53 protein-coding genes and 1 riboswitch (1 of these 54 cut by a window edge) are annotated in these 55,225 nt (G+C 72.5%); of the genes, 17 read left to right on the top strand and 36 right to left on the bottom strand.

What is annotated here, in order from left to right; genetic code table 11:
• A protein-coding gene (locus tag ACIQWR_RS14850; RefSeq protein ID WP_404008648.1) for a LysM peptidoglycan-binding domain-containing M23 family metallopeptidase crosses the window boundary here: on the bottom strand, positions 1-670 show its 5' portion. 362 nt of this gene lie to the left of the window's left edge; only the first 670 of its 1,032 coding nucleotides appear in the window; its start codon is at positions 668-670; the stop codon falls past the left edge of the window.
• Between the two features lie 4 nt (positions 671-674).
• Positions 675-844, bottom strand: a riboswitch (cyclic di-AMP (ydaO/yuaA leader).
• A gap of 319 nt (positions 845-1,163) precedes the next feature.
• Here ACIQWR_RS14850 and ACIQWR_RS14855 point away from each other — a divergent pair.
• Positions 1,164-1,967, top strand: a complete 804-nt coding sequence (locus ACIQWR_RS14855) for a tyrosine-protein phosphatase (RefSeq protein ID WP_404009346.1) — start codon at positions 1,164-1,166, stop codon at positions 1,965-1,967.
• 22 nt (positions 1,968-1,989) lie between these two features.
• Here ACIQWR_RS14855 and ACIQWR_RS14860 read toward each other — a convergent pair whose 3' ends face one another.
• The 15 genes from ACIQWR_RS14860 to ACIQWR_RS14930 all read right to left on the bottom strand — a co-directional run bounded on the left by ACIQWR_RS14860 (position 1,990) and on the right by ACIQWR_RS14930 (position 19,077).
• Positions 1,990-3,396, bottom strand: a complete 1,407-nt coding sequence (locus ACIQWR_RS14860; RefSeq protein WP_404008651.1) for an aspartate aminotransferase family protein — start codon at positions 3,394-3,396, stop codon at positions 1,990-1,992.
• Positions 3,393-4,424, bottom strand: coding sequence for an adenosyl-hopene transferase HpnH (gene hpnH / locus ACIQWR_RS14865; RefSeq protein ID WP_399256338.1), 1,032 nt, complete (start codon positions 4,422-4,424; stop codon positions 3,393-3,395). The genes ACIQWR_RS14860 and hpnH overlap by 4 nt, the downstream gene beginning before the upstream one ends.
• Before the next feature lie 5 nt (positions 4,425-4,429).
• Positions 4,430-5,098, bottom strand: a complete 669-nt coding sequence (locus tag ACIQWR_RS14870) for a 1-hydroxy-2-methyl-2-butenyl 4-diphosphate reductase (protein ID WP_404008654.1) — start codon at positions 5,096-5,098, stop codon at positions 4,430-4,432.
• Positions 5,095-7,194, bottom strand: coding sequence for a squalene--hopene cyclase (shc, locus tag ACIQWR_RS14875; protein ID WP_404008657.1), 2,100 nt, complete (start codon positions 7,192-7,194; stop codon positions 5,095-5,097). The genes ACIQWR_RS14870 and shc overlap by 4 nt, the downstream gene beginning before the upstream one ends.
• A gap of 122 nt (positions 7,195-7,316) precedes the next feature.
• Complete coding sequence (locus tag ACIQWR_RS14880) at positions 7,317-8,435, bottom strand: polyprenyl synthetase family protein (RefSeq protein ID WP_404008660.1); 1,119 nt, start codon at positions 8,433-8,435, stop codon at positions 7,317-7,319.
• Between the two features lie 50 nt (positions 8,436-8,485).
• On the bottom strand, positions 8,486-9,859 hold the full coding sequence (hpnE, locus tag ACIQWR_RS14885) for a hydroxysqualene dehydroxylase HpnE (RefSeq protein ID WP_404008662.1): 1,374 nt from the start codon (positions 9,857-9,859) through the stop codon (positions 8,486-8,488).
• A 61-nt stretch (positions 9,860-9,920) separates the two neighbouring features.
• Positions 9,921-10,889, bottom strand: a complete 969-nt coding sequence (gene hpnD, locus ACIQWR_RS14890; RefSeq protein ID WP_404008665.1) for a presqualene diphosphate synthase HpnD — start codon at positions 10,887-10,889, stop codon at positions 9,921-9,923.
• Entirely contained in the window at positions 10,886-11,815 is a 930-nt protein-coding gene (gene hpnC, locus ACIQWR_RS14895; RefSeq protein ID WP_404008668.1) for a squalene synthase HpnC, read from the bottom strand. The genes hpnD and hpnC overlap by 4 nt, the downstream gene beginning before the upstream one ends.
• 424 nt (positions 11,816-12,239) lie before the next feature.
• Positions 12,240-13,028: an ABC transporter ATP-binding protein gene (locus ACIQWR_RS14900; protein ID WP_404008670.1), complete on the bottom strand. Its 789-nt coding sequence runs from the start codon at positions 13,026-13,028 to the stop codon at positions 12,240-12,242.
• Entirely contained in the window at positions 13,021-13,950 is a 930-nt protein-coding gene (locus tag ACIQWR_RS14905; protein ID WP_404008673.1) for an ABC transporter permease, read from the bottom strand. Before ACIQWR_RS14905 ends, ACIQWR_RS14900 begins: the two co-directional genes overlap by 8 nt.
• 122 nt (positions 13,951-14,072) lie before the next feature.
• Complete coding sequence (locus ACIQWR_RS14910; protein ID WP_404009349.1) at positions 14,073-14,918, bottom strand: glycosyltransferase family 2 protein; 846 nt, start codon at positions 14,916-14,918, stop codon at positions 14,073-14,075.
• A gap of 35 nt (positions 14,919-14,953) precedes the next feature.
• A complete protein-coding gene (locus ACIQWR_RS14915) occupies positions 14,954-15,733 on the bottom strand; it encodes a CDP-alcohol phosphatidyltransferase family protein (RefSeq protein ID WP_404008676.1) in 780 nt (259 codons plus the stop codon).
• The gene (locus ACIQWR_RS14920; protein WP_354380867.1) at positions 15,711-16,772 is read right to left on the bottom strand and encodes an iron-containing alcohol dehydrogenase family protein; all 1,062 of its coding nucleotides are present in this window, start codon (positions 16,770-16,772) and stop codon (positions 15,711-15,713) included. The genes ACIQWR_RS14915 and ACIQWR_RS14920 overlap by 23 nt, the downstream gene beginning before the upstream one ends.
• On the bottom strand, positions 16,760-17,512 hold the full coding sequence (locus ACIQWR_RS14925; RefSeq protein ID WP_399256321.1) for a sugar phosphate nucleotidyltransferase: 753 nt from the start codon (positions 17,510-17,512) through the stop codon (positions 16,760-16,762). The genes ACIQWR_RS14920 and ACIQWR_RS14925 overlap by 13 nt, the downstream gene beginning before the upstream one ends.
• A complete protein-coding gene (locus tag ACIQWR_RS14930; protein WP_404008680.1) occupies positions 17,509-19,077 on the bottom strand; it encodes a DUF5941 domain-containing protein in 1,569 nt (522 codons plus the stop codon). Before ACIQWR_RS14930 ends, ACIQWR_RS14925 begins: the two co-directional genes overlap by 4 nt.
• Positions 19,078-19,122: 45 nt before the next feature.
• Here ACIQWR_RS14930 and ACIQWR_RS14935 point away from each other — a divergent pair, with 45 nt between their 5' ends.
• The 3 genes from ACIQWR_RS14935 (at position 19,123) to idi (ending at position 21,017) form a co-directional block, all read left to right on the top strand.
• Positions 19,123-19,266 carry a hypothetical protein gene (locus tag ACIQWR_RS14935; protein ID WP_399256318.1) on the top strand — a complete coding sequence of 48 codons (144 nt, stop codon included), beginning with the start codon at positions 19,123-19,125 and terminating at the stop codon, positions 19,264-19,266.
• Positions 19,267-19,728: 462 nt separating this feature from the next.
• Positions 19,729-20,283 (top strand): GNAT family N-acetyltransferase, encoded by a 555-nt coding sequence (locus ACIQWR_RS14940; protein WP_404008683.1) that lies wholly within the window; start codon positions 19,729-19,731, stop codon positions 20,281-20,283.
• Between the two features lie 134 nt (positions 20,284-20,417).
• The gene (gene idi / locus ACIQWR_RS14945; RefSeq protein ID WP_404008686.1) at positions 20,418-21,017 is read left to right on the top strand and encodes an isopentenyl-diphosphate Delta-isomerase; all 600 of its coding nucleotides are present in this window, start codon (positions 20,418-20,420) and stop codon (positions 21,015-21,017) included.
• Between the two features lie 54 nt (positions 21,018-21,071).
• Here the strand turns inward: idi and ACIQWR_RS14950 are convergent, their stop codons facing one another.
• Together ACIQWR_RS14950 and ACIQWR_RS14955 are read right to left on the bottom strand one after the other, a co-directional pair.
• On the bottom strand, positions 21,072-21,593 hold the full coding sequence (locus ACIQWR_RS14950) for an ATP-binding protein (RefSeq protein WP_385772229.1): 522 nt from the start codon (positions 21,591-21,593) through the stop codon (positions 21,072-21,074).
• Positions 21,594-21,687: 94 nt separating this feature from the next.
• Positions 21,688-22,383, bottom strand: a complete 696-nt coding sequence (locus ACIQWR_RS14955) for an HdeD family acid-resistance protein (protein ID WP_404008689.1) — start codon at positions 22,381-22,383, stop codon at positions 21,688-21,690.
• A gap of 84 nt (positions 22,384-22,467) precedes the next feature.
• Between ACIQWR_RS14955 and ACIQWR_RS14960 the strand changes: the two genes are divergently transcribed.
• Positions 22,468-23,292, top strand: coding sequence for an enoyl-CoA hydratase/isomerase family protein (locus ACIQWR_RS14960; RefSeq protein WP_404008692.1), 825 nt, complete (start codon positions 22,468-22,470; stop codon positions 23,290-23,292).
• Here the strand turns inward: ACIQWR_RS14960 and ACIQWR_RS14965 are convergent.
• Together ACIQWR_RS14965 and ACIQWR_RS14970 are read right to left on the bottom strand one after the other, a co-directional pair.
• Positions 23,282-23,917 carry a DJ-1/PfpI family protein gene (locus ACIQWR_RS14965; RefSeq protein WP_399256306.1) on the bottom strand — a complete coding sequence of 212 codons (636 nt, stop codon included), beginning with the start codon at positions 23,915-23,917 and terminating at the stop codon, positions 23,282-23,284. The two genes, ACIQWR_RS14960 and ACIQWR_RS14965, sit on opposite strands and share 11 nt — an antisense overlap.
• A gap of 41 nt (positions 23,918-23,958) precedes the next feature.
• Positions 23,959-24,930 carry a GlxA family transcriptional regulator gene (locus tag ACIQWR_RS14970; protein WP_404008695.1) on the bottom strand — a complete coding sequence of 324 codons (972 nt, stop codon included), beginning with the start codon at positions 24,928-24,930 and terminating at the stop codon, positions 23,959-23,961.
• A 110-nt stretch (positions 24,931-25,040) separates the two neighbouring features.
• Between ACIQWR_RS14970 and ACIQWR_RS14975 the strand changes: the two genes are divergently transcribed.
• Together ACIQWR_RS14975 and ACIQWR_RS14980 are read left to right on the top strand one after the other, a co-directional pair.
• Positions 25,041-26,678: an ABC-F family ATP-binding cassette domain-containing protein gene (locus ACIQWR_RS14975; RefSeq protein ID WP_404008698.1), complete on the top strand. Its 1,638-nt coding sequence runs from the start codon at positions 25,041-25,043 to the stop codon at positions 26,676-26,678.
• A gap of 13 nt (positions 26,679-26,691) precedes the next feature.
• On the top strand, positions 26,692-27,096 hold the full coding sequence (locus ACIQWR_RS14980; protein WP_404008701.1) for a hypothetical protein: 405 nt from the start codon (positions 26,692-26,694) through the stop codon (positions 27,094-27,096).
• Here the strand turns inward: ACIQWR_RS14980 and ACIQWR_RS14985 are convergent.
• The 5 genes from ACIQWR_RS14985 to ACIQWR_RS15005 form a co-directional block, all read right to left on the bottom strand.
• Positions 27,093-27,878, bottom strand: coding sequence for an SDR family NAD(P)-dependent oxidoreductase (locus ACIQWR_RS14985; protein ID WP_404008704.1), 786 nt, complete (start codon positions 27,876-27,878; stop codon positions 27,093-27,095). The genes ACIQWR_RS14980 and ACIQWR_RS14985 overlap by 4 nt on opposite strands.
• Before the next feature lie 7 nt (positions 27,879-27,885).
• A complete protein-coding gene (locus tag ACIQWR_RS14990; RefSeq protein WP_404008707.1) occupies positions 27,886-29,142 on the bottom strand; it encodes an MAB_1171c family putative transporter in 1,257 nt (418 codons plus the stop codon).
• Positions 29,132-29,569 (bottom strand): hypothetical protein, encoded by a 438-nt coding sequence (locus ACIQWR_RS14995; RefSeq protein WP_404008710.1) that lies wholly within the window; start codon positions 29,567-29,569, stop codon positions 29,132-29,134. Before ACIQWR_RS14995 ends, ACIQWR_RS14990 begins: the two co-directional genes overlap by 11 nt.
• A gap of 300 nt (positions 29,570-29,869) precedes the next feature.
• Positions 29,870-32,422 carry a Tex family protein gene (locus ACIQWR_RS15000; RefSeq protein ID WP_404008712.1) on the bottom strand — a complete coding sequence of 851 codons (2,553 nt, stop codon included), beginning with the start codon at positions 32,420-32,422 and terminating at the stop codon, positions 29,870-29,872.
• A gap of 126 nt (positions 32,423-32,548) precedes the next feature.
• The gene (locus tag ACIQWR_RS15005) at positions 32,549-33,418 is read right to left on the bottom strand and encodes a hypothetical protein (RefSeq protein ID WP_404008715.1); all 870 of its coding nucleotides are present in this window, start codon (positions 33,416-33,418) and stop codon (positions 32,549-32,551) included.
• A gap of 332 nt (positions 33,419-33,750) precedes the next feature.
• Between ACIQWR_RS15005 and ACIQWR_RS15010 the strand changes: the two genes are divergently transcribed.
• Complete coding sequence (locus ACIQWR_RS15010; RefSeq protein ID WP_404008718.1) at positions 33,751-35,313, top strand: M1 family metallopeptidase; 1,563 nt, start codon at positions 33,751-33,753, stop codon at positions 35,311-35,313.
• A gap of 76 nt (positions 35,314-35,389) precedes the next feature.
• Here the strand turns inward: ACIQWR_RS15010 and ACIQWR_RS15015 are convergent, their stop codons facing one another.
• Complete coding sequence (locus ACIQWR_RS15015; protein ID WP_404008719.1) at positions 35,390-36,283, bottom strand: oxygenase MpaB family protein; 894 nt, start codon at positions 36,281-36,283, stop codon at positions 35,390-35,392.
• Between the two features lie 130 nt (positions 36,284-36,413).
• On the opposite strand from ACIQWR_RS15015, the gene sph reads away from it, so the two are divergent.
• A complete protein-coding gene (gene sph / locus ACIQWR_RS15020; RefSeq protein WP_404008722.1) occupies positions 36,414-37,427 on the top strand; it encodes a sphingomyelin phosphodiesterase in 1,014 nt (337 codons plus the stop codon).
• A 75-nt stretch (positions 37,428-37,502) separates the two neighbouring features.
• On the opposite strand, the gene ACIQWR_RS15025 is transcribed toward sph, so the two are convergent.
• Positions 37,503-38,036: a flavoprotein gene (locus ACIQWR_RS15025; RefSeq protein ID WP_404008725.1), complete on the bottom strand. Its 534-nt coding sequence runs from the start codon at positions 38,034-38,036 to the stop codon at positions 37,503-37,505.
• Positions 38,037-38,151: 115 nt separating this feature from the next.
• On the opposite strand from ACIQWR_RS15025, the gene ACIQWR_RS15030 reads away from it, so the two are divergent.
• The 3 genes from ACIQWR_RS15030 to ACIQWR_RS15040 all read left to right on the top strand — a co-directional run bounded on the left by ACIQWR_RS15030 (position 38,152) and on the right by ACIQWR_RS15040 (position 39,800).
• Complete coding sequence (locus ACIQWR_RS15030) at positions 38,152-39,318, top strand: helix-turn-helix domain-containing protein (protein ID WP_404008728.1); 1,167 nt, start codon at positions 38,152-38,154, stop codon at positions 39,316-39,318.
• 84 nt (positions 39,319-39,402) lie between these two features.
• Positions 39,403-39,633 (top strand): hypothetical protein, encoded by a 231-nt coding sequence (locus ACIQWR_RS15035; RefSeq protein WP_404008729.1) that lies wholly within the window; start codon positions 39,403-39,405, stop codon positions 39,631-39,633.
• The gene (locus tag ACIQWR_RS15040; RefSeq protein ID WP_404008731.1) at positions 39,630-39,800 is read left to right on the top strand and encodes a hypothetical protein; all 171 of its coding nucleotides are present in this window, start codon (positions 39,630-39,632) and stop codon (positions 39,798-39,800) included. The genes ACIQWR_RS15035 and ACIQWR_RS15040 overlap by 4 nt, the downstream gene beginning before the upstream one ends.
• Before the next feature lie 21 nt (positions 39,801-39,821).
• Here the strand turns inward: ACIQWR_RS15040 and ACIQWR_RS15045 are convergent, their stop codons facing one another.
• The gene (locus tag ACIQWR_RS15045; RefSeq protein WP_404008732.1) at positions 39,822-40,274 is read right to left on the bottom strand and encodes a flavodoxin family protein; all 453 of its coding nucleotides are present in this window, start codon (positions 40,272-40,274) and stop codon (positions 39,822-39,824) included.
• Positions 40,275-40,396: 122 nt separating this feature from the next.
• On the opposite strand from ACIQWR_RS15045, the gene ACIQWR_RS15050 reads away from it, so the two are divergent.
• The gene (locus tag ACIQWR_RS15050; protein WP_404008735.1) at positions 40,397-41,626 is read left to right on the top strand and encodes a hypothetical protein; all 1,230 of its coding nucleotides are present in this window, start codon (positions 40,397-40,399) and stop codon (positions 41,624-41,626) included.
• Between the two features lie 31 nt (positions 41,627-41,657).
• Here the strand turns inward: ACIQWR_RS15050 and ACIQWR_RS15055 are convergent, their stop codons facing one another.
• Positions 41,658-43,490: an AMP-dependent synthetase/ligase gene (locus tag ACIQWR_RS15055; protein ID WP_404008737.1), complete on the bottom strand. Its 1,833-nt coding sequence runs from the start codon at positions 43,488-43,490 to the stop codon at positions 41,658-41,660.
• A 111-nt stretch (positions 43,491-43,601) separates the two neighbouring features.
• Here ACIQWR_RS15055 and ACIQWR_RS15060 point away from each other — a divergent pair, with 111 nt between their 5' ends.
• Positions 43,602-44,333, top strand: a complete 732-nt coding sequence (locus tag ACIQWR_RS15060; protein ID WP_404008740.1) for a MerR family transcriptional regulator — start codon at positions 43,602-43,604, stop codon at positions 44,331-44,333.
• A gap of 60 nt (positions 44,334-44,393) precedes the next feature.
• Positions 44,394-45,035: a 1,4-alpha-glucan branching protein gene (locus tag ACIQWR_RS15065; protein ID WP_404008742.1), complete on the top strand. Its 642-nt coding sequence runs from the start codon at positions 44,394-44,396 to the stop codon at positions 45,033-45,035.
• A gap of 66 nt (positions 45,036-45,101) precedes the next feature.
• Here the strand turns inward: ACIQWR_RS15065 and ACIQWR_RS15070 are convergent, their stop codons facing one another.
• The 5 genes from ACIQWR_RS15070 to ACIQWR_RS15090 all read right to left on the bottom strand — a co-directional run bounded on the left by ACIQWR_RS15070 (position 45,102) and on the right by ACIQWR_RS15090 (position 51,472).
• Positions 45,102-47,273 (bottom strand): 3-hydroxyacyl-CoA dehydrogenase NAD-binding domain-containing protein, encoded by a 2,172-nt coding sequence (locus tag ACIQWR_RS15070; RefSeq protein WP_404008745.1) that lies wholly within the window; start codon positions 47,271-47,273, stop codon positions 45,102-45,104.
• 48 nt (positions 47,274-47,321) lie between these two features.
• Positions 47,322-48,536, bottom strand: coding sequence for an acetyl-CoA C-acetyltransferase (locus ACIQWR_RS15075; RefSeq protein ID WP_404008748.1), 1,215 nt, complete (start codon positions 48,534-48,536; stop codon positions 47,322-47,324).
• A 108-nt stretch (positions 48,537-48,644) separates the two neighbouring features.
• Positions 48,645-49,787: an acyl-CoA dehydrogenase family protein gene (locus tag ACIQWR_RS15080; RefSeq protein ID WP_404008751.1), complete on the bottom strand. Its 1,143-nt coding sequence runs from the start codon at positions 49,785-49,787 to the stop codon at positions 48,645-48,647.
• Positions 49,788-49,793: 6 nt separating this feature from the next.
• Positions 49,794-50,921 (bottom strand): CaiB/BaiF CoA transferase family protein, encoded by a 1,128-nt coding sequence (locus ACIQWR_RS15085; protein WP_404008754.1) that lies wholly within the window; start codon positions 50,919-50,921, stop codon positions 49,794-49,796.
• Positions 50,922-51,061: 140 nt separating this feature from the next.
• Positions 51,062-51,472 carry an MmcQ/YjbR family DNA-binding protein gene (locus ACIQWR_RS15090; RefSeq protein ID WP_404008757.1) on the bottom strand — a complete coding sequence of 137 codons (411 nt, stop codon included), beginning with the start codon at positions 51,470-51,472 and terminating at the stop codon, positions 51,062-51,064.
• Positions 51,473-51,567: 95 nt separating this feature from the next.
• Here ACIQWR_RS15090 and ACIQWR_RS15095 point away from each other — a divergent pair, with 95 nt between their 5' ends.
• The gene (locus ACIQWR_RS15095; protein ID WP_404008760.1) at positions 51,568-52,824 is read left to right on the top strand and encodes a saccharopine dehydrogenase family protein; all 1,257 of its coding nucleotides are present in this window, start codon (positions 51,568-51,570) and stop codon (positions 52,822-52,824) included.
• Between the two features lie 55 nt (positions 52,825-52,879).
• Here ACIQWR_RS15095 and ACIQWR_RS15100 read toward each other — a convergent pair whose 3' ends face one another.
• Entirely contained in the window at positions 52,880-53,557 is a 678-nt protein-coding gene (locus tag ACIQWR_RS15100; RefSeq protein WP_399256260.1) for an endonuclease V, read from the bottom strand.
• A gap of 25 nt (positions 53,558-53,582) precedes the next feature.
• On the opposite strand from ACIQWR_RS15100, the gene ACIQWR_RS15105 reads away from it, so the two are divergent.
• Positions 53,583-53,882 carry a YciI family protein gene (locus ACIQWR_RS15105; protein WP_404008763.1) on the top strand — a complete coding sequence of 100 codons (300 nt, stop codon included), beginning with the start codon at positions 53,583-53,585 and terminating at the stop codon, positions 53,880-53,882.
• Between the two features lie 42 nt (positions 53,883-53,924).
• Here ACIQWR_RS15105 and ACIQWR_RS15110 read toward each other — a convergent pair whose 3' ends face one another.
• Positions 53,925-55,049, bottom strand: coding sequence for a WD40/YVTN/BNR-like repeat-containing protein (locus ACIQWR_RS15110; protein WP_404008765.1), 1,125 nt, complete (start codon positions 55,047-55,049; stop codon positions 53,925-53,927).
• Positions 55,050-55,225: the final 176 nt, after the last annotated feature.

A 55,225-nucleotide genomic window follows, 5' to 3' on the forward strand; every position in this document is an offset into this window, starting at 1 on the left:
ACCGGGTGGTGATGGAGGCGGAGACCGGAGCGACGAAGCCGGAGGCCGAGGCGGTGCCCGAACCGGAGCCCTTGCCCGTACCGCTACCGCTACCGCTACCGGTGCCCTGCGCGGGCTTGCCGCTCGCGCCCTCGTCGCTCGTACCCTCGTCGCTCGCGCTCTCGTCGCTCGCGGCCTCGTCCGACCCTTCGTCCGATCCCGCGTCCGCCGCCGGAGCGGACTCCTCGGCCGGAGCGGACTCCTCGGCCGCGGTCGCGGCCGGGGTCTGCTCCTGCTGCTGCGCCCGCGCCCCCAGGGTCAGCTTCAGCCCCGGGTGGATCAGCGACGGGTCGGCGCCGACGGCCTCGCGGTTGTCCGCGTACACCTGCTGCCAGCCGCCGCTCAGGTGCCGCTCCGCGGCGATCTTCGAGAGGTAGTCGCCCGGAACCACGGTGTAGACCGAGGACGTCAGCGGCGCGGCGGCCGGCGCCTGGGCCGGGATCACCTGGGTCGCGACAGCGGTGGCCGGGCCGGCCGTCGTAGCGGTCGCGGCCGTCGAGCCGGTCGCGGCGTGCGCGCCGGTGGCACCCATCAGCGGCAGCGCGAGCGCCGCGCTCCCGGTGCCCGCGACGACGAGTCCGCGGGCTATCGGGCTGGACTTCGGGCGGCGGTGCTTTCCCTTTGCGGGCATGGCGAATTCCTCTCCGTCGCCTGCGAGGTGAGCTGTCGGGTTCGGACTGGAGATGTCCGGCCGTACGCGTACGGCTTCACCCCGAGCCGTCCGGAGGAAAAGATCCATTCCGGTGACGGCGGCTTACCTGGTTCCCCCGCTCCTGCCGGGCGTGTGGATCGTCGGGTGCGGTTTCGGATGGTGGCAGGATTAGGCGGTCCATCCGGGTCGACGCGAAGGTATTCCGTCCGGCCCCCCGGAACAAGCCGCGAATTCCCCGCAGGAAAGGCCCGGGTGAGGGATCGACGGAATTCCGGTCACCCTCCGTCGAATCCGCCGCGACAACGGCCGCCCCCACAAGGCAATTCGACTTTCGTGATCACACACTCACGGTGACCGTATGATCCTGCTCACGGGGGCGATCCGATCTCCCCGTCCCTTGTGGCAAGTTGCGCTCAACTAGTGTAATTCGGACATGCCGCGACGATACGGAGGAGTCACCGTGACCCAGCAGATGCCCCAGGCCCCGTCCACGGAGCCGGAGCTGACCGGAGTGCGCAACTTCCGTGACGTGGGCGGGCTCCCGACCACGGACGGACGGAGGGTCAGAGCAGGACAGGTCTTCCGAAGCGGACATCTGGCACATGCCACCGAAACCGATACGGAATTCCTCGCTTCGCTCGGGCTGCACACCATCTTCGACTTCCGCAACGCCGCGGACCACGCGCTCGAAGGCCCGGACGTCGAGCTGCCCGGGGTCCGCAACGTCAACCTCCCGCTCTCCGACCCGGCGGACGGTACGGAGTTCTGGCGGATGGTGCGCGACGGCGACCTCGGCCAGCTGCGCCAGGTCCTCGGCGAGGGCAAGGCCGCGCTGCGGATGGCCAACTCCTACCGGGAGATCGTCACGAACCGCACCGCGGAGCACCGCCAGGTCGTCCAGTCGCTCGTCCAGGACCAGGTGCCGGTGCTGATGCACTGCGCGGCCGGGAAGGACCGGGCCGGCCTGTCGATCGCGGTCACCCTGCTCGCGCTCGGCGTCGAGCGCGAGGCGATCGTGGCGGACTACCTGGAGTCGAACGCCCCGCACCGGCGCTACAAGGTGCGCCGCAACAGCGAGTCCGCCGAGGCCCGCTCCCCCGAGGTGATGGAGCTGCTCGCCCCGCTGTTCGACGCGCGCGCCGAGTACCTGCTCGCGGCCTTCGACACCCTGGAGGAGATCTGGGGCAGCACCGACCGCTACCTCGCCGAGGGCCTCGGGCTCACGCCCGAGACCCTCGACCGGCTGCGCGACCACTACCTCGAATCACCGGCCTGACCGGCCTGGCGGGGCCGGGCCGTCAGCGGTTCGCGACGGCCTGCTTGACCAGGGTCCTGCCGAAGTCCCACATCAAGGAGCCCCCGCCGTGGGCGTCGTCCATGACCTCCCGGAAGGCGCCCACGAAGCGGTCCACGTCCGCCTCGTCCACGATCAGCGGCGGGATCAGCTTGATCACCTCCAGGTGATCGCCGGAGACCTGGGTCAGGATCCGGTGCTTCTGGAGCAGCGGTACGACGACCATCTGCGCGAAGAGCCCCTTGCGGGCGGCCTGGAGCATGGTCCACCGGCTGCGCAGCCCGAGCGAGGACGGGCGACCGAACTCGATGCCGATCATCAGCCCCCGGCCGCGCACCTCGTGCAGCAGCTCGTACTCGTCCACCATCGCCGCGAGCCGCCCGCGCAGCAGGTCGCCCATGGCGCGGGCGTTCGCCACCACCGACTCGTTCTCCATGACGGAGAGCACCGCGAGCCCGGCCGCCATCGCCTGCGCGTTGGCACCGAAGCTGGCCGAGTGCACGAGCACCCGGTCCATGGACGAGTAGACCTTCTTGAAGATCCAGTCCTTGCCCAGGGTCGCCCCGACCGGCACGTAGCCGCCCGACAGCGCCTTGGCCACGCAGACCAGGTCCGGCTCCACCCCCGGGTCGTGCTGGTAGGCGTAGAACTGCCCGGTCCGGCCGAGGCCGGTCTGCACCTCGTCCGCGATGAGCAGCGCCTTGTGCCGGTGCAGCAGCTCCTGCGCGGCGCGCAGGAAGCCGGGCGGGGCCTGGAGGACCCCCTTGCCCTGGATCGGCTCGACGACGAAGGCGGCCACGTCGCCGCGCGCCAGCTCGCGCTCCAGGGCCGCCAGATCCCCGAGCGCGATCTTCGTGTCGGGCAGCAGGGGGGCAAACCCGTCCCGGAAGCCCGCCTCCCCGTTCACCGACAGCGCGCCGGTGGTGAGCCCGTGGAAGGCGTGGTCGCAGTACAGGATCCTGGGCCGGCCCGTGGCGAAGCGGGCGAACTTGAGCGCGGTCTCCACGGCCTCGGTGCCGCTGTTGCCGAAGAAGACCCGGTCCAGGTGCGGGCTGTAGGACAGCAGCTTCTCCGCCAGCAGCCCGGGCAGCGGCTGGCAGTCGAAGCGGGTGAGGTCGGCGAGCTGCGCGTCGAGCACGTCGTGCAGCGCCCGCCGGACGACCGGGTGGTGGCGGCCCAGCCCCATCACGCCGAAGCCCGCCAGCATGTCGAGGTAGTCGTTGCCCTCGGCGTCCCAGAAGTGGGCGCCCTCGGCCCGCTCGTAGACCTTGTCGAACCCGATGGTGTGGAGCATCCGCGGCAGCTGGTGGTTGAGGTGGCGCGCGTGCAGTTCGTAGCGCTCGCCGCCCCGCTCGGCCAGCAGGGAGCCCAGGTCGAACTCCTTGCCCGGGCCCCCCGTGGCCGCCGTCACGGCCGCTTCTCCCGGTTGCCCCCCACCGTCTCCCGGGCCGCCCGCAGCGATTCCTTCAGCGAGCCCATGGTCGCGAGGACGGCGGTGGGTTCGTACCCGCAGTGCGCCATGCAATTCGCGCAGCGCGGGTCCTTTCCGCGGCCGTACTTGCTCCAGTCGGTGTCCTCGATCAGTTCCCGGTACGTCGGCACGTACCCGTCGCTCATCAGATAGCAGGGGCGCTGCCAGCCGAAGAGCGAGTAGTTGGGAATGGCCCACGCGGTGCAGGGGAAATCGGCCTTCCCTTCCAGGAAGTCCAGGAAGAGCGGCGAGTGGTTCAGCCGCCAGCGGGCGCGGTTCCCGCCCGAGAACGCCTTGCGGAAGAGTTCCCGGGTCTGTTCCACGCCCAGGAAGTGCTCCTGGTCGGGGGCCTTTTCGTAGGCGTAGGCGGGCGAGATCATCATCTCGTCCACCTGGAGGTCGTCATTGAGGTAGTTGAGCACCTCGATGATGGTCTGCGGGGTGTCGGTGTTGAAGAAGGTGGAGTTCGTGGTCACCCGGAACCCGCGCTTCTTCGCCTCCTTGATGGCCTCGACCGCCTCGTCGAAGACGCCTTCCTTCGCGACGGATTCGTCGTGCCGTTCGCGCAGGCCGTCGATGTGGACGGCGAAGGCGAAGTAGGGCGAGGGGGTGAACTTCGCCATCTTCTTGCGGAGCAGCAGCGCGTTGGTGCAGAGGAACACATACTTCCGCTTCGCCACCAACTGGCGCACGATCTCGTGGATCTGCGGGTGCATCAAGGGCTCGCCGCCCGCGATCGACACCATGGGGGCGCCGGACTCCAGTACGGCGCCGACCGCCTGGGCCACCGGCATGCGCTGCTTGAGCACCCCGGCCGGGTGCTGGATCTTCCCGCACCCCTCGCAGGCCAGGTTGCAGGCGTAGAGCGGCTCCAGCTCGACGATCAGCGGGAACTTCTCACGCTTGCGGAGCTTCTGTTCGATGAGATACGTCCCGACCCTGATGGACTGTCGCAACGGCATGGCCATCTGGCTCACCTCCTGGGGAGCAGCGAAGAACGGTGCCATTCATAAAATGCGGGCAGTACGGCACGCAATACACGGAAAGCTGATATTCCACCGCGTACGGTGCCGATGCGGACCAGCTCATGCTCCGGAGCGTCCACGATCACCCGGACGGCGGCAACCGGGCGCGGCCCGGTGCGGTCGCCGGTGTGGGCGGCGGTCCAGAGGGTGGCAGCCGATTCCATGTCGACCGCGATGGCGCCGGTGGCGCGCAGGTGGGCGCGCTCCTGGCCGCGGACGACGTGGTCGGAGCCGATCAGGGGGCCGGTGTGGACGGTCCGGCCGGGTGCCGCCCGGGCGAGCGCCTCGGCGAGGCGCTCGGTGGCGACGCAGTCGACGGCGCCGCGCGGGTCCCGGGTCTCCTCGGCGACCACCAGGTCGCCTGGGTGCATGCCGGGGACGAGCCCGGCGCAGAACCCGGTGGCGAGGACCGCCGCCCCGCGCATCCGGGGTTCCTCCAGCGAGCGGGCCACGGCCCGCTCGGCGGCGCGCGGCCCCATGCCGCTGCGCAGGACGGCGTACCCCTCGGGCGCGCCGCGGCGGTGGCCGCTGCGCAGGGCCAGCTCCTCGATGCGCAGGGCGCAGGCGATGAGGAGGGGGGCGTCGGGTTCGGGTCCGACGGACCGGGCCGCGGTCATCGGGGCTCCCCCTCCACGACGGCCGGAGTCGGGCCCGTGACCGCCCTGCCCCCCGCGCGGGCGGCCGCGCCGTCGGCCCCCGCGCCGAAGGGCTCGCCGTACAGGTAGCGGCCGAGTGCCGTCAGGGGGAACACCTGCCGGTAGAGGTGGTAGTTGATGGAGAAGTCCCAGGGGAAGCCGGTGCCGGTGAAGTAGGGCTCGTCCCAGGAGCCGTCGGCCCGCTGGGTCTCCACCAGGTAGGCGATCCCCCGCCGCACGGCCCCGCTCTCGCGCTCCCCGGCCGAGAGCAGGGCCATCAGGGCCCACGCGGTCTGCGAGGCGGTGGAGGCGCCGCGCCCCGCCCAGGCGGGATCCTGGTAGGAGCGCTGGTCCTCGCCCCAGCCCCCGTCCTCGTTCTGTACGGTCTCCAGCCACGCCACCGCTCGCCGGATCGCGGGATGGGTGAGCGGCGTCCCGGCGGCGGTGAGCGCGGGGACCACCGACCCCGTTCCGTACACGTAGTTGGTGCCCCAGCGGCCGAACCAGGCTCCGTAGGACTCCTGTTCGGCGAGCAACCAGTCGATGCCGCGTCGGGTGCGGGGGTCCCCCGACCTGCCCTCGACGGCGAGCATCTCCACGACGTGGGCGGTGACGTCCGCCGAGGGCGGGTCGATGACCTCGCCGAAGTCGCAGAACGGCAGCCGGTTGGGCAGCACGCTGGTGTTGTCGGCGTCGAAGGCGCCCCAGGCCCCGTTGCGGGACTGCATGCCGAGGTTCCAGGACACCCCGCGGGCCACGGCCGCCTCCAGCCGCGCGGGGTCCGGGTGGTGGATCCGGCGCAGGGCGAGCACGACCTCGGCGGTGTCGTCGATGTCGGGGTAGTTGTCGTTGTGGAACTCGAACGCCCAACCCCCGGGGGCGAGTCCGGGGCGCTTGACGGCCCAGTCGCCGCTGCGGACGATCTCCTCGCCGAGCATCCAGTCGGCGGCCTTGACCAGGGCGGGGTGGTCGGGCGCCAGGCCGGCGTCGGCGAGCGCGATCGCGGCGAGGCAGGTGTCCCAGACCGGGGACTGGCAGGCCTCGATCATCCGCGCCCCGTCCTCGCGCCACACGGCGAAGCGGTCGAGGGACTCCAGCCCCGCGCGCATCACCGGGTGGCGCAGGTCGTAGCCGAGCAGGTGCAGCGCGATGACGGAGTACACGGCGGGCGGTTGGATGCCGCCCCAACAGCCGTCGCTCTCCTGGCGTTCGATGATCCAGCGGGCGGCCGCGTCCATGGCGGCCTTGCGCAACCGGCGCGGCGCGAACCGGCGGTAGAGGTGCAGGGCCCGGTCCATCCGCTGGAAGGCGCCGTCCCAACTGGCGAGACGGGCCAACTGCCGCGCGGGATACGGGTCCCGCGCGTCGGCGTGCAGTTCGTCGAGGGCGAAGGGCGCCGGGCGGACCGGCCGCTGGGCGGAGACGATCGTGAGCGGCACGATGGTCTGGCGGGCCCAGCAGCCGAAGTCGTAGATGTTGAGCGGCACCCACTTGGGCAGGAACACCAGCTCGGGCGGGAGTTCGGGCAGCTGGTCCCAGCTCCACCAGCCGAACAGGGCCAGCCAGATCCGGGTGAACACCCGGGCGGCCGCGATCCCGCCGTGGGCCCGGATCCAGGCCGAGGCGCGGGCCATGTGCGCCTCGTCCGGATCGTCGCCGGCCAGGCGCAGGGCGACGTACGCCTCGATGGTCGCGGACAGGTCGGACGGGCCGCCGTGGAAGGTGGCCCAGGTGCCGTCGGGGCCCTGCTCGCCGCGGATGAACAGCCCGGCGGCCCGGGTGGTCGCCTCGTCCTGGACGCCGAGGAACTGCCGCAGGAACAGGTCCTCGGCGTCCATGGTGACGTTGGTCTCCAGGTCGCCCTTCCACCAGCCCTCGGGGTCCTGGCGGTCCAGCAGGTTGCGGGTGGCCCGGTCCGCGGCCTCCCGGACGCGCTCGTCGGTGGCCCGCGCCGCGGCGCGCTCGGGGCCCGCGCTCCGGCCCGGCGGTGCGCCGCGCTGCGGGCGCGGTGGTGGTGCGGTGTCGCTGTCCGAGTCGGCGGGGCAGTCCCCACCGCCGCCGTCGGTCGTCGCTGTCATGGCTTCCCCTTACGTGGCAGTGTCCTCTGCTGTGCTGGGGTCCGCCGTCGGCCGGTGCGCGCTACTCGTGGGAAGCGGCTCCGGCCGGCGACTTGCGCGTCATATCCGCGTCCGGGTGGCGATCACCTCTTGCGCACGACGACGAAGTCGGCGAGGGCGACGAGCTGGTCGCGCACCCGCTGGGGCATGTCCACGTCGTCGAGCGCCTTGACGGCGATCACGTGCTGGCGGCGCGCCTCGTCGGCGGTCCACTGGCGACCGCCCGCCGCCTCGATGAGCGCGGCGCGGGCCGCGAACTCCTCCTCCGAGAAGTTCTCGAAGTCGTTGCTCTTCGCATCGGCGGCGAGGAGTTCGCCGAGCTCCTGGGAGGCCGGGCCGCCCGCGGCGAGCGCGGCGACCACGGGCAGGGACTTCTTGCGCTGGCGCAGGTCGCTCCAGGTCTGCTTGCCCGTGGACTCGGGGTCGCCCCAGATGCCGAGCAGGTCGTCGACGGCCTGGAAGGCGAGGCCGAGGTGGTAGCCGTACTCCTCCAGCTTGTCGGCCGTACGGTCGTCGGCGCCGCCGAGCACCGCGCCGATGGAGACCGCGCAGGCGAGCAGCGCGCCGGTCTTGTTGCCCTCCATCTCCAGGCATTCCTCGACGCTGACGCGCTCGCGGTGCTCGTAGGAGATGTCCTGGGCCTGGCCGTCGATCAGCTTGCGGCTGGCGGTGGTCAGTCGGAGCGCGGCGCGACCGGCCTCGACCGTGCCCAGTTCCAGCAGGAGCTCGTTGGCGAGCGCGAACAGCGCGTCGCCGACCAGGATCGCCAGGGCCGGGCCGTGCACCTTCCACACCGTGTCGCGGTGGCGGCGCTGCTCGTCGCCGTCCATCAGGTCGTCGTGCAGCAGGGAGAAGTTGTGCACCAGCTCGACGGCGACCGCGCCGGGGACGCCGACCTCGGCCGCCGCGCCCGCCGCCTCGGCGGAGAGCAGCGCGAGCGCGGGGCGCACGGCCTTGCCGCCGTCGCCGTCGGCCGGGTTGCCCTGGGCGTCGATCCAACCGAAGTGGTAGGCGGCGACGGTGTCCATGGGCGGTGCGAGCCGCGAGACCGCCGCGCGCAGGACGGGAGTCGACAGGGTGCGGCCGCGCTCCAGGAGCGCGACGGTGTCCGTGCGCTCCGCTCCGCCGCGGGCCGCGCCCGCGGCGCTCGCTGCGCCCTCGGCCTGCTCGGCGCTCCCGACAGCCGGGTTCCCCGGGTTCACTGGCTCTCCTCTGGTTCCTGTACGTGCGGTACCGGTCGTGCTGGTGATCGTCATGCCGCCTCCTGCAGCGGGTGTTCGCGGGGGCGGCCGAGGGCGGCGAGCGCGGCGTGGGCCGCGTTCAGTCCGCTCCGTACGGCGCTCTCCATGGTGGCGGGCCAGCCGGTGGCGGTCCACGCGCCGGCCAGGTACAGCCCGGGCGCGTCGGTGCGGGCCGCCGGTCGCAGCCGGCCGACGCCGGGCGTGGGGGCGAACGTGGCCGTCCGCTCCCGGGTGACGAAGAAGTCGCGGACCTTGGCGCCGCGGGCGGCGGGCAGCAGCCGCTCCAGCTCGGGCAGGTACTTCGCGCGCAGCACCGAGACGGGTTCGTCGATGTCGTCCTGGGCGACGGACTGGGACAGGGCCAGGTACTGGCCGCCGTCGGCCAGGCCGGAGCTGTCGGTCCGGTCGAAGACCCACTGGACCGGGGAGCCGAGCGCCGCGAAGAAGGGCTGCTTGAGCACCTTGCGGTCGTAGACGACGTGGACGTTGAGGATGGGTGCGGTGCCGATGTCGAGGAGCTTGTCGGGGTCCTCCAGGGCGCCGGGGGGCAGCAGGCCGTGGGCCTCGCCCTGCGGGACGGCGAGCACGACGGTGTCGGCGTCGATGCTCCGGTCCTCGGTGGCGACGCGCCAACCGCCCTCCGGGGCGCGGCTGATGTCGGTGACGCGGGCGCGCAGTTCGGTGCGGACGCCGGCCGCGTCGAGGGCCTTGCGGGCGAGCGTGTCGTGGAGGTCTCCGAGCGGCACCCGGGCCCAGCCGATGTCGGCCGCGCCGTTCTCGGAGAGCAGTCCGGTCTTGAAGACCATGGCGGCCAGTCCGAGCGAGGACTGTGCGGCGGTGGCGTTCAGGGTGGCGATGCCGACGAGGTCCCACAGGGCCTCGATGGCCCGCGGGGACTGTCCGTAGCGGCCGAGCCAGGTCGCGAAGTCCAGCCCGTCGAGCGCCGGGTCGGCCGGGTCGAGGCGGCGCAGCGCGAGGGCCGCCCGTCCGACGCTCGCCCGCTCGGCGAGGGAGAGGTGCGGGTAACGGGCCAGCGACGAGGCGAGGTGCAGGGGGACGGGCAGGGCGCTGCGGCGCAGTCGGCCCAGCCGCGGCCCGCCGGGGTGCGCGACGTCGAGGACGGGTACGTCGAGCCGGTCCTGCAGCGGGGCGAGGTCGGCGCCGTCGATCCGGTCCAGGAACCAGCGGTAGGCGGTGCAGCAGCGCAGGTACACGTGCTGGCCGTTGTCGACGTCGAGGTCGCCGCGCTTGAAGGAGAAGGCGAGCCCGCCGAGCCGCGGGCGGCCTTCCAGCAGCGTCACGCGCATGCCGGCGTCGGCGAGCTGGAGCGCGGCGCTCGCTCCGGCGAGGCCGCCCCCGATGACCACCGCTCGGTCCGCGGTCATTGATCCTCCTTGTTCGCCCCGACAGACGCTGAGGCGCCGCTCGGGGTTGCGCCGGTTCGCATCAGGGCCGCCTCCGGGTGCTCTGGCGCGAGATGGTCCGGGCGTCGAGGCCCGAGAGGCCGCGCACGGCGACGTACGCCTTCTCGCGGGCCGGCAGCGAGACGCGCCCGCGCAGCACCGCCTCGGGTTCGCGCTCGATCCGGTCGAGCAGGCGCCGGTAGATCCCGGCCATGGCGGCGACGCAGGCGCCGCTGCGCCGGTCGAGCATGGGCAGCAGCCGGTAGCCCTCGACGAACAGGGCGCGGGCGCGGCGCACTTCGTGGTGGACGAGCCCGGCGAAGTCCGCTCCGGCGGGGGCCCGGTCGCTGTGGAAGCCGTCGGAGCAGCCGAACTTGGCGAGGTCCTCGGCGGGCAGGTAGGTGCGCCCGTTGCCCGCGTCCTCGCGAACGTCGCGGAGGATGTTGGTGAGTTGCAGGGCGAGGCCGAGCGTGTCGGCGTACTCGCCCGCGCGGGCGGCGTCCGGCGCGCCGGGCGTGGTGCCGAACACGCCGAGGGAGAGCCGGCCGATGGCGCCCGCGACGCAGCGGCAGTAGACCTTGAGGTCGTCCCAGGTCTCGTAGCTCTCGCCGCGGACGTCCATCAGGACGCCGTCGATGAGTTCGTCGAGGCCGCCGAGGGGGATGGGGAAGCGGCGGGCGGCGTGGGCGAGGGCGACGGCGACCGGGTCGGTGTCGTCCTCGTCGACGCCGCCGTCGATGACCCGGGCGAGCAGGGCGCGGGTCTCCTCCAGCCGGGCGAACTTGGCTTCGGGCGGGAGCGTCCCGTCACCGATGTCGTCGACGCGCCGGGAGAAGGCGTACAGCGCGGACATCGCCTGCCGCTTGTCGGTGGGCAGCAGCCTGATGCCGTACGCGAAGTTGCGCGCCTGCGATCCGGTGACGGCTTCGCAGTAGCTGTAGGCGGCGAGTACCGGTGCCGACGGGGCGGACGGTGCGGACGCGTGCGTGGGGCCCTCCACGTTCGGGCTCACCTCTTTCTCGGCGCTGTGCGCAGGACGGCGGCCACCTCGCGGAGCAGGCCGCTCCTGGTGGGCTTGGGCGGGCCGGGTGCCACGTCGAATCCGGCGGCTGCCACGGCGTTCAGGGCGGCGCGCCCGCCTCCCACGAAGCCCGCGAGCAGCACCCGGAGTCTGCCGTGCACGCTACCCACCAGGGGGGTGCCTTCATTCAGGAGGTGGCGGGCGCGTTCGGATTCGAACGCGACCAGGGAGCGGACGGACGCGTTCGCGACCGGGGCGCGCAGGTCGGCCTCGGTGACGTGGAAGCGGCGCATGTCCTGGGCCGGGAGGTAGATCCGGTCCCGGTCCAGGTCCTCGGTGATGTCCTGGAGGTGTTCGACGATCTGCAGGGCGGTGCAGATCTCGTCGGAACGGCGCACGCGTTCGGGTGTGCTGGTTCCGGTGAGGGAGAGCACGAGGCGGCCGACCGGGTTGGCGGACAGTTCGCAGTAGGCGAGCAGGTCCTCGTACGTCTCGTAGCGCGCCACCCGCTGGTCCTGCCGGTTGGCTTCGACGAGCCCGAGGAAGGGCTCGGGGGTGAGCGCGTGGGTGCGTACGACGGGCCGCAGGGCCTGGAGCAGCGGGTGGCGCGGGCCTTCGCCCGAGGAGGCGAAGACCCGGTGCAGGTCGGCTTCGAGGGCGTCCAGCACGGCGAGCCGGTCGTCGACCTGTTCGGGGTCCAGGCCCAGGAGCGCGGCGTCGCGGCCACCGGGGGCGAGGTCGCCGTCGCCGATGTCGTCCACCAGGCGGGCGTAGCCGTAGACCGCGGTCAGGCCATCGCGCCAGGCGCGGGGCAGGAAGGCGGGCGCGACGGGGAAGTTCTCCGCGGCGGCCTTGCGGAGGGTGGCGCGCGCGGGGTCGGCGTCCTCCCGGGGACGGATGCGCTGCCCCGGGGTCACCGCCCGCCGCCCGGGGCGGGGACGGCCAAAACGCCTGGGGGCCGGAGAATTCCCGTAGCCATTGCCGTCACATCTCCCGTTCTACACTGCCGACCCAATACATCCTATTTCGGACACGCCGCCGGACTTTACCCGGGGTGCGCCGGGCCGTTCACCTGCGGGGAATCCGGCCCGCATACCGCGATTCAGGACCGGTCCAGCTTACGTTGTACAACGGCGCCGGGGCCTATCGGGTATTCGCCCCATTACGAGATGTCACAGCTGGGGAAATATCTCCACCGCGCGACCCCGCGGAACGGGTAGGAAGAGGACATCGCGAGTCCGCCTCCAGGGGGTGTCGACACGCCGAAGGCCCCGGCCGCTCAGCACGGCGGGGCCCTCGGCGTGTCGCCCGGCGGATCCGGCGGGATCCGAAAGGGACGGCCTAGCTCCCGGTCTCCTTCTCGTAGGCGGAGACGACCTCTTCGGTCGGTCCGTCCATGAGGAGTTCGCCGCGCTCCAGCCAGAGCACCCGGTCACAGGTGTCGCGGATCGACTTGTTGCTGTGGCTGACGAGGAAGACCGTGCCGGCCTCCTTGCGCAGTTCGCGGATGCGCTCCTCGGAGCGGATCTGGAACTTCCGGTCTCCGGTGGCGAGCGCCTCGTCGATCATCAGGACGTCGTGGTCCTTGGCCGCGGCGATGGAAAAGCGCAGTCGGGCCGCCATGCCGGAGGAGTAGGTGCGCATCGGAAGGGAGATGAAGTCGCCCTTTTCGTTGATGCCGGAGAAGTCCACGATCCCCTCGTAGCGCTCCTTGATCTCCTCGCGGGACATGCCCATCGCGAGGCCGCCGAGCATCACGTTGCGCTCGCCGGTCAGATCGTTCATCAGCGCCGCGTTCACGCCGAGCAACGAGGGCTGCCCGTCGGTGTAGACCTTGCCGGACTCGCAGGGCAGCAGCCCGGCGATGGCCCGCAGCAGGGTGGACTTGCCGGAGCCGTTGGAGCCGATCAGGCCGATGGCCTCGCCGCGGTACGCGGTGAAGGAGACGCCGCGCACGGCGTGCACCTTGCGCACCCCGGGCGTGTCGCCCTTGTTCTTGCTGCGGCGGACTATCTTGCTCAGGGCGGCGGTCGCGCTGCCCTTGCCCCCGCCGCCGGTGTTGACGCGGTAGACGATGTGCACATCGTCGGCGATGACGGTGGGGACCTGCCCCACGGTGGTGTCAGCCACGGCCGTAACGCTCCTCGGACTTCCAGAAGTACACGAAGCCCAGCCCGCCGACGACGACCGCCCAGCCGAGCGCGAAGGCCCACACGTGCGGCGGCAGCTTGGCGGCGGTGTAGTTGTCGATCAGCGCGTACCGGATGAGGTCCATGTAGATGGCCGCCGGGTTCCACTGCAGGACGTCCGAGATCCACTGCGGCTTGCCCCTGAGGAACGCCTCGATGGAGAACATCACGCCGGACGTGTACATCCAGGTGCGCAGCAGGAACGGCATCAGCTGGGCGAGGTCGGGGGTCTTCGATCCCATTCGCGCGAAGACCAGCGCCAGCCCGGTGTTGAAGACGAACTGGAGCACCAGCACGGGCACCACCAGCAGCCAGGAGAGCCGTGGGTAGTTGCCGAACCCGATGGTGATCACGACGACCACGATCATCGAGTACAGCAGCTGCTGGAGCTGCTGGAGCGAGAAGGAGATCGGCAGCGAGGCGCGCGGGAAGTGCAGGGCCCGCACCAGGCCGAGGTTGCCGGAGATCGCCCGGACACCGGCCATCACGGAGCTCTGGGTGAAGGTGAAGACGAAGATCCCGATGACCAGGAAGGGGATGTACTCCTTCAGGGTCATGCCCTTGGACGCGCCGAGGATCACGCCGAAGATCAGCAGGTAGACACCGGCGTTCAGCAGCGGGGTCGCCACCTGCCAGATCTGGCCGAGCTTCGCCTGGCTGTACTGGGCCATCAGCTTGGCCTGGGAGAAGGCCATGATGAAGTGGCGACGTCCCCAGAGCTGCCGGACGTACTCGCCGAGCCCGGGCCGGGCACCGCTCACGGACAGGCCGTATTTCTTGGCTAGCTCCGCGGCCGTGAGGCCTTCGTCGGCTGACGGCGGCCTGCTCGTGGCGAGGGCGCCGTCGTGGGTTGTGTCACTCACAAGTTGAAACTTTCGTCTTCAAGATGCGGCAGGGGGCGTCGGGCCGGGGCGCCGAGTGCCAGGGATAGGCACCCATGCTCCCAGACCCGGCGTTGTCGTCAGATGACGGGTGGTCGGCGCCGTCAGATGACGGGGGGCCGACCGAGCCTGGTCAGCCGCCATACGGTCCGCCACTTCATGGGGCGGCGGGGACCGCACGGGGTGACCCAGCCCTCCTTGAACCCGCCGAACCACGCCTTGAGGGCGCTCGCGGAGGGGCGGCGGGCCAGCGTCAGCAGCAGCCAGACGCCGACGTACACGGGAACGAGCGGGGCGGGCAGGTTGCGCCGGGCCAGCCACACCCGGTTGCGGGCCACCATCCGGTGGTAGACCGCGTGCCGGGAGGGGGCCGTCTTCGGGTGCAGGAGCACCATGTCGGCGCGGTAGTCGATCAGCCAGCCCGCGTCGAGCGCGCGCCAGGCCAGGTCGGTCTCCTCGTGCGCGTAGAAGAACTCCGCCGGCAGCGCTCCGACCTGCTCGAACACCTTCGTCCGTACGGCGTTGGCGCCGCCGAGGAAGGTGGTCACGCGGGAGGAGCGCATCGGGTCGGAGGCGCGCAGCCGGGGCACGTGCCGGCGCTGGGTCTCGCCGCTCTCCGGATCGGTGATCCGGAAGCTGACGATCCCCAGTGCCGGGTCCTCGGCGAAGGCCCGGCGGCACAGCTGCGCGGTGTCGGTGCGCTCCAGCAGCCCGTCGTCGTCGAGGAAGAGCAGGGCGTCCACGTCGCGGCCACCGGGGCCGAAGGCCTCGATGCCGACGTTGCGGCCGCCGGGGATGCCCAGGTTCTCGGGCAGGTCGATGGTGCGGACCCCGTCGGGCAGGTCGGTGACCCGTACGCCCTGGCCCACGACGACCACCTCGACGGGGTCGCCCTCCTGCCGGGCCACGGAGTCGAGCAGCGCCTTCAGCTCGTCGGGCCGGTTGCCCATGGTGATGATCACGGCGCCCAGCCGCAGCGGCGCGGTCACTTGAGCCTGCTGGAGGCCAGGATGGAGACCAGGTGCAGCACGGTCTGGAGCATCGCGATGCCCGCCAGCACGGCGACGCCGAGCCGGGAGAAGTACAGGTCGCCACGGACCTGGTCCACGACGGCCAGCGCCAGGATCAGCAGGGACGCCTCGATGCCGAGGACCAGCCGGTGGAACTTGAGCGCGGCGGCGGCCTTGCGGGCCAGTGCCACGCCGGAGGAGCGCGGCTCGGCCGCCGCGTCCTTGACCACGGGCTTGCCGGCCTGGTGCCGGGCGACGCCGACCAGGTCGGTCTCGGCCTTGATCAGGATCGCGCCGAGCGCCGCCAGGGTGCCGAGGAAGGCCCACAGCCAATCGATCCGCCCGCCGCCCCACAGGTCGGCGGCGCGCAGGCCGAAGCCGACGAGGACGGCCGCGTCGCACAGGTAGGCGCCGACGCGGTCCAGGTACACGCCGGAGAGCGAGAACTGCTTCTTCCAGCGGGCCACCTCGCCGTCGACGCAGTCGAGCAGCAGGTAGAGCTGGACCATGACCACGCCGAGGACGGCGCCCCAGACGCCCGGCAGCAGCAGCGCCGGGAGGGCGAGGACACCGGCGAGGGTCATCACGTAGGTCAGCTGGTTCGGCGTGACCTTGGTGGTGACCAGGAGGCGGGTGATGCGCAGGGAGATCTCGCGCATGTAGAGGCGCCCGCCCCAGTGCTCGCCGCTGACCCGGTCCTTGACGCCCGCCGGGTGAACGACGGGCCGGAGTTCAGCTACGGATGGTCTCTGCATAGTCGGAGTAGGCGTCCCTGATCTCGGCGGCGGACAGGTTGAGGTGCTCCAGGATGGTGAAACGTCCCGGTCGGGTCTGGGGTGCGTACTCCACGGCCGCGACGAACTCGTCCACGCTGAAACCGATCTCCTCGGGCAGCACGGGCAGCGCGTGGCGGCGCAGCACCTCGGCGAAGAGCCCGGCCTGCTCGGTGGCCCCGCGCAGGTGCATCGCGAAGGCCGCGCCGAGGCCGACCTGCTCGCCGTGGAGCGCGGAGCGCCCCGGGTACAGCAGGTCGAAGGCGTGGCTGATCTCGTGGCAGGCGCCGGAGGCCGGGCGGGTGTCCCCGCTGATCGACATGGCGATGCCGGTGAGCACCAGGGACTCGGAGAGCACGGTGAGGAACTCGTCGTCGCCGACCGTGCCGGGGTGGCGCAGTACGGCTTCGCCCGCGGTGCGGGCCATGGCGGCGGCCAGGCCGTCGACGGGCTCGTCGGTGATCTTGTGCGACAGCTCCCAGTCGGCGATGGCCGAGATGTTGGACAGCGCGTCGCCGATGCCGGAGCGGACGAACCGCACCGGGGCGTCGCGGACCACGTCCAGGTCGATGACCAGGGCGATCGGCGTGGGGACTCCGTAGGAGCCGCGGCCGTTGTCGTTGTCCAGCGTGGCGACCGGGGAGCAGATGCCGTCGTGCGAGAGGTTCGTGGCGACGGCCACCATGGGCAGGCCGACCCGCGCCGCGGCGTACTTCGCCACGTCGATGATCTTGCCGCCGCCCAGGCCCACGACGGCGTCGTAGCGGCGACCCTTTATGTCGTCGGACAGCTTGACGGCGGAATCGATCGTGCCGTCGACGACCGGGTACCAGTCGGCGTGCGGCAGGACGGGCTCCAGCTTGGCGCGCAGCGCCACCCCGGAGCCGCCGCTGATCGCGATCGCCAGCTTCCCGGACGCGGAGATCCGCTGGTCGGCCAGCAGGCCGGCCAGGTCGTCCATGGCGCCACGACTGATGTCGACGACGACCGGCGAGGGGATGAGCCGCGTCAGTACAGGCATGCGATCGTCCGGCCCTTGGCGAGGTCGTCGTGGTTGTCGATCTCGACCCACTTGACGTCACCGATGGGGGCCACGTCGATCGTGAAACCGTCGTTGACGAGCTGCTGGTAGCCGTCCTCGTAGTAGAGGTCGGGGTCGCGCTCGAAGGTGGTCTTCAGCGCCTCGGCCAGCGCCTCGGCGGCCTCCGGCTCGATCAGGGTGACGCCGATGTACTCGCCGGTCGCGGTGGCGGGGTCCATCAGCTTGGTGATCCGGCGCACGCCCTGCTCGCCGTCGGTGATGACCTTCATCTCCTCGTCGGCCAGGTGCTTGACCGTGTCGAGGGCGAGGATGATCTTCTGGCCCTGGCCGCGGGCGGCGAGCAGGGTCCGCTCGACGGAGACCGGGTGCACGGTGTCGCCGTTGGCGAGGATGACGCCCTGCTTCAGGACCTCACGGGCGCACCACAGGGAGTAGGCGTTGTTCCACTCCTCGGCCTTGTCGTTGTCGATCAGCGTGATCTTGACGCCGTACTTGGCCTCCAGGGCCTCGCGGCGCTCGTAGACGGCTTCCTTGCGGTAGCCGACGACGATCGCGACCTCGGTGAGGCCGACCTCGGCGAAGTTGCCGAGGGTCAGGTCGAGGACGGTGATGCTCTCCTCGTCGCCAGCGGGGCCGACGGGCACGAGGGCCTTGGGGAGGGTGTCGGTGTAGGGACGCAGGCGGCGTCCGGCACCGGCCGCGAGGACAAGGCCGATCATGCTGGTTCTCCTTCGTCATGTACGGCGGGTGCTCCCGAGGAGACCCAGAACCGGATGCTCTCCACGAGCACCACGAGTGCCACGAACACGGCCAGGGCCGTGAGCGCGACGGGGAAGTCCGTGGCGCGCTCCGCCAGGACGGTGGCCAGGACCGTGATCAACAGGACCCGGCCCTCGTGGCCGCCCGTCGTCCGCACCAGCCAGTGCGGGGGCGCGCCGGTGCCGCCGCGGATGCGGTACACCGTGTCGTAGTGATGGTAGGCGACCGCCGCGACCAGTCCGAATGCCGCGGGAAGGGCTCCGGGGACGTCCGACTTCACGGCGAGCGCGAGGACGGTCACGTACTCGGCGAACCGGAAGAGGGGCGGGACGAGCCAGTCGAGGGCGCCCTTGAGGGGGTAGGAGACCGCCGCGCCCGCGAAGATGACGTAGCCCACGGCGGTCGTGATCAGCCAGGGGTCGCCGAAGTCCTGGGTGACGGCCCCCCCGGCCATCACCAGGGAGGAGCCCAGGGCCAGCCACAGCGAGGCGCGCGTCGGCTTGCGGCGGGCGATCCGGCGGGTGTCGCGCCAGGCGCGCACCCCCGAGTCGGCCAGCTCGGCCAGGGCCTCGGCGGCCCGGTCGGTCCGCTTCGCCTTGCGGGTCAGGGAACGCAGCACCCGGCCGGCGGTGGTGTAGAGCGCGCCGAAGGCGCAGCCGACGAGCAGGGCGTAGAAGACGGTGCGGGGGGTGGTGACGGCGGTCAGGACCGCGATCATCGCCCAGCGCTCACCGATCGGCAGGATGATCATCCGGCGGACCCAGACCGTCCAGCCGACGCTGTCGAGCTTGTCGGACAGCGCGGCGGTGGGGCTCGTGTTGGCGGTCGCGTCGTGGTTGGCCTCGTTGAAGGCGAAGTCCACGACGTGGCGGCAGGTCATCAGGATCATCGAGCCGAGCGCCAGGGCCCAGACGTCGTCACCGTTGCGAGCCGCGCCGAGCGCCAGCCCCGCGTAGAAGGAGTACTCCTTCGCGCGGTCGAAGGTGGCGTCGAGCCAGGCGCCCATCGTCGAGTACTGGAGCGAGTAGCGGGCGAGCTGCCCGTCGGTGCAGTCCAGGACGAAGGAGACGAGGAGCAGGACGCCCGCGGCGACGTAGCCCCAGCGGTCCCCGGTCGCCGCGCAGCCCGCCGCGATCAGCGCGGTGATCAGCGAGGCGGTGGTGACCTGGTTCGGGGTCAGCCCCCGGCGCGCGCACCAGCGGGCGATGTAGCGCGAGTACGGGCTGATGAAGAAGGTGGTGAAGAACCCGTCGCGGGACTTCACGGCGGTGCGCAGCCGGACGGCCTCGTCGTCGACGGCGGCCACGGCGGCCTCGGCGGCCCGGCGCTCGTCGCCCGTCGCGGGGACGGCCGCGACGAGGCTGCCCAGCTCGGGGCGGTGGACGGGGGTGCCGGTGGCCTCGACGGACGCGGCGAGCCGGTCGGCGTAGGGAGCGGGGTCCGCTTCCCCGCCGTCGGCGCCGGTAGCGGCGGCCCGGGCGAGCGCGGCGCGGGCGCCGCTCTGCACGGCGAACGCGCCCGGCACCGCGCAGGCGTCGAAGCGCGGGTCGGTGAGGGCGAGGCGCAGGGCGTGCAGGTGTCCGACGAATTCACTGTCGACGATCGCGACCCGCTGGTCGGCGGGTACGGCGGCCAGCGCGGCGGTGGCGCGTGCCGGGTCGGTCGCGGGCTCGACGTCGAAGCCGAGCGATCTCAGCTCGTCCGCGAGTGCTGAGCCGGGGACCGGCTGGCCGGTGAGGATGGCGGTCGGCAGACGAACTCACTCCTTGCGACGTACACACGGGACGGCCACCAGGTGGGGCGGCGGCACGTCGGCAGAGGCTATCGGATGAATGGAAGCGGGGGTTCACCACCCGATCGCCGCCCGACAATCCGATGATTACCGGGCGCGCGGACCCTTTCGGATCATCATTGACGATCGTGCCACGCTCACCAAACCGCCCGGATGTTAGGGTATTCGCCAGCGTGTACGAATCATGTTCAAGCGCCTTCTAGTACGCCTTAACGCGTCCTGGCGCGAGAAGAACCGACTTATACGGAAAAGAGGTGGGGTTGATGACCGTCATAGGGATCGCCGCCGTGCAGGGCGACCACCACCGGTACCCCACCATTCACCGGGTGTCCGGCCGAGCCTGATCACCAGGCGTCGGCCGGAGCCCTTTTCCGAGGGTTCACGTTGACCGACAAGTCCTTCTCCCACTCCTCCACCCGCTCCTCCACCCACGCCTCCGCCTGGCCGGCCCGGCCGGAGCTCCCGTCCGACGTGGCCGCGGTCCGCGCCGTCAACCTGGCCGCCTTCGAGTCCGCTCTGGAGGCGGACCTCGTGGACGCGCTGCGGCTCGACGACGCCTGGCTGCCCGGGCTCTCCTACGTCACCGAGGCCCCCGACGGCTCGATCGCCTCGCACGCCCTGCTCACCCGCTGCACGGTGGACGGCTCGCCCGCGCTCGCGCTCGCCCCGGTCGCGACCGCTCCCGCCCACCAGCGCTCCGGCGCGGGCAGCGCGGTCGTGCGCGCCCTGCTCGCGGCGGCCCGGGAGCGCGCGGAACCGCTCGTTCTGGTGCTGGGGCACCCCGCGTACTACCCGCGCTTCGGATTCGTCCCCGCGTCGGGCTTCGGCATCCGTGCGCCGTTCGAGGTACCCGACGACGCCATGATGGCTCTAGTGCTGGACGATTCCGTCCCTGTACCTATGGGCACGATCACGTATCCCGCCCCCTTCGGCGTCTGAGGCGTCCGACCCCCGCGGGCTGCCCTCCGCCGCATACCACGCGGTGGAGGGCAGCCCGGCACAGATCACCGAAGTGGGGACAAGCCGCTTTTGTGCGGCAGACTGAACGCCGAAGTCCGAAGCGAAGGATGGGTATGCCGACCACACCAGCCACCGCCGCGAACAGCGCGTCCACCGGCACCGGCACTCAAGAACCGATCATGCTCGAACTGGTCGACGAGTCCGGTCACACCGTCGGCACTGCTGAGAAGCTCTCCGCACATCAGGCGCCCGGCCTGCTGCACCGGGCCTTTTCCGTGTTCCTCTTCGACGGGCAGGGCCGACTGCTGCTCCAGCAGCGGGCCCTGGGCAAGTACCACTCCCCCGGCGTCTGGTCGAACACCTGTTGCGGGCACCCCTACCCCGGGGAGTCGCCGTTCGCCGCGGCCGCCCGGCGCACCTACGAGGAGCTGGGCGTCTCGCCCTCGCTGCTCGCGGAGGCGGGGACCGTGCGCTACAACCACCCCGACCCCGCGTCGGGGCTGGTCGAGCAGGAGTACAACCACCTGTTCGTGGGACTCGCACAGGCGAGGCTGCGCCCGGACCCGGAGGAGGTCGGCGACACCGCCTTCGTCACGGCCGACGAGCTGGTGAAGCGCCATGCCGAGGAGCCGTTCTCGGCCTGGTTCATGACCGTGCTGGACGCGGCGCGGCCGGCGATCCGCGAGCTGACCGGCGAGGCCGCGGGCTGGTAGGCCCCGAGCCGCCGCGCTCACCCACCGCCGCCGCGGGCGACGACCGCAGACCGGTCAGCCCGCGGCGGTGAGCGGCAGGGCGGCCCAGATGACCTTGCCGCCGGTGGAGGTGTGCTCGACGTCGCACACCCCGCCCGCCTCCCGCGTGACCTCCCGGACCAGCAGCAGGCCGCGCCCGCCCGTCTGCCCGAAGTCCGCTTCCAGCGCCTTGGGCCGGTAGGGGTGGTTGTCCTCGACCGCCACCCGGACCCACTCGCGGCCGATCGCGACCTCCACCGCCACCTCGGGCGAGAGCAGGGCCGCGTGCCGCACCGAGTTGGTGACCAGCTCGGAGACGATCAGCAGCAGCGCGTAGACCAGGTCCTGATCGGCCGGTACGCCCTGCCGCCCGAGCAGGTCGCGGACCGCCCGGCGCGCCTGCGGAACGGATTCTTCTAGCGAGGGCGCGGTGAACCGCCACACACCTTCGTAGGCGAGGGGACCGGCCGGGTCGTCCGGCGCGCTCCCCTCGACTGGCGGGACACTCCCGCTGACGTCCATTTCCCGGCCCCCGTCTTCACGCTCGATCGTCTCCACGCGTCAAGAGTGGGGACCGGGCTGGTCCGGACCGCGTCACTGACCACAAGTCAGCGTGATTCGGACACTATTTGACCGGTGACGCATGGCGGAGTCAGTTGTTCGACTGTTCCTGATCTTCCACGGACCGCTTGTCGGCCGCCTCCCGCGCCGCGGACGCCGCCTCCGGGGTCGTCGTCGCCGCCGTCGCGCCGTCGTCGTCCCTGACCAGGCCCAGGATGCGGCGCGCGCCCATGCCCAGCGCCACCAGACTCAGCCCGTCGAACAGCAGGGCGAGCGAGAAGAAGGTACCGATCACGTACTGACTGCTGCCGGGCCAGCTCCACAGCACCAGGATCCCCAGCAGCACCCCGAAGGCACCCTGGACCAGCGTCAGGACGAAGTTCGCACCGCGCACGACCAGGGCGCCCGCCAGTCGGAACACCCCGCCGGTCAGGAAGAGCAGCGCGGCGAACATCGTGAGCGCCTCGGCGCTCGCCTCGGGGCGCCGCAGGATCACGAAGCCCGCGGCGAGGTTGATGGCGGCGACGATCACGGCGAGCCAGAAGTAGTTGCTCTTGCGGGCCTGCACCGCCTGGAGGAGACCGACCAGACCGCCCACGAGCAGTAGCCAGCCGAAGAGGAACATCGAGGTCAGCGTGGCGACCCCGGTATAGATGAGGCCGACCAGACCGGCCAGCACGAGGATCACGCCGAGCAGGGCCAGTAGGCCGAAGCCCCGGCTCAGCTTCTCCTTGCCCTGCTTCTCCCGTCCGTTCTCGTCGATGCGGCGTGTGCGCTCTGCGGCCATGGACGTGCCTCCTCGTCGGCACCCCCCGGCTCCCCCCGGACTCTCTTGATCATAGGATCGACGGCCCGGGATAGCATCCGGCGCATGGACGCGCAGCTACTGCACACCGTCGCGGACGGGGTCGCCACGGTCGTCATCTCGCACCCCGCCAAGCGCAACGCCATGACGGCCGCGATGTGGCGCGCGCTCCCGGAGCTGCTGGAGGGCCTCGCGGCCGATCCCGCGGTACGGGCGCTCGTGCTGACCGGCGCCGGGGACACCTTCTGCGCCGGCGCGGACATCTCCTCGCTGCGGGCGCCGCAGCGGCCCGCGGAGCGCGCGCACGGGAGCGCCGGCGTCACCGGGCCCGCGGAGGATCCGCAGACCCTGGCCGTGCGGGCCGAGGAGGCGCTCGCCGCCTTCCCCAAGCCCACCCTGGCCGCGATCCGCGGGTTCTGCGTGGGCGGCGGCAGCCAGCTCGCCGCCGCCTGCGATCTGCGGTTCGCCGAGGAGGGGGCGTCCTTCGGGGTGACCCCGGCCCGGCTCGGGATCGTCTACCCCGCGTCCTCGACCCGGCGGCTCGCCGCCCTGGTGGGTCCCGCGACCGCCAAGTACCTCCTGTTCTCCGCCGAGCTGATCGATGCGGACCGGGCGCTGCGGACCGGCCTGCTGGACGAGCTGCTGCCCGCGGGCCAGCTGGACAAGCGCGTCGCCGAGTTCACCCGGATCCTGGCCGGGCGTTCGCGGCTCACCCAGGCCGCGGCGAAGGAGTTCGCGAACGGGCGCACGGACCGCGACGAGCACTGGGCGGCGCAGGCGCGCGGCAGCGGCGACACCGCCGAGGGGGTCGCCGCCTTCCTGGAGCGCCGCACGCCCGCCTTCACCTGGGCGGTCGGCGGGGACGCCGCGCCGGGCGCGGCTACTCCATGACGAAGCGGCTCTGCTCGCGCCACTCGGCCACCAGGTCCGCGGGGGCCTTCTCGGGCGAGCCCGCGTCGTAGGGCGGCTGGGGGTCGTACTCGGTGAGGAGTTGGACGGACTGGGCCAGCCGGTCCCCGCCGATCCGGCCGAGCAGGGTCAGGCCCATGTCGATGCCGGAGGACACCCCGGCCGCGGTCACGTACTTGCCGTCGGTGACGACCCGCTCCCCGGTGGGCTCGGCGCCGTACAACGGGAGCTGGTCCAGGGCCAGCCAGTGGCTGGTGGCGCGCCGGCCGCGGAGCAGCCCGGCGGCGGCGAGCAGCAGCGAGCCGGTGCACACCGAGGTGGTCCACTGCGTATGGGCGTCGGCGGTGCGCAGCCAGTCCAGGAGGACCTCGTTCTCCATCTGCGCGCTCTGGCCGGGCCCGCCGGGGACCAGCAGGATGTCCGGGGCCGGCACGTCGGCGAGGGAGCGCTCGGCGACGAGCGCGAGCTGGCCCGAGTCGTTGCGCACGGGCCCGGGGCGCTCCGCGACGAAGACGGTCTCGGCGCCGGGGAGGCGGCCGAGCGTGTCGAAGGGGCCGACGGCGTCGAGGGCGGTGAACCGGTCGAAGAGCAGGACGGCGATCTGCATGCGGTGTCCTCTGCGTGTGGGTCGGGTGAGTGCGTGGGAGGTCAGGCGGGCGCGCCGAAACGGCGCCGGTATTCGGCGGGCGGTTGGCCGAGGGTCTTGACGAAGGCGCGCCGCAACGCTTCCGGGGTGCCGTAGCCGCAGGCCCGGGCGATCTGGGCGATGCCTTCGGAGGTGTCCTCCAGCAGCCTGCGGGCGTGCTCGACCCGGACCCTTTCGACGTAGCGGCCGGGGGTCGTGCCGGTCTCGGCGTGGAAGGCGCGGGCGAAGTGGCGCGGCGAGAGCCGGGCGCGGGCGGCGAGCGCCTCGACGGTCAACTCCGCGCCGGGGTGCCCGGTGATCCAGTGCTGCACCTCGCGCAGCGGTTCGCGCTGGGCGCTCTGGGCCGCGAGCAGCGCGCTGAACTGGGCCTGGTTGCCCGGCCTGCGCAGGTAGACCACCAGGTGGCGGGCGATGTCGAGGGCGATGTCCCGGCCGTGGTCCTCCTCCACCAGGGCCAGCGCGAGATCGATGCCCGCGGTCACACCGGCCGAGGTGGCGACGTACCCGTCCCGTACGTAGATCGGCTCGGGCTCCACCCGCACCCGCGGGTAGTCGAGCGCCATCCGCGCGCAGGCGTTCCAGTGGCTGGTGGCGCGCCGGCCGTCCAGCAGCCCTGCCTCCGCGAGGAGCAGCGAGCCGGTGCAGACGGCCACGAGCCGGTCCGGCCGGGTGCCGTGCGCGCGCAGCCAGTCGGTGAGCCGGGGCTCGAAGTCCCCCCGGTACCGGCCGCCGGGCACCAGCACCGTGGTGCCCGGGCCCGGCTCGGCGCCCTCCAGCGGCCCGTCCGGGAGCAGGGTCAGCCCGCTGCTGGTCCGCACGGGCGCACCGGCCGGGGACACCGTGCGGATCCGGTACCCCTCGCGGCCGGGGAAGCGGCCCACCCCCGCGAAGACCTCGACCGGGCCGGTCACGTCCAGGCTCTGGACGCCGTCGTAGAGGAGGACGAGCACGCTGTGCCGGGGTTCGGATGGCATGGATCCATCGTCGTGCGCGGCACCGGCGTCCGCAATGTCGGGCTCCCCACCTTTCCTGCCATCGACGTGCGGGCGGGCGGGCCGGGCACGGCCGATAGGATCGACGGATCATGACTGCAACCCTCGTCGCCAAGGAACTCGCCGCCGGACACGGCGCGCGCTCGCTCTTCACCGGTCTCGACCTGGTCGTCGCCCCCGGTGACGTCATCGGCCTCGTCGGCGTCAACGGCGCCGGGAAGTCGACGCTGCTGCGCCTGCTCGCCGGCCTGGACACGCCGGAGACCGGTGAGCTGCGGCTCTCCCCGCCCACCGCCACGGTCGGTCACCTGCCGCAGGAGCCGGAGCGCCGCCCCGGCGAGTCGATCCGGGAGTTCCTGGCCCGTCGGACCGGGGTGGCCACCGCGCAGACGGAGCTGGACGCGGCCACGCAGGGCCTGGTGGACGGGGTCGCGGGCGCGGACGACGCCTACGCGAGTGCCCTGGACCGGTGGCTGGACCTCGGCGGGGCCGACCTGGACGAGCGGGCCGAGGAGGTCGCGGCCGACCTCGGGCTGTCCGTGGGCCTCGACCTGCCGATGACGGCGCTCTCCGGCGGCCAGGCCGCCCGCGCGGGCCTCGCCTCGCTGCTGCTGTCGCGCTACGACGTCTTCCTGCTCGACGAGCCGACGAACGACCTCGACCTGGAGGGCCTGGAGCGGCTGGAGTCCTTCGTGAAGGGGCTGCGCGCGGGCACGGTGGTGATCAGCCACGACCGCGAGTTCCTCACCCGGACGGTCACCAAGGTCCTCGAACTCGACCTGGCCCAGCAGGAGATCAACCTCTACGGCGGCGGGTACGACGCCTACCTGGAGGAGCGCGAGCGGGCCCGCACGCACGCCCGCGAGGAGTTCGACGAGTACGCCGACAAGCGCGCGGCCCTGGAGGGGCGCGCGCAGATGCAGCGCGGCTGGATGGACAAGGGCGTCAAGAACGCCCGGCGCAAGGCCACCGACAACGACAAGATCGGCAAGAAGTTCCGCAGCGAGGCCAGCGAGAAGCAGGCGTCGAAGGCGCGGCAGACGCAGCGCGCGATCGAGCGCCTCGACGTGGTCGACGAGCCCCGCAAGGAGTGGGAGCTGCGCATGGAGATCGCGGCGGCGCCGCGCTCCGGCTCGGTGGTCGCGACCCTGCGCGAAGCGAGCGTGCGGCGCGGGGAGTTCACCTTCGGGCCGGCCAGCCTCCAGCTGGACTGGGCGGACCGGGTGGCGATCACCGGGGCCAACGGCGCCGGGAAGTCCACGCTGCTCGCGGTGCTGCTCGGGCGGCTCGCGCCGGACTCCGGTTCGGCCACGCTCGGTTCGGGCGTCCTGGTCGGCGAAGTGGACCAGGCGCGCGGGCTGTTCCTCGGCAACGAGCCGCTGCTGGAGGCCTTCTGCGCGGCGGTGCCCGACACCGAGCCCGCGGAAGTCCGCACCCTGCTGGCGAAGTTCGGCCTGAAGGCGGCCCACGTGCTGCGCCCGGCGGGCACCCTGTCCCCGGGCGAGCGGACCCGGGCGGCGCTGGCCCTGCTCCAGGGTCGCGGGGTGAACCTGCTGGTGCTGGACGAGCCGACGAACCACCTGGACCTCCCCGCGATCGAGCAGCTGGAGTCCGCGCTGGAGGCGTACGAGGGCACCCTGCTGCTGGTCACGCACGACCGGCGGATGCTGGACGCGGTCCAGGTCACCCGCCGCTTGCGGGTGGCCGACGGCCGGGTCACCGAGGAGTAGGAGGGTCCGGCGGATGGGCCAGCACGAATGGCAGGAGCTGACCACCTCCGAACGAGCCTTCATGATCAGTTCGTACGAGATCGACCTCCTGGCCGGTGTCTGGGGCGACCTCGACGAGGCGGACCAGGACCGGTCGGTCGGCGAGCTGGCCCAGATCCTGCTCCCCCTGGTCGACCGCGGCTGGATCGAGGTGCGCCGGGTCGCCACCTGGACCTCCCCGTCCGGGCAGGAGGGCTTCGAGCACGGCGCGTTGGTGCCCCGCGCCCTGCTCCCGGCCGTCCTCGGGGACCCGGCCACCTGGGAGTACCCGCAGGACGGGGACTGGAACGGGGCGGTGACCCTGGTGGAGACCGAGGCGGGGAAGAAGATCACCCGCCTCTCCCCCGAGGAGCTGGTCGAGCAGGCCGGGCAGCCCTAGAGCGCGTCCGCCGGGGCGCTTCGCTTGCGGGCCATTCGGCCGGCCACCACGGTGCGCGGCAGGTGGCGCACGGCCAGGGCGTACGCCTTGTAGCGACGCCCGGTGATGCTCAGCGGGCGGCGCCGGGCGAGGTCGCGCAGGGCCTGGGCCACGACGGCCTCGGGCTCCAGCCAGACCGCGTCGGACAGCTTGCTGACGTCCATGCCCGCCCGCTCCTGGAACTCGGTCCGGGTGAAGCCGGGGACCACCGCGAGCACCCGGACCCCGTACGGGGCCAGGTCCACCCGCAGCGATTCGCTGAAGGCGGTGATCCAGGCCTTGGCCGCGCCGTAGGTCCCGGTGGGCAGCAGACCGGCGACCGAGGACACGTTCAGCACGGCCCCGCGGCGCCGCTCCCGCAGCCCCGGGACCAGCGCGTGGGTCAGCCGCAGCGGGACCTTGACCAGCAGGTCGAGCATCCGCTCCTCGTCCTCGACGGGGCTGTACGGGAAGGGCGCCGGGAGCCCGAAGCCCGCGTTGTTGACCAGGACGTCCACGGGCCGCTCGGTGTCCGCGAGCCGCGCGACGACACCGGCGCACTGTGCCGGGTCGAGCAGATCGGCGGGCAGCACCTCGGCGGCCGCGCCGAAGTCCCGGCCCAGTTCCTTCGCGAGGGCGTCCAGGCGCTCCTCGTCCCGGGCGACGAGGACGAGGTCGCACCCCTTGGCGGCGAAGCCGCGGGCGAAGGCGGCGCCCAGCCCGGCGCTGGCTCCGGTGATCAGAACGGTGGTTCGGTTGCTCACGTGCGTGTCACTTTCCGGCGGTTGCGGGCAGATCAGGTGGTTCGGGCAGGTCAGGTGGTTCGGGCAGCTCGGGGGCGAAGGTGCGGGTGGCGGTGGATCCGTAGGCCTGGGCGACCTCGACGAGGAAGCTCTTCTCGTCCTCCAGGTCGCTGCCCTCGACGGTGCCCGTGGGTCCGTGCACCGAGGAGGGGACGTACAGCGGCTCCGCCCCGTCCGGTGACCGCCCGGCCGATCCGTCGAGCTTGGCCTGGCGCGCCTCCTTGAGGACGCAGGCCAGCGCGGCCGCGCCGCGGCGCGGGGCGGGCACCCCGGCGCCGACGACGTGGTGGCGGGCCAGCTCCGGGACGCCCGGGACGACGTACTCGTTCAGGATCAGGATCGCGTCGCGGGTCTCGATCACCTTCCGGTAGACCAGCAGGTCGCGCGGGACCGGCGGCCACAGGAACTCCACCACGCGCCCGGCGCGCGGCTTCGTCAGCGCGACGTGCGGCACCGCCTGGACCAGGTCGCGCCACAGCGGCCACAGTCGCCAGGCGGTGCCGACGTCCGAGACGGTCCGGCGCAGTCCGAAGAGCACGGGCACGAGCAGGGCGGCGGCGCGCAGCAGCCCGTGCAGGTTCATCAGCAGGGGCAGCCAGGGCATGGCGGCGGTGGCACCGAAGAGCAGCTTCAGCAGGTAGACGAACCAGAACGCCCCGGCGAGCGCGGTGCCGAGGCCGAACAGCCACAGTCCGGCGGCCAGTCCGCGGCTCTCGGTGCGCAGGCCGTAGCGCCAGCACAGGGCCACGCAGGCGGTGTTGGCGGCGAGGTGCGCCGAGATGAGCACGAGCCAGTACCCGAGGGAGGGCACCGGATCGCCGTGCGGCGGGATGGTGTGGGTGCCGTGTCCGGGGGCGGCCAGGTCGAGCAGGACCAGCGCGGTGAGCAGGCCGATGGTGGTGACGGCGGCGCCTTGGCGCAGCAGGCGGCCCCGGGTGGTGGCCGCAGCGACGAAGTAGAGGACGGCGCCCGCCGAGAAGACCCCGATGAGGTTGCGGACCAGTCCGACGGTGTGCGAGTACTGCGGATCGCGCATCGCGTAGCTGACCACGTCGGGCAGGTTCAGGGTCATCGCGGCGGCGGCGGTGGCGACGGCGAGCAGCAGTCCGCGCTGTTGCGGGGAGCGGACGGCGGCCGGGGAGCGCAGCAGCACCGCGAGCCACAGGCACACCACGCTGGGCACGGCCAGGGAGTCCCCGAAGGCGGCGATCGGGTCAGCCGCCATGCTGCACCCGCCGGTACCCCATGGCGGACTCCAGGCGGGCCAGCGTCCCGGCGGCCTCGTCGACCGGGGGCAGCCCCGCGCTGGTGCGGATCAGGCTGGCCAGCATCTCGGCCTCCTGCTCCTGGCGGTTGGTGTAGTTGGTGCGGCCCAGGATGACCGGGGCCTGGGCGCCGCTCTCCTCGCCCTCCAGGGAGTTGTGGCCGAAGAGGATGTGGCCCAGCTCGTGCAGGACGATGTGCTCGCGGTGCAGCGGTGAGGTCTGGGCCTCGTAGAAGACGTAGTCGATGCTCGTGGTGCCCACCCACAGGCCGCACACACCGGACTCGGCGGCTTCCTTGGGGAGCGGGTGCAACCGGATGGGCCGGCCCCGCTGCTCGGCGATCCGCCCGCACAGGGCGTCGAGGGAGAACGGGTGCGGCAAGTCCAAACGACCGAGAATCGTCTCGCAGCGTTTGCGCAGGCTGAGTTGCCGGTATGGCATGTGCTCCCTCTTCGGACCCTTTCCCGGGCAGCGTCGATAGGCAGGGGCTGATGTGGGCATGACGTCCTGAGGGGGGATCAGGGAAGCCCGCCCGCCGAATGGCGAACGGGCGTTCCCACATGCCTACAGATCGGGTGCAGGAGTTGGCAAGGCGCGCCCCCGGGCAGGGGGGGTATTCAGCCAGTCCTTCCTGCCCGGGCCCGCGACCTGCGCATCAGACCCCGGCGCCGCCGGGGTCCTCGGGCGTCAGCGCCCGCGGCGCTCCTCCGGGCCGGTCAGACCGGCCCGGCGCAGGGCGTCGGCCATCGCGCTGTTGGCCGGCGCCGGAGCGCTCTTGCCGGCGCTCTGGCCGCCGCCCGCGCCTCCGCGGGCGCCGGACGCGCCCCGGGCGCCGCCGGCCGCGCCGCCGCCGTTGCCGCTCCTGCCCGCGCCGCCTCCGTTGCCGCCTCCGTTGCCGGCGCCGGCACCCTTGCCCGCGCCGCCGCGGCCCTGACCGCCTTGACCGCCCTGGCCGCTCTGGCCGCTCTGGCCGCCGCCGCGCTGCTGCGGCGGGCGCCCGCCGGAACTCCGCTCGCCGCGCTCCTGGCGGGGCCGCGGGGCGCCCGCCGCGCGGTCCGCCCCTTCGTCCTCCAGCCGCAGGGTGAGCGAGATCCGCTTGCGCGGGATGTCCACGTCCATGACCTTCACCCGGACGATGTCACCCGGCTTGACCACGTCGCGGGGATCCTTGACGAAGGTCTTCGAGAGCGCCGAGACGTGCGCCAGGCCGTCCTGGTGGACGCCGATGTCGATGAACGCGCCGAAGGCCGCCACGTTGGTGACCACGCCCTCCAGGATCATCCCGGGGGCCAGGTCGCCGATCTTCTCCACGCCCTCCTTGAAGGTGGCCGTCTTGAAGGCGGGTCGCGGGTCGCGGCCCGGCTTCTCCAGCTCGCGCAGGATGTCCGAGACGGTCGGCAGGCCGAAGGCCTCCGTGACGAAGTCCGCGGGGCGCAGGGAGCGCAGTACGGCGGTGTTGCCGATCAGCGCGGCCACCTGGCCGCCCGCCGTCTTGCCCATCGCCCGGACCACCGGGTAGGCCTCGGGGTGCACGCTGGAGGAGTCCAGCGGGTCCTCCCCGTCGCGGATCCGCAGGAAGCCGGCGCACTGCTCGTACGCCTTGGGGCCGAGCCGGGCCACGTCCTTGAGCGCCTTGCGGCTGCGGAAGGGGCCGTTGGCGTCGCGGTGGGCCACGATGTTCTCGGCGAGGCCGCCGCTGATGCCCGAGACCCGGGAGAGCAGGGGCGCGGAGGCGGTGTTGACGTCCACGCCGACGCCGTTCACGCAGTCCTCGACGACCGCGTCGAGGGAGCGGGAGAGCTTCACCTCGGACAGGTCGTGCTGGTACTGACCGACGCCGATCGACTTCGGGTCGATCTTCACCAGTTCGGCGAGCGGGTCCTGCAGCCGGCGGGCGATGGAGACGGCCCCGCGCAACGACACGTCCATGTCCGGGAGTTCCTGCGAGGCGAAGGCGGAGGCCGAGTACACGGAGGCGCCCGCCTCCGAGACCATCACCTTGGTCAGGTTCAGTTCGGGGTGCCGGGCGATCAGGTCACCGGCGAGCTTGTCGGTCTCGCGCGAGGCGGTCCCGTTGCCGATGGCGACGAGGTCGACCGCGTGCTCGCGGGCGAGCCGGGCGAGCTTCGCGAGGGAGTCGTCCCACTTGTTGGCCGGCACGTGCGGGTAGATCACCTCGGTCGCCACGACCTTGCCGGTGGCGTCCACGACGGCGACCTTCACGCCGGTGCGGAAGCCCGGGTCCAGGCCCAGCGTGGCGCGGGTACCGGCGGGCGCCGCGAGCAGCAGGTCGCGCAGGTTGGACGCGAAGACGCGGACCGCCTCGTCCTCGGCGGCCTGGCGCAGCCGGGTGCGCAGGTCGAGCCCCAGGTGCACCTGGATCTTGGTGCGCCAGGCCCAACGGACGCAGTCGGCGAGCCACTTGTCCCCGGGGCGACCGCGGTCGGCGACGCCGAAACGGCGGGCGACCATGCCCTCGTAGGTCGAGGGGCCGGGGGTCGCCGTGTCGTCGCGGTCCTCGGGCTCCAGGGTGAGGTCGAGGACGTCCTCCTTCTCGCCGCGCAGCATGGCGAGGACGCGGTGCGAGGGCAGCGCGGTGAGGGGCTCGGCGAAGTCGAAGTAGTCGGCGAACTTGGCGCCCGCCTCCTCCTGACCGTCGCGCACCTTGGCGGCCATCCGGCCCCGGGTCCACATCCGTTCGCGCAGCTCGCCGATCAGGTCGGCGTCCTCGGCGAACCGCTCGGTCAGGATGGCGCGGGCGCCTTCGAGCGCGGCGGCCGGGTCGGCGACGCCCTTGTCGGCGTCGACGAACGCGGCGGCCGCGGCGACCGGATCCACCGAGGGGTCGGCGAGCAGCCCCGTGGCGAGCGGCTCCAGGCCCGCCTCGCGGGCGATCTGCGCCTTGGTGCGGCGCTTGGGCTTGAAGGGCAGGTAGATGTCCTCCAGCCGGGCCTTGGTGTCGGCCGCGTTGATCATGGCCGACAGGGCGTCGTCGAGCTTGCCCTGCTCCCGCACGGACTCCAGGATCGCGGCGCGGCGGTCCTCCAGCTCGCGCAGGTACCGCAGCCGCTCCTCCAGGGTGCGCAGCTGGGCGTCGTCGAGCAGCTCGGTCGCTTCCTTGCGGTAGCGCGCGATGAACGGCACGGTGGAGCCGCCGTCGAGCAGCTCGACGGCGGCCTTGACCTGCCGCTCCCGTACGCCGAGTTCCTCGGCGATCCTGCCTTCGATGGACGTCGTCACGTTCCGGTCCCGCCTTCGTCTGCACTGCCGCACTGCACTGGAAGCTGCCAATTGTGGCAGGTGGCGGTGACGGAGGTCGGGAACCCTGCCGATCGAGCGGCGGGGCCGGGCCGTTCGCCGGCTGCCTCAGCCCTTGCCGGTGAGGTCGGCCGGGAAGGCGCCGGCGCGGATGGCCCGGACGACGAGGGCGCCGCCCAGCTCGTGCAGACGGGCCAGGCCGGCCGCGCCGAGGTGCTCGTACGGGGCCGCGTCGAGCCGGTCGGTGTCCGCCTCCAGCCGCTCGCGCAGCGCCGCACCGGCCTCGGTCAGCTCGTGGTCGGTGTCGAGGAGCCCGCGCTCGCGCAGCCGGTCCGCGGCCGCCGCCAGGTCGGCCGTGGTCCAGCCGCGGGTGGCCCGCAACCACTTCGAGGTCATGCCGTGCCCGGTGGCGTTGTGGCTGACCAGGGCCTCGACGGGATCGAGTCCGGCGATCAGCAGGGCGGCGAGGTGACCGTCACCGCGGTGCTCGCGCAGCAGGGTGGTCGCGTGCCACAGGCGCAGGTGCGGGGCCTCGGGGACCGGCAGGTCGGCGTGGGCGGAGTAGAGCGGGCGCCCGTGCCGGGTGCACCCCTCGGTGGCGCGCATCGCCAGGTCGGCCGCCTCGGCCAGCTCCGCGGAGGCCAGGACCTCGGCGCCGAGCAGCCGGGTGAGGGTCGCGTCGACGGCCCGCAGCCGGGCGGCGATGACCTGCTCGGGGTCCGCCTTCTGCCACACCGCGGGGAAGAACTGGGCGAGGTGGGCGTGGCTGTAGTTGTAGAAGGTCGCGGCCACCGTGCCGGGGCCGACCGCGCCCAGGGCGGCGCTGCGGGTGCTCAGGGGCGCGGCCGGGCCCTCGATGCCGAGGAGGGCCAGTTCCCCGGCGAGATCCGGCGAGAAGTAGATGGTGGCGTGCAGCGGATTGACGGCAGCGTGCCAACAGCGGCGCGCGGCGAAGGGCGGGAGGGTGGAGAGCGTCATGCCCAGCACCCTACCGACTGATTGGTATGTACAACAGGGTCGCCGGAGGCTGCCCGCCTGCCCGCCCACCGGGCCTGCGCGAGGCCGGCGCGAGGCCTGCGCCCGCGACCGCGACCGCGAGATCCGGCCGTTCTTCCCCGGCCATCGGCCCCGCCCCACCTGGCCGGGGGCCGTCCGGATGGCGTGGTGTGACGTCCGAATGGCGATCGTGTGACAGCAGGGGCCATGGACATGACGTGGGGCGCAGGGGTGAATACGGTCGAACACACAAGCCTTGATCCGAGCTGAACACTGCTCAGGAGAACCGTCTCCCCTACCCCTTGGAGTCCTTCGTGCGACGCAAAGTCATCGCCCCGAGCGTGCTCGCCGCCTCCCTGCTGCTGGTGATCCCGGCGTCGGCGGCGACCGCCGTTCCGGGCGCCCCGGGTATCGGCGATCCCTATTACCCGGCCAGCGGCAACGGTGGATACGACGTCTCGCACTACGACTTGAGACTCCAGTACCAGCCCAAGACCGACCTCCTGGAGGGCACGGCGACCCTCCTGACCACCGCCAAGCAGGACCTCTCGCGCTTCAACCTGGACTTCGGCCTCCAGGTGAGCGAGATCCGGGTCAACGGCGTCAAGGCCAAGTTCGCCAAGACCGGCACCCAGGAGCTGGAGGTGACCCCCGCGACCGCGCTGCAGAAGAACAAGCAGGCCTCGGTGGTCGTCAAGTACGCGGGCAAGCCTTCGGAGTTCAAGGTCGACGGCTGGTCGGCCTGGGCCCGCACCCCGGACGGCGCGGTCGCGGCCCAGGAGCCGGACTCGGCCATCTGGTGGTTCCCGAGCAATGACCACCCGCTGGACAAGGCGACGTTCGACGTGTCGATCAACGTCCCGGACGGGCTCCAGGCCATCAGCAACGGCGTGCTCCAGTCGCAGAGTTCGAAGCTCGGCTGGACCCGCTACAACTGGCGCTCCAACAAGCCCCAGGCCACCTACCTGGCCACCCTCGCCATCGGCAAGTTCGACATCACCACCGACAAGACCGCGAGCGGGCTGCCGGTGCTGAACGCCTACAGCGTGGACCTGGGGGACAACGCGGGCGCGGCGCGGGCGAGCGTCGAGCGGACGACCGAGGTCGCCGAGTGGCTGGAGGGGGTCTTCGGCCCGTACCCCTTCAACGCGCTGGGCGGCTACGTGCCGAACGTGCCCAGCGGCTTCGCGCTGGAGACCCAGACCCGCCCCTTCTACAGCCCGCGCCAGTTCGCGAACGGGGCCAACGTCCAGGTCGTCGTGCACGAGCTGGCCCACCAGTGGTACGGCGACAGCGTCTCGGTCGACGGCTGGAAGGACATCTGGATCAACGAGGGCTTCGCCCGCTACAGCCAGTGGCTGTGGTCGGAGAAGGAGGGCGAGGGGACCGCCCAGGAGCTGGCTGACTGGACGTACTCGACCCGGCCCGCCGAGGACCCGTTCTGGCAGGTCAAGCCCGGTGACCCGGGCGCCGACAAGCAGTTCGACGCGGCCGTCTACGACCGCGGCGCGATCGCGATCCAGGCGTTGCGCAACGAGGTCGGCGACGAGAAGTTCTTCAAGATCCTCAAGGGCTGGCCGACCGAGCGCGCCTACGGCAACGCCAAGGTGGGCGACTTCGTCCGCTATGCCGAGCGGGTCTCCGGCAAGCCGCTGGCGAACCTCTTCGAGACCTGGCTGTACACCCCGGGCAAGCCCGCCTTCTCCGCCCCGGCGGCGAAGACCAAGGCGCCGGGCGCGACGGGTCGCTCGCTCGCGGCCCCGGCGCCCGCCGCGGCCCCGCAGGCGGAGCCGAAGTCCTGGAAGAAGATCGCCGCGACGAACAACGTCCACGACACCGAGCAGGGCCTGACTCAGGGGCACGGCCACGGCCGCTGAGCCCACCCGGCCGCTCGCCCGGCCGCTCCAGCGACCGCTCCCCCGGTCGCCGTACGGCCCCGCGCGCCGTCGCCCCTCAGTGGGCGGCGGCGCGCCACCGTGCCCGGGCCTCCCGGGCCACGGGCAGGTACCGCAGCCGCTCGGGCAGCAGCGGTACGACGGTCCGCACGACCGCGCTGAAGCGGCGCAGCCTGCGCTCCTGGGCCGGGGTCCACTCCAGCCCGATGGCCGCCCGTGCCTCCGGCGGCATGTAGCCGACGGTGGCGAAGGCGCGGAAGCGCAGGAACAGGGTGCGCAGCAGCGGCCAGGCGAGCCGGGTGAGGACCCGTACCGGCAGCGGCCCGCCCGTGGGGCGGGGCAGTGGCACGTCGGTGGCGACCAGTTCGCGGGCCACCGGGGTGGACTCGATCTCCTCGGCCAGCATCCGGTGGTAGTGCGGCCAGTACTCCTCGATGGTCGCCGGCATGTCCCGGTCGTGGATGCCGAGGATCCGGCCGACCTGGAGCCACTCGGCGTACAGGGCCCGCTCCTGGGCGGGGGTGAACGCGCGGAAGAGGTAGCGGGCGGCGTAGAGGTAGACCGGGAAGCCGGAGGCGTGCACCCACGAGTAGCAGGCCGGGTCGAGGGCGTGGTAGCGCCGCCCCCGGGTGTCCGTGCCCCGGATCTCCTTGTGCAGCCGCCGCACCCGGCGCCCCTCCTCCGCCGCCCCTTCGCCGCCGTACACCCACAGCTGGACGGAGCGGATCGAGCGCTCCCCGCGCCCCCAGGGGTCGCTGCGGAAGACGGAGTACTCGTCCACGCCCGCGCCGATCGCCGGGTGGGCGACCTGCATCGTGAAGGCGGGCGGCAGCATCAGCAGCGCGCGCACGTCTCCGGCGATGGTCCACAGCACCCCGCCGGGCGGCGGCGGAGCGATGTGACCACTGGTGTCGGAGTGACTTCCGGTGCTCTTGGATCGCGTGGGACTCATGGCACAAGTATGCGAGCGCAAGAAGTCCGTCCCCCCGTCGGAAAGTCTTGTCCTGGGTGTTACCCAGAGGTAACTGCAGATGATGTGATGGCGCAGCCGATCTTCCCCCCGCAGGAATGATGGAGTCCTCATGCTGCCCAGCACGCCCCGCCGCACCCGTCGCGCCAAGGCCGCCGCCACGGCCGTCGGCGCCCTCACGGCCGTCGCGCTCGCCGTCACCGCCGCCCCGGCAGCCTCGGCCGTAGAGTCCGCTCAGTCCGCGCAGGCCGCGCCGCCGCGCCTCAACGTACTGACGTACAACACCTTCCTGATGAGCACCAACCTCTACCCCAACTGGGGCCAGGACATCCGGGCCCGCGAGATCCCGAAGGCGTCCTTCTTCCAGGGGCACGACGTGGTCGTCCTCCAGGAGGCCTTCGACAACACCGCCTCGGACGGCCTCAAGGCCAACGCCGCCGCGCAGTACCCCTACCAGACCCCGGTGGTCGGCCGCAGCAAGGACGGCTGGGACGCGACGAGCGGCGCGTACTCCTCCACCACCCCGGAGGACGGCGGGATCACGATCCTCAGCAAGTGGCCGGTACTGCGCAAGGAGCAGTACATCTACAAGGACGCGTGCGGCGCCGACTGGTGGTCCAACAAGGGCTTCGCGTACGTCGTCCTGAACGTGAACGGCACCAAGGTGCACGTGGTGGGCACCCACGCGCAGTCCACCGACTCGGGCTGCAAGGCGGGCGAGGCGGCCCAGATGCGCAGCCGCCAGTTCAAGAACATCGACGCCTTCCTGGACGCCAAGAACATCCCGGCGGGCGAACAGGTCATCGTCACGGGCGACATGAACGTCGACTCGCGCAGCCCGGAGTACGCCTCCATGCTCGCGGACGCGGACCTGGCCGGCGCCGACTCGCGCACGGGCCACCCGTACTCCTTCGACACGGCCACCAACTCGATCGCGAACTACCGCTACCCGACCGACCCGCGCGAGGACCTCGACTACGTCCTCTACCGCAAGGGCAACGCCCGCCCGGCCAACTGGAACAACAACGTGGTCAAGGAGCAGTCCGCGCCCTGGACCGTCTCCAGCTGGGGCACCTCCTACACCTACACCAACCTCTCCGACCACTACCCCCTGATCGGCTCGTAGCCGACCGGCGGCCCGCCCCCTGCCACCTGCCCCTGCGGGCGGCAGGGGGCGCTTTCGTACGTCCGGGCCGCAGGGCTACGGGCGGTGCTCGTCGACCGCGTCCAATGCGGCCGCCCAAGGGTACGGACGCTTCTCCCCCGGCGCGTTCGGCTCGAATCCGTCGGGCCCGAACAGCACGCTCACCCCGGCTCCGCGCAGGGTCTCCAGCGACGGCCGGAACTGCGGGTGCTGGGCGTAGGCGCTGTTGACGCACGGCATCGCCGTCAACGGGATCCCCTTGCCGATGGCCTCCGCGACGAACCCGACCAACCACGTTCCGGTGATCCCGAGCGCCCAGGAGTTGATGGTGTTCATCGTGGCCGGGGCGACGAGCACCGCGTCCGCCGGCGGCCACACGTCCGGCCGCCCGGGCCGCTTGTACCGCGAACGCACCGGGTGTCCGGTCAAGGCGGCCAGCACGTCGAGGCTCTCCTCCAGCCACTCGGCGGCCGTCGGCGTCAACCCGAGGCAGACGTCCCAGCCGCGGGCCTGCGCCTCCTCGACCACGCCGGCGATCTCGAAGACGGGCGGGGCCGCCGAGCAGAGCAGGTACAGGGTCCTCGTCGTCATGACCCCCGAGCCTATGCAATCACCCCCGGTTCGTGCGGAGTCGGCGGCGATCAGCGACCCGGCGCGCCGTACGCCGGTACCGTCCTTGGTGACGATTCCAGGACGGAGAACGAGCGTGCCTCTACCCGACGACGGCCACACCGGGTCCCGCATCCGGGAACAGCGGCGCCTCGCCCGGCTCACGCAGCGCGAGTTGGCCGACCGGATCTCGTACAGCCTCAGCCTCCTGAACCAGGTCGAGTGCGGAGCCCGTGCCGCGACTCCCGGGTTCGTGGCGGCTGTGGCTCGCGCACTGCGGGTCGACGCGTCCAAGCTGACAGGTCCCCCCGCACTACCCGCCGACCGGCTCCTCGCCCTGGTCGCCCCGATCCGGGAAGCGCTGGACCGGTTCGACCTCGGGCCGAACCCCGACCTCGCCCACGTCCGTCCGACACCGGACCTGCTCGTCGGCGCGGACAGCCTGTGCCAGCAGGTACGGGCCACCCACCTCCGTGCCGCCGCGCTGTCCCTGCCCGCGCTGATCGTCGAGCTGACGCACACGGTCTGGACGGCGCCGTCCACCAGTGCGTGGCAGGGTCTGGCCTCTGCGTACCGGACCGCCCACGACATCGCCTCGAAGCTGGACCACCCGGACCTCGCACGCATCGCCCTGGACCGGATGGCCTGGGCCGCGGGTCGGGCCTCGAACCCGTGTGTCGAGGCCGTGCAGCGGTACAAGCGGGCGACCCTGTGGCGGGGCGCCACCTCGGCGCCGCTGATCACCTCGGGGCAGGCGCTCCTCGCAGGGGAGACCAGCCGGGAGGCGCTCGCGGTCACCGGTCAGCTCCACCTCGGCCTCGCGACCGTGGCTGCGAAGCACGGGGACGCGGGCTCCGTACGGACCCACCTGGCTGCCGCGCGGGAGATGGCCGACCGCGTCGGCGGCGAAGCCGGTGACGTGCACTGGCTGTCCTTCGGACGGGTCAATGTGCGGCTGCACGAGCTGGGTACCGCGATCGCCATGAACGACTTCGACGAGGCCCTCGGCCAAGCCCGCGCCATCAGGCTGCCGGCCTCGACGCTGACCTCGCGCCGGGCCCGTTACCTCGTCGACCGCGCCTTGGTCGAGATGGAGGCGGGCTCGCCGAAGACGTCGCTCGTCTATCTCGCCGAGGCCAGGAAGGTGGCTCCCGAGCAGACCCGACATCTGCCCGGGACCCGCGCCACGATCCGCGGACTGGGACACCTGTCGCGACGAGCGCCGGACGGCTTGGGCGGCATGGCGCGCTGGGTCGGGCTGTAGCACTCACAGATCCGTGAGCATTCGCGTCCCTCCACGCCGCCACCCTTGGGTCACCACCCGCTGATGACGGTAGGGAGACCCGGGATGGAAGTGCGCGAGGGCAGGCCGGACGAGATCTACGGGCACGTCGACCACCCCTTCCTGCGTCAGCAGGTCCGTGATCCGAGGACGCTGCGCGAGGGCGAACTGATGGCCGTCGTCGAGGAGTTCGTCGGCACGGTCGCCGGTGGGCGGACGTACAGGCGGACCGCGTACGTGCGCGGGGCCGACGGCCTGGAGTTCACCGCGGCCCCGGACACACTGGAGCGGCGGTGAGCACGCGGGCGGCGGCCGTCGGCCAGATCTGCGTGGTCTGCGACCGCCCCATCACGGCCGGCGGGCACGAGTTCATCCGCCACTCGGCCTCCGGCGCCCGGCCCTCCAGCTGGGCCCACGACATCCGGGACCCGTCGTGCAAGCCCCTGCGCGCGGACGGGCGGTGACGACCGTAGCGTCCGCCCCCCTCAGCCCCTCAGGCCCTCGGCGAACGTGCGCGCCGCGGCCAGGTCCGAGGGGTTCGGGCGCTGCTTGTTGAGGCCGCCGACCAGGGCGAAGGGCGCCCACGTGTCGAACGCCCGGCACCCGAAGGTGGCCTCCACCGCGAAGCCCCGGGCTTCGAGCAGCCGGGTCACGGGGCGGGCGTAGGAGGCCCACGGCGCCTCGGGGAGACCGCTGGTGGCGAACACGAACGCACGTCCCCGCCCGGCGGGAAGCGCCTCGACGAAGTCGATCAGGCTGCGGTGGAGCCTGCCGTAGAAGACGCCCGAGCCGAATCCCACGAGGTCGGCCTCGGCCAGCCGCGCCGGGTCGGCCTGCTCGGGCGACACGACCTCGGCGCCCAACACCCCGGCCATGACGTCGGCGACGCGACGCGTATTGCCGTGCGACACGGAGGCGCACACGATGATGGTCTTCATCCTCACGTTCCCTTCTCTCGTTTCTCGCTCCTGTGGACAAGACAGCGCAGCCCCCTCGGATCTGACACCGTCCCGGCACGACCGCGCTCACATCGCGCGCGAGGAGTGAGTACGGTCTGGTCATGCAGAACTTGGGGCTGGAGCAGCGGGGGCACGTCCTCCTCATAGCGGGAGGTCCCGCGGTGCACCGCAGGACCGTGCAGGTGGCGCCGAGTGCCAATCTGGCCGCGCTGGGGGTGGTGCCCGCCTCGGCGCTGCTGAACAGCGGGGTGTCCAGTGACACCACCTACCTCGACGGGGCCCGGGATCCGAACCTGGTCCTGACCCGGCTGCGCACGGCCGCGGCCACCCGGGGCCCGCTGCTCGTCTACCTGTCGGGCCGGTTGACGGTGGACCGCCGCAGTCGCCGGCTGCACCTGGCCCTGGCCACCACGACCGCCGGATCCGTGCGCTACACCGCGCTGCCCTGGGAGTGGCTGGCCGCCGAACTCCGGGACAGACCCGCCAGGTCGACCACGGTGCTCCTCGATCTGGTCGCGGACAAGACGGCCTGGCCGCTGCTCCAGGAGTACGGGAGCCTGCCCGTCACCCCGTCGGCCGAGGTCTACGGAGTCGTGTCCCCGCCCGGCTTCGCCGGTAGCGGCAACACCGTGAGCGGTTACACCCGTTGCTGGATCGACCAGCTCGCGAGCAGTCCGGGCCGCCCGGCCAACCTCCAGCTGCACGCGCTCGCCCTGGGCGCGGCGGCGCTGCCACCGGGCACCGTGGTCCTGCCGACCGCCCGTGAACTCGCCGCGCCGACCTCGGCATCGGTAGCGGCGTCAGTACCGGTACAGCCGTCCGCCCCCGCCGCTCCCGAAGCCCCGGGCCCGACGGCGACCGCGACCGCGATCACGCCCACCCCCACCCCCACGCCCACACTCACGGATCCGCGGCCGCACATCCACGCCCTGGCGACCGCCGGCCGGCACACCGAGGCCGCGGCGCTCGCCCAGGCGTGGGAGGAGCACGTCGTCCAGCAGACGGGGCCCGGATCGCCGGAGGCCACCCGCTGGCTGGAGATCCGCGCCGACCTGGCCAGGATGGCGGGGACCTTCGGGACCGCGACCCGCCTGTGGACCAGTGCCGGGCTGATCCGGCTGGCCCGCCAGTCCCCCGACGCGCCGGAGGTGCACGCCGCGGCGGCGGGCGCCCTGTACTGCTGGACGCAGCTCAGGGACCAGGGGACGGCCCTCGACACCGCCCCCGAACTGATCAGATTCCTGCGCGCGCTACGGTCCTTCGACTCCCGGCACATCGAAATGGCCCAGCAGCGCCTGGAGTTCCTGCACCGCGCGCCGAGCCGGAGCTGATCCCCCGGGGGCGGTGACCCGGCTCCTCGGGCTACGGAGCCCCGTGTGGCTCCGCGTAGAGGCCCTCGATCAGCGCCCCGTACTTCTCCCGCACGACGCGGCGGCGCAGTTTCAGGGAGGGGGTCAGCTCCCCCGACTCCGGGCCCCACTCCTCGGTGAGCAGCCGGTAGCGCTTGATCTGCTCCGTACGGTTGAGCCGCGCGTTGGCGGCCTCGACGGCGCGCGCGATCTCCCGCGCGATCTCCGGGTGTCCGGCCAGCTCGGCGATGGTGGTGGCCGCGATGCCGCGGGCGGCGGCCCAGGCGGGGGCCAGCTCCGCGTCGAGCACGAGCAGCGCGACCAGGTAGGAGCGGCCGTCGCCGTGCACCAGGGCCTGGCCGATCAGCGGGTGCTCCTTGACGGTGTTCTCCACCAGGGCGGGCGAGACGTTCTTGCCGTTCGAGGTGATGATCAGTTCCTTCTTGCGGTCGGTCAGCCAGAGGAACCCGTCCTCGTCGATCCGGCCGATGTCCCCGGTCGGGAACCACCCCTCGGCGTCGCTCGCGCTGTCCACCGTCCCGTCCGGGCGCAGGTAGCCGCTGAAGACGGTGGCGCCGCGGGTGAGGATCTCCCCGTCCTCGGCGATCCGCAGTTCCAGCCCCTCGATGGGTCGGCCGACCGAGCCGAGCCGGAAGCCGTCGGCGCTGTTGACGGTGCACACGCCGGAGGTCTCGGTGAGCCCCCAGGCGTCCATGATGGTGATGCCCCAGCCCGCCCAGAAGCGGACCACGTCCAGCGGCATCGGCGCGGTGGCGCTGGCCGTCCAGACCAGCCGGTCGAGCCCGGCCATGACCAGCAGCGGATCCAGCACGCGCTCCTTGGCCAGGGCGTAGGCCGCCTCGACGGCGGGCGGGACGGCCTCGCCGCGCTCGTGGTGGCCCGCGCGGGCCCGGGCGATGTCGTTGGCGGCCTCGATGGCGCTCCGCTGCTCCTGCGGCAGCCCGGCGAGCACCGCCCGTACGGACGCGGCGAGCTTCTCCCAGACCCGGGGCACGCCGAAGAACTGCACCGGGTGCAGTTCGCGCACCGCCCCCGCGACGGCGGTGGGATCGGCGCACAGCCGTACGTGGGCGGCGCGCAGCAGCGGCAGGTAGATGCCCAGGACCCGCTCGGCGATGTGCGCGAAGGGCAGGTAGCAGATGTGCTCGGCGTGCTCGGGCAGCTCGACGTGGCGGTCGAGGCGGACGGTCTGGAGCATCAGGTTGCGGTGGCTGAGCCGGACCCCCTTGGGGTCACCGGTGGTCCCCGAGGTGTAGACGACGGTCAGCGGGTCCTCGGGGCGGGCCTCGCGCCAGCCCTTCTCGAAGGCGTCGGAGCGGAAGGTCCGGGCGCCGCCGGCGAACAGCGAGCCGTACGTCCGGTGCGCGCCGGCGTCGGCGGCCTCGGCCACCACGAGCCGTTCCAGGGGGACCTCCGGGTCCGCGAGCAGCGGCTCCCAGCGGGCGAGTTCCCGGGCCCCTTCGACAACGGCGAGGCGGGCCCGGCTGTGCCGGGCGATGTGGGCGATCTGTTCGGGTGCGGAGGTCCCGTAGACGGTGACGGGGACCGCGCCGAGGTGGACGAGGGCGAGGTCGCTGAGCCAGTGCTCGGGGCGGTTGCCCATCATCATCAGGACGTGGTCGCCGCGCTCGACGCCCAGGGCCGCGTAGCCGGCGGCGAGGACGCCCACCTTGCGGCGCGCCTCGGACCAGCTGAGGGTGGTCCAGCCGGGGCCCTCGCGCCAGGAGAGGGCGGGGAGGTCACCGTGGTCGGTGGCGTTGCGGGCGAGCAGCGCGGGCAGGGTGATCCCGTCGGGGCTCGTGGGCAGTCGCAGGTTCGTCGTCATGGGCAGCTCCTGGCCGTTTCACATCGTTGGTGCGACAGCAATACTGTTGAACACGAACGGGCCGAACGTGAGCCGAATGCAACGTGCTGATCAGAGAGCGAGGCGCAGACCATGACCACCCAGGCGCCCGAGCCCACGCTCACCGTCGATGAGCTGGCGTCCCGGGCGGGCGTGACCGTCCGCACCGTACGTTTCTACAGCACGCGCGGGCTTTTGCCCCCTCCCGCGATCGGACCGCGGCGGGTGGGCCACTACGGCCCGGATCACCTCTACCGGCTGGCCCTGATCGAGGAGTTGCAGCACCAGGGCATGACCCTGTCGGCGATCGAGCGCTACCTCGACGCGCTCCCGGACGACCTCAGCGCGCACGATCTGGCGATCCACCGCGCGCTGGTGGCGACCTGGGCCCCCGACACGGCGCTGGAGTCCTCGCGCGAGGAGCTGGAGAAGCGGGTGGGGCGGCCCCTGTCGGACTCCGACGTCCAGCGGCTGACCGCCATGAACGTGCTGGCGCCGACGCCGGACGGGGACGCCTTCCGGGTGGATCCGGGGCTGTTGCGGCTCGGGGTCGCGCTGCTCGACGTACCGATCGCCCACGAGACGATCATGACGGCGCGGACCGTGCTGATGGAGCACGCGCGGACCGCGGCGCACGAGCTGACCGCGCTGTTCCGGGACGAGGTCTGGGGGCCCTTCACCCAGGGCGAGAGCGATCCGGAGCGGGTCGAGGCCATGAAGTCGCTGTCCGCGCACATGCAACCGATGGTGGTCCAGGCCCTGGTGACGGCGTTCCAGCGCTCGCTCAAGGACGAGTTGCGGGCGGCGTTCACCGCGCCCGAGTGACCGGCGGGACGGGGTGGGCCGGGTGCGGGGGCGCCGCCGCGGCGGGGTAGCTTTCCTGCCATGGCGATCATCCACAGGACCACGATGGACCCCGGCAAGCTGGAGCTCCTCGCCGCATGGCTGCCGGAGCGACCCTGGTACACCGCGAGCGGGCGGCCCCCGGAGCTGCTCCGGTCGGGCGGTTTCCGGCTCGACGATCCGCAGGGCGAGGTGGGCATCGAGTTCATGGCGGTCACCGACGCCTCGGGCGGGCGCCCGATCTCCTACCACGTGCCGGTCACCTACCGCGGGGCGCCGCTCGAAGGGGCCGGGGCGGGCCTGATCGGCACCTCCGAGCACGGGGTGCTCGGGCTGCGCTGGGTGTACGACGGCGCGCACGACCCGGTGTGCGTGGCCCGGCTGCTCGACCTGTTCCAGGGCCGCGCGCAGGCGCAGCACCAGAGCCTCAGCGACGTCCCCGAGCCGGCCGTGAGCACGCGCTACGACGGCCCGGAGATCGCGGACTTCCCGCTCTCGCAGGCCCCGGAGGTCACCGAGGACGCCGGGGGCACCCGGGTGCTGCTGCCCGGCGGCGCGCGGCTCGGGCTGACGCGCGTGCTGCGCGAGAACGCCGACCCGTCCGGGGTGGTGGCCGAGTGGACCGCCCCGGACGGCGTCGCACACCGCGGCACCTTCGCCTCGCTGGACCTCACCGGAGCCTGAGCCCCGTCGCCCCGACGGTCGAAGTGGACCGTCGGGGCGCCCGGCGCGGTGGGCCGGCGTAGGCGGTCAGTCGGTGAAGGTCTCCCCGCGCTCGGCCTTCTCGACGAGGAGCGCGGGCGGGGCGAACCGCTCGCCGTAGGCCGCGGCCAGCTCGCGCGCGCGGGCCACGAAGCCGGGCAGGGCGCCCTCGTACCCGTTGATGTACTGGATCACGCCGCCGGTCCAGGCCGGGAAGCCGATGCCCATGATCGAGCCGATGTTGGCGTCGGCGACCGAGGTCAGCACGCCCTCCTCGAAGAGCCGGACGGTGTCGATGGCCTCGGAGAAGAGCATCCGCTCCTGCATGTCGACGAAGGGGATCTCCGTGCCCGGCTTCGTGAAGTGCTCGCGCAGGCCCGGCCAGATGCCGGCCCGCTTGCCCGCCTCGTCGTAGTCGTAGAAGCCCGCGCCACCGCTGCGGCCGGGGCGGCCGAACTCGTCCACCATCCGGTCGATGACGGTGTCCGCGGGGTGCGTCGCCCAGCTGCGCCCGGCCTCCTCGAAGGCCTTGCGGGTCTCGTTGCGGATCTTGCGGGGCAGGGTCAGGGTCAGCTCGTCCATCAGGGAGAGCACCTTGGCGGGGTAGCCGGCCTGGGCGGCCGCCTGCTCCACGGAGGCCGGCTCGATGCCCTCGCCGACCATCGCGACGCCCTCGTTGATGAACTGGCCGATCACCCGCGAGGTGAAGAAACCGCGCGAGTCGTTGACCACGATCGGGGTCTTGTTGATCTGGCGGACCAGGTCGAAGGCGCGGGCCAGGGCCTCGTCCCCGGTGCGCTCGCCCTTGATGATCTCGACCAGCGGCATCTTGTCCACGGGCGAGAAGAAGTGCAGCCCGATGAAGTCGACGGGGCGCGAAACCCCTTCGGCCAGGCCCGTGATGGGCAGGGTGGAGGTGTTGGAGCAGAGCAGCGCGTCGGGCTCGATGACGTCCTGGATCTCCTGGAACACCTTGTGCTTGAGGGAGGTGTCCTCGAAGACCGCCTCGATCACGGCGTCGCAGCCGGCCAGGTCGGCGGGGTCGGCCGTGGGGGTGATCCGGGCGAGCAGTTCGGCGCGCTTGGCCTCGGTGGTGCGGCCCCGGGAGAGCGCCTTGTCCAGCAGCTTCTCGGAGTACGCCTTGCCCTTGGCGGCGGACTCGGCGGTGACGTCCTTGAGGACGACCTCGATGCCCGCGCGGGCGCAGGAGTACGCGATGCCCGCGCCCATCATGCCCGCGCCGAGGACGGCCACCTTGCGGACCTTGCGCGGCGCGACGCCCTGGGGGCGGCTGGCACCGGAGTTGACGGCCTGGAGGTCGAAGAAGAACGCCTGGATCATGTTCTTGGCGGTCTGCCCGGTGACCAGCTCGGTGAAGTAGCGGGCCTCGATCGTCAGCGCGGTCTCGAAGTCGACCTGGGAGCCCTCGACGGCGCAGGCCAGGATGTTGCGCGGGGCCGGGTACGGGGCCCCGTTCAGCTGCTTCTTCAAGTTGGCCGGGAACGCCGGGAGGTTCGCGGCGAACTTCGGGTGGGACGGCGTACCGCCCGGGATCCGGTAGCCGGGGACGTCCCAGGGCTGCTGCGAGGCCGGGTTGGCGTCGATGAAGGCGCGGGCCTTCTCCAGCATCTCCTCGCGGGTGGTGGCCAGTTCGTGGACCAAGCCGTTGTCCAGGGCGCGCTGCGGGGGGTACTGGGTGCCCTGGAGCAGCACCTTGAGGAGCGCATCGGTGATGCCCATGAGGCGCACGGTGCGGGTGACGCCACCACCCGCGGGGAGCAGGCCCAGGGTGACCTCGGGCAGGCCGATCTTGGAACCGGGGGCGTCGAGGGCGATGCGGTGGTGGCAGGCGAGCGCGATCTCGTAACCGCCGCCGAGGGCAGCGCCGTTGATGGCGGCGACCACGGGCTTGCCGAGGGTCTCGATCCGGCGCAGGGAGCTCTTGATCGCGGTACCGGTGTCGAAGGCGAGCTGCGCGTCCTCGGGGCGGAGCCGGATCATCTCCTTGAGGTCGCCGCCCGCGAAGAAGGTCTTCTTGGCGGAGGTGAAGACGATGCCCCGGATGGAGTCCCGCTCGGCCTCGGCGCGGTCGGCGACGGCCGCGATGGAGTCCTTGAAGGCCTGGTTCATCGTGTTGGCGGACTGGTTGGGGTCGTCGAGGATCAGGGTGACGACGCCGCTCTCGTCCTGTTCCCAGCGGATCGTGGTGGACTCGCTCATTTTCGCTACTTCCGTGTGAGAAAGGGGGTGTGCCGGGGACGGGGACGGTCAGAGGCGCTCGACGACGGTGGCGACGCCCATGCCGCCGCCGACGCAGAGGGTGACGAGCCCGTAGCGCTTGTCCTGGCGCTCCAGCTCGTCGATGACGGTGCCGAGGATCATCGCGCCGGTCGCGCCGAGGGGGTGGCCGAGCGCGATGGCGCCGCCGTTGACGTTGACCTTGTCGAGGGAGACGCCCATGTCCGCGACGAAGCGCAGGACGACGCCCGCGAAGGCCTCGTTGATCTCGATGAGGTCGATGTCGTCGATGGTCAGTCCGGCCTTGGCGAGGGCCTTGCGGGTGGCCGGGGCGGGACCGGTGAGCATGATGGTCGGCTCGGAACCGGAGACGGCGGCCGAGACGATCCGGGCGCGCGGCGCGAGCCCGTTGCGCTCCCCCGCCTCGCGGGAGCCGATCGCGACGAGCGAGGCGCCGTCGACGATGCCGGAGGAGTTGCCCGCGTGGTGGACGTGGTCGATCTTCTCGACCCAGTGGTACTTCTGCAGGGCGACGGCGTCGAAGCCGCCGAGCTCGCCGATGTCCGCGAAGGACGGCTTGAGCCGCGCGAGGCTGTCGGCGGTGGTGCCGGGGCGGACGAACTCGTCGTGGTCCAGGACGACCAGGCCGTTGCGGTCGGTGACCGGGACCACGGACTTGGCGAAGCGGCCGTCCTTGATGGCCGCGGCGGCGCGCTCCTGGGAGAGCGCGGCGTACTCGTCGACGTCGCGCCGGGAGAAGCCGCCGAGGGTGGCGATCAGGTCGGCGCCGATGCCCTGCGGGACGAAGTTGGTGTCCCAGTTGGTCATCGGGTCGTTGAACCAGGCGCCGCCGTCGGAGGCCATCGGGACGCGGGACATCGACTCGACGCCGCCGGCGAGCACCAGGTCCTCCCAGCCCGAACGGACCTTGGCCGCGGCCAGGTTGACCGCTTCCAGCCCGGAGGCACAGAAGCGGTTCTCCTGTAGGCCGGCCACGGTGTCCGGCAGCCCCGCGGCGATCGCCGCGATCCGCGCGATGTCCGAGCCCTGGTCGCCGACGGGGCCCACGACCCCGAGCACGATGTCGTCGATGGTCGCCGGGTCCAGGCCGGGGTTGCGCTCGCGCAGCGCGTGGATGAGGCCCACGACGAGGTCGATCGGCTTGGTGCCGTGCAGGGCCCCGTTGGCCTTGCCGCGGCCGCGCGGGGTGCGGATCGCGTCGTACACGTACGCTTCGGTGCTCACTGGTCAAGCCTTTCGAGGAAGGTGGGCCGGGGGGAGGCGGGCCCGAGGGGAAGGGGCCCGGTGAGGGGCCTGTGCGAAGGGGCCGGGCGAAGGGGCCGGGGTGGTGCGTCAGCCGAGCAGGGAACGGCCGATGATCTCCTTCATGATCTCGGTCGTGCCGCCGTAGATGGTCTGGATGCGGCCGTCCACGAACGCCCGCGCGACCCGGTACTCGCTCATGTATCCGTATCCGCCGTGCAGTTGCAGACAGCGGTCGGCTACCCGCTTCTGGAGTTCGGTCGCCCACCACTTGGCCATCGAGGCGTGGACGGCGTCCAACTCCCCGTTCGCGTGGTCGACGATGCACCGGTCGAGGAAGGTGCGGGTGACGGCGCACTCGGTCGCCATCTCCGCGATCTCGAAGCGGATGTGCTGGAGCTTGGCGAGCGGCCGGCCGAAGGCCTCGCGCTCCTTGACGTAGGCGGTGGTGATCTCCAGCAGGTGTTCGGCGGCGGCGATGCCGGCCATCGCGATGCCCATCCGCTCCTGGGCGAGGTTGGTCATCAGGTGGACGAAGGCGCCGTTCAGCTCGCCGAGCAGGTTCTCCTTGGGGACGCGCACGTCGTGGAAGAAGAGCTCCGCGGTGTCCTGCGCCTTCTGGCCGATCTTGTCGAGGTTGCGGCCGCGCTCGAAGCCCTCGGCGCCGCGCTCCACCACCAGCAGGGACAGGCCGTGCGCCCCGCCCTCGGGGGTGGTCCTCGCGACGACGATCACGAGGTCGGCCAGGATCCCGTTGGAGATGAAGGTCTTGGAACCGTTCAGCACCCAGTGGTCGCCGTGGTCCTCGGCGTGGGTGCGGATGCCCTGGAGGTCCGAGCCCGCGCCCGGTTCGGTCATCGCGATGGCCGTGATGGTCTCGCCCGAGCAGAAGCCGGGCAGCCAGCGGCGCTTCTGCTCGTCGGTGGCCAACGAGGTCAGGTACGGCCCGATGATGTCGTTGTGCAGGCCGATGGCCAGTCCGGCGGCGCCCGCCCGGGTGAACTCCTCGGCGATGACCGCCGCGTAGCGGAAGTCGGCGTTGCCGCCGCCGCCGAACTCCTCGGGCACCGCGAGGCCCAGCAGCCCCTGGCGTCCCGCGGCCCGCCAGGCCTCGCGGCTGACGATGCCCTCCTTCTCCCACTGCTCGTAGTGCGGCAGCACCTCCTTGGCGAGGAAGGTGCGCACGCTCTCGCGGAACGTCTCGTGCTCGGGCTCGAAGATCCGGCGCTTCACGGGTTCTCAGTCCTCCAGCGGGTACAGGGCCGGGACGTCCCAGTCGCGGGCCACGGATTCGGTGTGCGCGCCCGGCAGGGCGGGGCCACCGCGCACGGCGGCGGGGGTGGCGGAGAAACGGGGTGCGGGGGCCGGCTGGGTGATCCCGCCGAAGTCGGTGAAGGTGCCGCGGGCGGCGAGGTGCGGGTGCGCCGGGGCCTCGCGCAGCGACAGCACCGGGGCCACGCAGGCGTCCGTCCCGTCGAACACCTCGGTCCACTCCTGCCGGGTCCGGGTCCTGAAGCGGGCGGCGACGGCCTCCCGCAGCTCGCCCCAGCGGGCCAGGTCCTTGCGGGCGGGTGCCTGGTCCTCGATGCCGAGCAGGTCGACGAAGGCGTCGTAGAACTGCTGCTCCAGCGCCCCCACCGCCATGTAGCCGCCGTCGGAGGTCTCGTACGTCCCGTAGAAGGGGCAGCCGCCGTCGAGCAGGTTGGCCCCGCGCCGGTCCTGCCAGCCTCCGGCCGCCATCATCCCGTGGATCATCGACGTGAGGTGCGCGGTGCCGTCGACGATGGCCGCGTCGACGACCTGACCGGTGCCGGTGGTGCGCGCGTGCTGGAGGGCGGCGAGGACGCCGATGACCAGGTAGAGCGAGCCGCCCGCGTAGTCGCCGACCAGGTTGGCGGGGACCGCGGGCGGCCCGTCCGGGTCGCCGATCATGCCGAGGGCGCCGGTGACCGCGATGTAGGCGATGTCGTGGCCGGCGCTGTGGGCGAGGGGGCCCTCCTGGCCCCAGCCGGTCATCCGGCCGTAGACCAGCCGGGGGTTGCGGGCGTGGCACTCGACCGGGCCGACGCCGAGCCGCTCGGCGACCCCGGGGCGGAACCCCTCGATGAGCACGTCGGCCCGCTGGACCAGGTCCAGGACGCGGGCGGGGCCGTCGGCGGACTTGAGGTCCAGCAGGACCGAGCGCTTGTTGCGGTTGGTGATGTCGTAGGCGGGATCGACGGCCAGGCCGCCCCCGCCGGGCCGGTCCACCCGGACGACGTCCGCTCCGAGATCGGCGAGGAGCATGGCGGCGAACGGTCCCGGGCCGATGCCCGCCAGCTCGACGACGCGCACTCCGGCCAGCGGGCCGTTCCCTGTCACTGCCATCGAGCCCCCAGCATCCGTGGTACCCCTGTGTGACACAACTGATGTAACACCAGTGATGCTAGGAACGGGCACGGCTCAGCACAACCCCCTGGAGCGGTCGACCGAGCAAGCGCTTAGCCGCTCGCGCTCCCCCTACCCGTCTACCCCTCGGCGCCCGCGCCGTCAGCGGCCCCCGAGCGTTCGTCGAGCGCCTTCACGTGCCGCTTGAGGGCCACGGTCCGGTAGCTCTCCTCCACCCATTCGCAGACCACCTCGGCGCCCGGCGATCCCTGCTGCCCCAGCGGTACGGTGACCCAGCCCGAGCGGCCCAGCCCGTAGCCGGTGGGCGCGGCGCCCGGCGCCGTCATCGCGTGGGCGTGCAGCGCCTCGTCCTTGAGCTTGATCGAGAGGGCCGGCGGCTCGGGGCCGTCGGCATTGCCCAGGAAGGCGAAGACCTTGCCGTTGACCTTCGCCACGGCGCGCTCCGGATCCCAGGGATGGTCCTCCCGCGCCTCCGGCAGCCCGAGGGCGAACTCCCGCACCGCTTCCCACGTGCGTACCGCAGCCTTCATCGACGCCTCCCCTTCACCGCAGGTCCCACCTGCTCGCACGGACAGTCGAACCCCACGCTAGCCTCGGCGACCAGCAGCAGTCGGGAGGAGCGGTGATGAACAGCCGGAACAGCCGGAACAGCGATCAGAACGCGCCAGAACAGCCGGAGCAGCGGGAGCCGCAGGACCACCGGACCGGGCGCGCCTACGACCTCGTGCTCTTCGGAGCCACCGGCTTCGTGGGCGCCCTGACCGCCGAGTACCTCGCCGCGCACGCGCCGGCCGGGTGCCGGTGGGCGCTCGCGGGACGGGACCCCGCCAAACTCGAACGGCTCCGCGAGCGGCTCACCGCCCTCGACCCCCGCTGCGCGGAGCTGCCGCTGCTGCGCGCGGACGCCGCCGATCCGCGGGCGGTGCGGGAACTCGCCGCCGCCACGCGGGTGCTGGCCACCACGGTGGGCCCGTACGTGCACCACGGCGCGGAGCTGGTCGCCGCCTGCGCCGAGAGCGGTACCGACTACCTGGACCTCACCGGGGAGCCGGAGTTCGTGGACCGGATGTACGTCGAGCACGACGCGCGGGCCCGGGAGAGCGGCGCCCGGATCGTGCACGCCTGCGGTTTCGACTCCGTCCCGGCGGACCTCGGCGCGTACTTCACCGTCCGTCAGCTGCCCGAGGGCGTACCGCTGACCGTGGACGGGTTCCTGCGCTCGCACGCCTCCTTCTCCGGCGGCACGCTGGCCTCGGCGCTCGGCGCCTTCGGGCGCGGGCCGCAGACACTGGCCGCCGCGCGGGAGCGCCGGCTGCACGAGCCGCGGACGCTGGGCCGCCGGGCGCGGGGGCCGGTCGGGGCGCCCCGCTACAGCCGGGAGACCGGCACCTGGGCGCTGCCGCTGCCCACGCTCGACCCGCGGGTGGTGGCCCGCTCGGCCGCCGCCCTGGAGCGCTACGGTCCGGACTTCCGCTACCGGCACTACGCCTCCGTACGGCACCTGCCGATCGCGGCGGCCGGTGCGGGAGCGGTCGGGGCCACGGTCGCACTGGCCCAGATCCCGGCCGTGCGGCGGTGGCTCGGCGGGCTGTGGGAGCCGGGGCGCGGGCCGGACGCCGAGCGCAGGGCGCGCAGTTGGTTCACGGTCCGCTTCGTGGGCGAGGGCGGCGGACGGCGGGTGTTCACGGAGGTCTCGGGCGGCGACCCCGGCTACGGGGAGACGGCGAAGATGCTCGGGGAGTCCGCCCTGTCCCTGGCGTACGACCGGCTCCCGGCGACCTCCGGGCAGGTGACCACGGCGGTCGCGATGGGCGACGCGCTGCTGGAACGGCTCCAGAAGGCGGGGATCCGCTTCCGGGTGGTGGACGAGCGCGCGGTGTGATCCCCCCGCGCGGGCGGGCGCGGTCGGGCGGCCCCTGGCGCGCGCCCGGGTCGCCTCAGCCGGCCTCGCGCAGGGCCCGGCGGCAGAGGGAGTCGGCGTGCCGGGTGGTCTCGGGGATCCGGAAGCGCGGGCTCAGGGCCAGGGTGTGCGCGGCCGCGTTGTCGAGGGAGACCCGGTGGCCCACGGAGACGTACACCGGCTTGATCCCGTCCTGCGTGCGCAGCGCCCGGCCGACCACGGAGCCGTCGGCGGCGCGGAGGGGGGAGGAGTCCCCCCTCCTGGCGCCCGGTTCCTCGTAGGTGAAGGTGAATGGATTCTTCGCGACGCCGATGGTCGCCAGTCCCGTGACCACGCCGAGGTGGCAGGCGAGCCCGAAGCCGCGCGGGTGTGCGAGCCCGTAGCCGTCGCAGACGACCAGCCCGGGGGGCGAGGTCAGCGCGTCCAAGGCGGCCAGGACGGTGGGCAGTTCCCGGAAGGCGAGCAGACCCGGGACGTACGGGAAGCTCACGTGCCCCACGGCGGTCGCCTCCTCGACGACCTCCAGCGTGCGCGCGTCGAGGACGACGGCCGCGGCGGCCACCAGGTCGCGCTCGTCGTCGTAGGCCACGTCGACACCGGTCACCAGGCCCTGCCCGACCGGCGGTCCGGCCTCGGTGAGCACGACCTGGTGGCGCAGTCGGTCCTGTATCGCCCGGGCCTCGGCCTCGTCCGCAGGGGTCTTCACACTCGTCATGAGGTGCGAGAGTAGCCTGGCGATCATGTTCGTAATGGAGTTGAGCTACACCGCGCCCGTCGAGGCCGTCGAAGAGCACATGGACGCGCACATCGCGTGGTTGGGCGGCTACTACGCCTCGGGCGTCTTCCTCGCCTCGGGCCGCAAAGTGCCGCGCGACGGCGGTGTGATCCTGGCGGGCGGGGTCTCCCGGGCCGAGATCGAGAAGATCGCCGCCGAGGACCCCTTCACGGTGGCGGGCGTCTGCGCCTACCGGATCACCGAGTTCATCGCGACCAGGACCTCGGCCGACCTGGCCGCGGTCCGCGAGGCTCCGCTCGCGTAGGACCTCTCGTCCCCGCGCGTGCGGAGCCTCGCCGTCCACGCCCTACTCGCGGTCGCCCGGTTCCAACCGGGCGACCCGGCCCTTCTCCCCCGCCGCCCAGCACGCGAGGTCCGCGGTGCAGTCGACGGTGTCGAAGGAACCCGTGGCCAGCGGCCGCCAGCTGCGGCCCGCGTCGAGCGTGACGTCCGTACCCGTCGGCCCGACCGCCAGGGCCACGGTCGCCGTGTACGGGACCCAGGCCACCCCGGAGCGGTAGGCGGGCGGCGGTGAGCCGGCCGGCCGCCAGGTGCGGCCCGCGTCGGCGGAGAGCGCCCCGGCCCGCGGGGACGCCTCGCCGGTGCGGTAGTCGCCGCCCACCGCGAGGCCGTGCCCGCGGTCGCGGAAGGCGAGCCCGAAGACCCCCTTGGCGGGGTCGCCCGCCGGCACGGTGGAATCGGCCGCGCGCCAGGTCAGCCCGCGGTCGGCCGAGTGCAGGACGCGCGCGTTCGCGCCGCCGCCGGTGGCCAGCCAGACGTCGGCCGGACCCGCGCTGACCAGGCACTGCCCGCTCGCGGCGAACCCGGCCTCGCCGGGCAGCGCGTCCGGCATCCCGGTGTTCGGGAGCACCCGCCAGCTGCGGCCGCCGTCCGCCGTGGACAGGATCCGGAACTTCCCGTCCACCGGGTCGCTCACCGCCAGCCCGTGCGCGGGGTCGAAGAAGGTCAGGCAGTCGTAGAAGGCGCGCGGGTCGGGGTTGCGGAAGGTCTCGGTCCAGCTGGCCCCGCCGTCCTCGGTCCGCCAGACCCGGGAATCCTGGCCCTCGCCGATGGAGAGGGCGACGGCGCGCCGCGCGTCGAAGGCCTCGATGTCGCGCAGCTCCAGGCCGGCGGCGCCGGGGGGCGAGACGTCCGCCCAGCTGCGCCCGCCGTCCACGGTGCGCAGCACCTTGCCCTGGGATCCGGACACCCAGGCCGTCGAGCGGTTCACCGCGGCCAGCCCGCGGAACCGGGCGTCCGTGGCGGTGGCCTTGAGGGACCAGTCCAGACCGGAAGGGGATCCGGACGCGAGGGCGGCCGACGGGCCAGGCGGGGCCGACGGGCCGGGTAAGGGGGTGGTCCGCGCCTGTGCGGGAGCGGCGAGCACCCTCACCAGGGCTGCCGCGCACATGCCAACTGTCAGAAGTCTCATGGCGCCGGAAGCTAACGCACCCCGCAGTGGCCGTCCAGGGCGCCTCGCACCACCCTCACGGAGGGTGTCCGTACGGCAACACGAGTGATCGGTTGCGCTCGCGGAGTGAGCGGGATCCAGCCTTAGTTGAACCACTGCACAGACCCCCGGGCCCACCACTTCCCCTTGTGCCCCAT

Origin of the sequence: Streptomyces sp. NPDC098789 (genome assembly GCF_044759975.1) — a bacterium.
Classification (GTDB): Bacteria; Actinomycetota; Actinomycetes; order Streptomycetales; family Streptomycetaceae; genus Streptomyces.

What these genes read in the sequence shown, in the direction of transcription:
- ACIQWR_RS14855 (WP_404009346.1), top strand. Translation starts at nt 1,164, where the DNA reads ATGCCCCAGGCCCCGTCCACGGAGCCGGAGCTGACCGGAGTGCGCAAC.
- hpnH (WP_399256338.1), bottom strand. Translation starts at nt 4,424, where the DNA reads ATGGCCATGCCGTTGCGACAGTCCATCAGGGTCGGGACGTATCTCATC.
- ACIQWR_RS14870 (WP_404008654.1), bottom strand. Translation starts at nt 5,098, where the DNA reads ATGACCGCGGCCCGGTCCGTCGGACCCGAACCCGACGCCCCCCTCCTC.
- shc (WP_404008657.1), bottom strand. Translation starts at nt 7,194, where the DNA reads ATGACAGCGACGACCGACGGCGGCGGTGGGGACTGCCCCGCCGACTCG.
- hpnE (WP_404008662.1), bottom strand. Translation starts at nt 9,859, where the DNA reads ATGACCGCGGACCGAGCGGTGGTCATCGGGGGCGGCCTCGCCGGAGCG.
- ACIQWR_RS14910 (WP_404009349.1), bottom strand. Translation starts at nt 14,918, where the DNA reads ATGGGCAACCGGCCCGACGAGCTGAAGGCGCTGCTCGACTCCGTGGCC.
- ACIQWR_RS14915 (WP_404008676.1), bottom strand. Translation starts at nt 15,733, where the DNA reads ATGCAGAGACCATCCGTAGCTGAACTCCGGCCCGTCGTTCACCCGGCG.
- ACIQWR_RS14920 (WP_354380867.1), bottom strand. Translation starts at nt 16,772, where the DNA reads ATGCCTGTACTGACGCGGCTCATCCCCTCGCCGGTCGTCGTCGACATC.
- ACIQWR_RS14925 (WP_399256321.1), bottom strand. Translation starts at nt 17,512, where the DNA reads ATGATCGGCCTTGTCCTCGCGGCCGGTGCCGGACGCCGCCTGCGTCCC.
- idi (WP_404008686.1), top strand. Translation starts at nt 20,418, where the DNA reads ATGCCGACCACACCAGCCACCGCCGCGAACAGCGCGTCCACCGGCACC.
- ACIQWR_RS14955 (WP_404008689.1), bottom strand. Translation starts at nt 22,383, where the DNA reads ATGGCCGCAGAGCGCACACGCCGCATCGACGAGAACGGACGGGAGAAG.
- ACIQWR_RS14960 (WP_404008692.1), top strand. Translation starts at nt 22,468, where the DNA reads ATGGACGCGCAGCTACTGCACACCGTCGCGGACGGGGTCGCCACGGTC.
- ACIQWR_RS14965 (WP_399256306.1), bottom strand. Translation starts at nt 23,917, where the DNA reads ATGCAGATCGCCGTCCTGCTCTTCGACCGGTTCACCGCCCTCGACGCC.
- ACIQWR_RS14970 (WP_404008695.1), bottom strand. Translation starts at nt 24,930, where the DNA reads ATGCCATCCGAACCCCGGCACAGCGTGCTCGTCCTCCTCTACGACGGC.
- ACIQWR_RS14975 (WP_404008698.1), top strand. Translation starts at nt 25,041, where the DNA reads ATGACTGCAACCCTCGTCGCCAAGGAACTCGCCGCCGGACACGGCGCG.
- ACIQWR_RS14980 (WP_404008701.1), top strand. Translation starts at nt 26,692, where the DNA reads ATGGGCCAGCACGAATGGCAGGAGCTGACCACCTCCGAACGAGCCTTC.
- ACIQWR_RS14990 (WP_404008707.1), bottom strand. Translation starts at nt 29,142, where the DNA reads ATGGCGGCTGACCCGATCGCCGCCTTCGGGGACTCCCTGGCCGTGCCC.
- ACIQWR_RS15005 (WP_404008715.1), bottom strand. Translation starts at nt 33,418, where the DNA reads ATGACGCTCTCCACCCTCCCGCCCTTCGCCGCGCGCCGCTGTTGGCAC.
- ACIQWR_RS15015 (WP_404008719.1), bottom strand. Translation starts at nt 36,283, where the DNA reads ATGAGTCCCACGCGATCCAAGAGCACCGGAAGTCACTCCGACACCAGT.
- sph (WP_404008722.1), top strand. Translation starts at nt 36,414, where the DNA reads ATGCTGCCCAGCACGCCCCGCCGCACCCGTCGCGCCAAGGCCGCCGCC.
- ACIQWR_RS15025 (WP_404008725.1), bottom strand. Translation starts at nt 38,036, where the DNA reads ATGACGACGAGGACCCTGTACCTGCTCTGCTCGGCGGCCCCGCCCGTC.
- ACIQWR_RS15035 (WP_404008729.1), top strand. Translation starts at nt 39,403, where the DNA reads ATGGAAGTGCGCGAGGGCAGGCCGGACGAGATCTACGGGCACGTCGAC.
- ACIQWR_RS15045 (WP_404008732.1), bottom strand. Translation starts at nt 40,274, where the DNA reads ATGAAGACCATCATCGTGTGCGCCTCCGTGTCGCACGGCAATACGCGT.
- ACIQWR_RS15050 (WP_404008735.1), top strand. Translation starts at nt 40,397, where the DNA reads ATGCAGAACTTGGGGCTGGAGCAGCGGGGGCACGTCCTCCTCATAGCG.
- ACIQWR_RS15055 (WP_404008737.1), bottom strand. Translation starts at nt 43,490, where the DNA reads ATGACGACGAACCTGCGACTGCCCACGAGCCCCGACGGGATCACCCTG.
- ACIQWR_RS15060 (WP_404008740.1), top strand. Translation starts at nt 43,602, where the DNA reads ATGACCACCCAGGCGCCCGAGCCCACGCTCACCGTCGATGAGCTGGCG.
- ACIQWR_RS15065 (WP_404008742.1), top strand. Translation starts at nt 44,394, where the DNA reads ATGGCGATCATCCACAGGACCACGATGGACCCCGGCAAGCTGGAGCTC.
- ACIQWR_RS15070 (WP_404008745.1), bottom strand. Translation starts at nt 47,273, where the DNA reads ATGAGCGAGTCCACCACGATCCGCTGGGAACAGGACGAGAGCGGCGTC.
- ACIQWR_RS15085 (WP_404008754.1), bottom strand. Translation starts at nt 50,921, where the DNA reads ATGGCAGTGACAGGGAACGGCCCGCTGGCCGGAGTGCGCGTCGTCGAG.
- ACIQWR_RS15090 (WP_404008757.1), bottom strand. Translation starts at nt 51,472, where the DNA reads ATGAAGGCTGCGGTACGCACGTGGGAAGCGGTGCGGGAGTTCGCCCTC.
- ACIQWR_RS15095 (WP_404008760.1), top strand. Translation starts at nt 51,568, where the DNA reads ATGAACAGCCGGAACAGCCGGAACAGCGATCAGAACGCGCCAGAACAG.
- ACIQWR_RS15100 (WP_399256260.1), bottom strand. Translation starts at nt 53,557, where the DNA reads ATGACGAGTGTGAAGACCCCTGCGGACGAGGCCGAGGCCCGGGCGATA.
- ACIQWR_RS15105 (WP_404008763.1), top strand. Translation starts at nt 53,583, where the DNA reads ATGTTCGTAATGGAGTTGAGCTACACCGCGCCCGTCGAGGCCGTCGAA.
- ACIQWR_RS15110 (WP_404008765.1), bottom strand. Translation starts at nt 55,049, where the DNA reads ATGAGACTTCTGACAGTTGGCATGTGCGCGGCAGCCCTGGTGAGGGTG.